The sequence below is a fragment of the Leuconostoc palmae genome (genome assembly GCF_019656075.1).
In the GTDB taxonomy this organism is placed as follows: Bacteria; Bacillota; Bacilli; order Lactobacillales; family Lactobacillaceae; genus Leuconostoc; species Leuconostoc palmae.
Genome location: NZ_BPKZ01000006.1, coordinates 57,672 through 112,324 on the forward strand (window position 1 = coordinate 57,672; position 54,653 = coordinate 112,324).

Here is a 54,653-nt window from a genome sequence, read left to right on the forward strand (position 1 = left end):
CACCAAGAATATTCTAGAGAAATATAATATTCCAACGGCCCAATCAGTTACAGTAACTTCGTTATCTGCAGCATCAAAAGCAGTTGATACATTAGGGTTACCGGTTGTGTTTAAGTTAGACGGATTAGCATTAGGTAAAGGAGTAACTATTGTTAATGATAAAACTCAAGTATCTGACTATTTGTCTGAATTATACACACGAGATTCTCATGCTAAACTAGTCGTTGAGTCTTACTTAGATGGTGTTGAATTTTCAATTTTCTCGCTTGTTGGTCATAATGGTGTGGTTACTCATGCGCCAATAGCACAGGATCATAAGCGTCGTTTTGATCACGATAAGGGGCCTAATACTGGTGGAATGGGCGCATATAGTCCAGTTCGTTGGATTAGTGATGAAACACAGGACAGAGCTATTTCAGAATTGGTTATGCCAACTATAAAAGCAATGTCAGAAGAAGGAACACCATTTACTGGCGTCTTGTACACAGGTGTTATGTTGACTAAAGATGGGCCTAAAGTCATAGAGTTTAATGTACGATTTGGTGATCCAGAAGCACAAGTTGTACTGCCGCAATATATGGGTGATTTCTATGAACTTATTGATAAGTTACATCAAGGTAAGGATGTGACACCTTCATGGCAAAAAGACGATGTTTACGTTGGTGTTGTTTTAGCTGCAGAAGGTTATCCAGAATCACCAATTACTGGTGCGTTAGTACCAAAAGTAGAGGATGTCGCACCACTATTGATTAATTATGCAGGTGTAAAAAATGGAATGGCTAGTGGTGGCCGTGTGGCAACAGTGGTTGCTCATGGTCAAGATGCAACCACAGCACAGCAAAAAGTTTATGATAAAATTAAACAGTTAATTACTGATTTACAGTATAGGCAAGACATTGCGTATCAAGCAGTCCAACATGAAAATAAATAATTTGCTCCGTTCATAAAAATCATAATTAAGCGAGGAATTTAAACCATGCAAACAGATATAGACATTGCACAATCAGCGGAAATAATACCAATCACTGAAATTGCTAAATCTGCTGGATTACATCCTAATGAGATTGAGCCGTATGGCTATGATAAAGCTAAAATTAACTTGGATTCGTCAGTTGAACGTAAAAAAGAGTTAGGGAAATTAGTATTAGTGACCTCTATTAATCCCACACCTGCTGGCGAAGGGAAATCAACTGTGACGGTCGGTTTGGCAGATGCTCTTGCATTAGCTGGCAAAAAAACAATGATTGCTTTGCGTGAACCTTCTCTGGGTCCTGTTATGGGTATGAAAGGTGGAGCAACTGGTGGCGGCATGTCTCAAGTGATTCCAATGGCAGATATTAACTTACATTTTACTGGTGACTTTCATGCATTAACTGCAGCTCATGATACGTTAGCAGCAGTTTTAGATAATAGTCTGCAACAAGGTAACCCGCTAAATATTGATCCACGGCGTATCATTTGGAAGCGTGTATTAGATATCAATGATCGATCTTTGCGTCATATATCTATTGGTATGGGCGGGCCAACTTCTGGTGTACCAAGAGAAGATGGTTTTGATATAACAGTTGCTTCTGAGTTAATGGCAATATTAACTTTATCAAAAAATTTAATGGATTTGAAAAATCGTGTGTCGCGTATTGTGGTTGGATATACTTACGATAAGAAGCCGGTAACCGTTGCTGATTTAAATGTGGCTGGTGCATTAACGGTGCTTTTAAAAGATGCCATAAAACCTAATCTAGTTCAGACATTAGCTCATACGCCAGCTATTATTCATGGTGGTCCATTTGCTAACATTGCTCAGGGAACAAATTCAATTCTAGCAACTCGAACAGCCTTACAATTAGCTGATTATGCAGTGACAGAAAGTGGATTTGGTGCTGATTTAGGAGGAGAAAAATTTTTAGATGTTAAAGTTCCTTTGCTTGGCAAAACACCTGATGCAATAGTTGTTGTAGCAACAGTTCGTGCTTTAAAGCACCACGGTGGTGTTGGTCTAGATGAATTAAACACTGAAAACTTAGATGCTTTGTCTATAGGACTGGAAAATTTAGGACAGCATTTACAAGCTATGGGACGTTACGGTGTTCCGGTAGTAGTCGCAATTAACCGTTTTACTGCTGATACAGATGCTGAACTTTTATTGATAAAATCATACACCGAACAATTTGGCGCTTCCGCATATACCACAACAGTTTGGGCAGATGGTGGTTCGGGTGCAAAAGACTTAGCTAATGCAGTGATTGAAGTGGCCGACCAAGAAGCTGATTTTACACCATTGTACCAACCAGAAGATGAAGCAATTGATAAACTTAATGCAATTGTAAAAACAATCTATGGTGGCAGCGGTGTTGAGTTGTCCGATAAAGCGCAAAAGCAATTGGATGAATTTAAACTATTGGGCTGGGATAGATTACCAATTATTATGGCTAAAACACAGTATTCTTTCTCAGATGATCCTAAGAAATTAGGCGCGCCAAAAAATTTTGTGATTCATGTGCGTGAATTTGTACCAAAGTTGGGTGCTGGATTCTTGGTTGCGATGACTGGTTCAATTTTAACAATGCCAGGATTACCAAAACATCCTGCGGCATTAGATATTGACATAGATAGTCATGGTAAAATTACAGGATTGTTTTAGTATAAAATACTATGACCAATATATTTTTAATATAGTGTGGAGGGTGGTTTTCAATGGCTAATTTACAGGTTAACTATTATTCAGAAATTTTAGGCATGGATCGTATGATGCACGTTATTTTACCTGAGTTGTCGGATCATAATCCGCAATGGACTTTGGCTGACTTGCAAGATGTGCCTGTACTTTATTTATTACATGGAATGTCCGGAGATCAAGACGTTTGGACACGACGGACAAGCATTGAAAGGTTAGTTCGCCAAACATCAATTGCTATTATCATGCCATCTACTGATATGGCTTGGTATACGAATACACAATATGGTATGGCATATTTTGATGCGTTAGTAGACGAATTACCACAAAAAGTAGCAACACTATTTCCTCAATTATCCACTAGTCGTGAGAAAAATTTTGTTGCTGGACTATCTATGGGAGGGTATGGTGCCTTCAAGATGGCTTTTAGTGGTCAAAGATTCAGTTATGCGGCTTCTTTATCTGGGGCATTAATGGGAAATCCTAATTTTCCAGAACGTGAAACATGGAAAAGTGATGCCTATTGGCAAGGGGTTTTTGGAGATCTTAAAAATTTTGAAGGTTCTGATAATGATATCCTAACTCTGGCTAAAAAACAGGTAAGTAAAGAATGTTTAATACCTAAATTATATGCATGGATTGGCGAGCAAGATTATTTATTTAACAATAATCAAGAAGCAATTACTCAAATAAAAGCTTTGGGATATGACATACTTTTTGAAACGAGTTCAGGTGAACATGAGTGGTATTATTGGGATAAACAAATTGAACGGATATTAGAATGGTTGCCAATTAATTATCAACAAGAAAAAAGATTATCTTAAAATGAATAATCGATATTGTTTGTTTTTTATATTAATTAAAAATAAAAAAACAATTATTATATGTGTTTTATTTACAAAAAATTTATTTGTGTTTAAATGATAAGATAAATTATTAGGAGTAACAAAAAATGGAGAATAAATGGCTGCGTGCAGCATTGCCTGCTTTGTTAATTCATGGCAGTATCGGTACTGTCTATGCTTGGAGCGTTTTCAAACAAGGCATTGCAGATAACATTGGAACACCTGTAGTTAATGTCGAGTGGGCTTTTTCAATTGCTATTTTATTTTTAGGCCTATCTGCAGCAATTTTAGGTAATTTTGTAGAACAAAACATAAAAAAATCTGCATTATTAGCAACATTATTTTTTGTGGTTGGTATGTTTGGAACAGGTATTAGTATTCAACGGAAGTCATTGATTGGTATTTATATATTTTATGGCGTGATCATGGGTATTGGCTTGGGAATAGGTTATTTGACACCTGTAAAAAATTTAATGTTATGGTTTAAAGAGAATAAAGGATTAGGAACAGGATTAGCAGTAGCGGGTTTCGGATTATCAAAGATGATTTTTTCACCTATAATGATAAATTTGCAACAAAAATTTGGTTTATGGCAGATGTTTATTATTTTAAGTATAGTCTTTGCTTTGATGATGGTAATAGGGGCCAGTTTAATTCAGAAACCTGCTGATTGGAAAGAAATCCCTTTAAAAAATCACTTTAATCCTTTATCCTTATTTCAGAATAAAAATTTTGTCGGTATTTGGTTAATGTTTTATTTGAACATTACAGCAGGATTGGCTATCATTTCTCAGGAAAAAGATATTTTGACCAGTTTAAAATCTTCTAGTGGTTCGGTTATATTTTCAGTGACTGCCATTGCTACTATTGTTAGTATCGATGCCTTTTTTAATGCAGCTGGAAGAATTGGATTTGCTAGTATTTCAGATCGTTTAAAAGATCGTAATACAATTTACCAAGTTATTTTTTTGATTTCAACTATTATGGCATTATTATCTTATTGCTTACCAGAAAATAACTTTTTTGTATCGTTTGTTGTGGTAGTAACTTTTTTCTTCATTAATAGCGGTTATGGTGGTGGATTTTCTGCTTTGCCGCCTTTGTTAGCAGATCGATTTGGCATGCGAGCAATTTCAAAAATCCATGGAGCAGCTTTGACAGCATGGGCAGTAGCCGGCTTATCAGGGAATCAATTGGCGAGTTATATTGTTCACGTTTTGCATATGCCTTATAAAAATGTATATATTGCAATTGCATTTTTATATTTAATAGCGTTTATAATTTCTAAAGTTGTTGTAAAACCTAATCAAACAGTTATAAATTAAAACGTTTACATTCTTAACGTTCGTATTGTATTTCAAAAAATGGGTTATTGTTCGTTAATAACGAATAATGATTTTTGTTTGTGAGACAATACTAATAAAATAACGAACGCATTATCTGATTTAACTGGTACAATTATATTAGAAATCAGATTATATTAATAAGTAGAGGAAACATAATAATGATAGAACGCTATTCTCGAGAAATACTTCGTGATATTTGGTCAATGAAAAATCAATATCAAACATGGCTAGATGTTGAAATAGCAGTTGATGCCGGCTGGGTTGAAGCTGGTCATATTCCAGCTGAAGATCTTAAAAAAATTCGTGAAAACGCTACTTTTGATGTTGATCGCATTGCGGAAATTGAACTATCAACGCGACATGACGTGGTTGCTTTTACACGTAATGTTTCGGAATCGCTTGGCGAAGAGCGTAAGTGGATTCATTATGGTTTAACTTCTACTGATGTTGTTGATACAGCACAAGCTATAAGATTGCGTCAGGCAAACAATGTTATTAAAAAAGATTTACAAGAATGGCAAGAATCAATTAAAGTATTAGCCTTACAATATAAAGATACTGTAATGATGGGTCGTACACATGGGGTTCATGCGGAACCAACAACATTTGGCCTTAAGATGGCAAGATTTTATGCTTCTGCTACACGTGCTATTGAGCGTTTTAATCGTGTATCAGCTGAAGTAGAGACAGGTAAGTTATCAGGAGCAGTAGGTACATTTGCTAATGTACCACCGTATGTTGAAGCAGTGGCAATGAAAGAATTAGGATTAACGCCACAACCAATAGGATCACAGGTTCTACCACGAGATTTACACGCTGATTATATTCAAACAATTGCCCTTATTGGTACACAAATGGAAGAATTGGCAACAGAAATTCGTTCACTACAACGTTCAGAGATTCATGAAGTTGAAGAAGGATTTGCAAAAGGTCAAAAGGGGTCTTCTGCTATGCCACACAAACGGAATCCAATTGGTGATGAAAATATTACTGGCTTGGCACGTGTGTTGAGAGGATATGCTGTTACATCCTTAGAAAATGTTACATTATGGCACGAACGTGATATTTCTCATTCTTCTGCAGAACGTATTATTTTAGCAGACGCTACTGCTACACTCGATTATATGCTTACACGTCAAACAAGCATTATTAATAATCTAGGTGTATTTCCCGAAACAATGCGTCAAAATATGGATCGTACTTATGGTTTGATATACTCACAACGTTTGTTACTGAGTTTGATTGATGCTGGTCTCTCTCGAGAAAAAGCTTATGATACTGTTCAACCTTTGACAGCCCGGTCATGGGATGAAAGATTAATGTTCCGAGATTTAGTCGATGCTGACAAAACAATTACTTCAAATCTAACAAAAGAACAGATTGATGATGCATTTGATTATCGCTACCATTTGAGACATGTTGATGAAATTTTTAAGAGAGTAGGGCTGAAATGAGATCATTGATTAATCATCCGGCTATAAAAAGTGTGTTAGCAACTGAAACAGACATACAGGCACAAGTTCAACGAGTTGCTAATCAACTAACTGAGAAGTTTGATGGTAAAAAAAAGCGTCCAGTATTCATTGCAGTATTGAAAGGTGGCGTTATTTTTGCGACGGACTTGCTAAGAAAAATGTCAGTAGATGTGGATTTTGACTTTATTGATGTCAAAAGTTATTCTGGTGATTCTTCTACTGGGCAAGTAAAAGTAGTTCATGATGTTAGTATGGATTTAACTGATCGAGATGTAGTTATTGTTGATGAAATAATTGATTCAGGCAGAACAATGCAATGGCTAGAAAATTATTTTGAATTAAAAGGTGCAGCCAGTGTAACAACTGTGGCTTTAGCAGACAAAAAATCAGCAAGAGTTGTACCATTTGAAGTTGATTATTTTGGTCTCGAAGTACCAGATAAGTTTCTTGTTGGATATGGCATGGATTACAATAATTTCTTTAGAAATTTACCAGTTATTGCAATTGTTGATTTTGATAAAATAGATTTAATTAAGTAAAAAAAAGCAATCTAACTAAGATTGCTTTTTTGTTGCGAAATAAAGTTACTCAAATTATCTGAATACAATCTTTCAGTTTGCTGAAGATCGTGTTTGTTTTTAGCACCAAGTAAAGTGTAGAGTAGTGGTAAACTGGCTTGCCATGCTTCTAATTCTTCAATAAGCAATGTCTGATTTGATGACATTAACTTATTTAAAATGTAGCCTGCACTGGATACCAAATCAGCACCTAACATAAGACTAGTTACAACGTCATTGACAGATTTTATGCCACCTGTTGCTATTAACGGTAAGTGGTTATTTGCAATGTGAGAAGAAATTAAAGTCTCTACTGTAGATAAACCAAAATTATCAATATTAATAGTAGATTGATGACGTAGTCTTCGGCGTTCAATGACTGCAAAATTTGTGCCATTTGCACCACCAATATTTATAGCTGCTGGTTGTAACTTGTTAAGAATTTTAATGGTTGACTGACTCATCCCAAATCCAACTTCTTTAATAATGACTGGAACAGGAGACTTTGCGATAACATCTGCAATATTATCAAGCCAATAGAATTCACGATCACCTTCAGCCATTACTAACTCTTGAGCAACATTGACGTGAAGTTCAATAGCATTTGCATCAATCATGTCAATAGCCGCACGAACATTTTTAATTGGATGATCTGCACCTAAATTAGCAAACAGAAAACCATCAGGATTATTTTTTCTTACTATTTTAAAACTCTCAACTAAGTCTGGTTCTTTTAAAGCAATTGATTGAGAGCCTACAGCCATTGCAATGTTTGTTGTTTTTGCAACTGAAGCTAGTTGCCCATTAATTTTACCTGTTAATTCAGAACCACCAGTCATAGCTTCAATATAGAATGGCCACATAAATTGATGATTAAATAGTGTTGTCTTGGTGTCAACGTCTCTAACAGCCATTTCTGGAAATGTTTTTGGTATCCATCGAACATCTTCAAATGTTGCACCAACATTGATATTTTGGTCTTGGCGCCACAAATTAGTACCAAGTGACAAATGCTCATCTTTACGATGAGTTTGAGTGGATTTAGTCATATACTATCCTCGTTTCTGTTGAGAAAGTACAAGTTGATGTGATACTATCTGTCGTGAATGCCATAATTTCTCAAGGGAATCATATTGTTTTGATTCAAGAACTACAAACCCGTTATCACCAAAACCTGCACCGCTAATTTTACCTGGTAATTCATGTATGGTTGACAAAAAGAAATCCAACTTTGGGGTAATATATCCCAAAGGTAACTGATTCTTTAGCAAATTTTGGTTACATTCAAGACCAGTAGTAAGTGCCATATAGTCTTGTGCATTAATTGCCTTAATAATATTTTGAACAATGATTTTGCTTTCACAAATCATCTGCTTAGACATTGAAAAATTTTCTAAAGCGAACTTTGTATCAGCAGATTCAAGCGTTGCAGCTAGGATAATTCGCCATTTTTCAGGCCAAACTAAGGATGTAATAGACAAGTTTGGCCAATTTTTGTCAACTAGTTCAGGGTTTAGCCAATCATTTTTAGAGTGATTTTGTTTAAATAAATTGGGACTTTGGTAAGCAATAACACCACCATAAGTAATTGCAGCAATGTCACCTAAAGAACCATTTTTTTGGACATGTAGATGAGCTAGTCCTGCTAATTTAAATCGTTTCATTAATGAAAGTTTTAAGTCAAAATGGTGATTCAAAGCTTCAATAATACCAACAACTACTGCAGCAGAAGATCCTAATCCAATTTTACCCGATTCACTATTCATATTACTAACAATTTTAATACTGACAGGATGATTTAATTCTAGGTCATGTAAAGTTGCATAATAATATAGCATTTGAATTGCAGATTCGACATATCGCCATTCATCATTTAGTTTGAAATTAAGATTATTAAGATCAAAATGTAATGGACGCTTAATGACGTTTGACGTTACAACTGATGATTGCCCTTGTGCATGCTGAATAGTTATGGACAGACCAATGTCAGTTGTTGCGATGATTGCAGTATTACCGGGATTTGTAATTGCATATTCACCAGCTAAAAATAGTTTTCCTGGAATAAATAATTTAGTCATATGAAATACCTGGTCCACTGGTTGCAATCTTGACACTGATATCAGGCATGGTTATGTTTAATTCCTTGATGATTTGTTGAGCAGATTCAAGATGAGTAATAATCTTAACATTTGGGCCTGCATCTAAAGTTGCGAAAGCTAGAATACCTTGCTTTCGTAAACGTCTGACCAATGCTAAAACTTGTTGTGTTTCACTAGTAAAATATGTAAATGGTTGTCTTTTAGCAGTTAGATTTAGAGCATGCATTGATAAAGCATTTGCTTCAGCTATGGCGCCTATTTTTTCTATATCAACATTTTCAATCGCACGTTTCATATCAATAAGTTGATCAGCACTGTTTTTAACCCATGTACCATAGTTAGGAGAAGTCATTGCTCGATTCATGCCTTCTGTTGAGCCTATTTTTTTAGCACTACTCGATATTTCAGCAACAACGAGGGCAATTGGTAAATTGGCTGGTGCATTTAAACTTTCTGCAAAGGATGATTGATCATCAATGCCTTCGTGCCAAATTGCAAAATGATCATAAAAGGATCTAGACGCTGATCCAGAGCCACGCCTAGCTAACCGAGAAAGTTGAGATAATGAGAGATCAGCGCCAATATCTTTAGTCACAGCGGCTGTTAGAGATGCAAATGCAGAAGCAGAAGAAGCAAGCCCTGCACTTGTGGGTACGTGATTGTGAGAATTAACAGTCAAAGCTGGAAAATCACCCAAATTTTCTCTTAAAATATTCAAAAAATGGTGGATACGTCTTGAATCAGCTGGTGTATCATTGATAATTAATTGGTCCGTTTCACCAGATTGTGTAACAGATGTTTTAGTATAAAATTCGTTTAAAGTTAATGAAATTGATGATGTTGTTGGTAAATTAAATAGGGTATCTTTTTTACCCCAATATTTAATGAAGGCAATGTTGGTATGTGCAGTAGCAGTTGATGTCATAAGTTTACTTTCTGTATTTAGATAATATAATGATATCATATTTTTTTTCAATGACCTAGATGAGTAGTCATTAATATACTAATCAAATATATGTTATGATTGTTGTACTCATTATTTTAAAATTATGAAATTAATTGTGGCATTTTGATTTAAAAAAAGAGGAACTAAATATGAAGAATAGAGAACGGTTGTCAGGGTATCACCAGTTGTTTTCCAAAAATCGCTTTATTACCATATTGTTAACTGTGTTATTGTTTCTACTAATCATTTTTTTGGGTTGGCAGGTTAGGTTCGTATTTGAACCGGTACGGGCGCTATTTACGGCAGTTGGCGCTCCAATTTTAATTGCAGGCGTGCTTTATTATTTACTTAGTCCATTAGTTAATCTTATGAGTAAATATACACGGTTGCCAAGAAAGTGGTCAATTGCTTTTATATTGGTGATTTTGTTAGCCATTATTGCTGGGTTCTTGACTACTGTAGTCATCATTTTGCGTGATCAGGTAGTTACTTTTATTAACCATTGGCCAGAATACTGGCGAACAAGTGAAGCTTTAATTAATGAAACATTTAAATCTGAGCAATTTAAAGCGGTACGTGATTATTTGAATCACACGAATACAGATATTAATCAAAATGTTGTTGAATGGAGTAAAAAGTATCTGACTAGTGGTGTAGCGGGAATCGGAACATTTGCGTCAACATTAACTTCAGTAGGTGTAACGGCAGTTTCAACGCCGTTCATTTTGTACTATATGCTTCTTGATGGTCATAAATTTTCTCATTTTATTTCGGAAAAATTTCCGCCTAAAACACAAAATTCTATTGCAGATTTATTAAAAGATATTAGTAGGCAAATTGCACAGTATATACGTGGCCAGTTAGGTGTAGCGTTTTCAGTTATGGTTATGTTTGGCATTGGCTACACTCTCATTGGATTACCTTATGGTATATTATTGGCAATGATGGCTGGCTTTTTTAACATGATCCCTTATGTCGGGTCGATTTTAGCACAAGTTCCTGTGTTTACGGTTGCTCTTATTGCTGGGGGACCAAAATTAGTTATTTTAGCTATTATTGTACTAGTTATTGAGCAACCAATTGAAGGACATGTTATCGCACCAAAAATATTAGGGGATGCATTGGATATTCATCCTGTTACTGTTATAGTTGTATTATTGAGCAGTGGTCATATTTTTGGCGTGTTAGGTGTTATATTAGCTGTGCCAACGTATGCTGTAATTAAAGTTATTGTTACTAGAATATATACTTGGTGGCGCCACAGTTCAGGATTATTTAAAGAAGAATTGGAAGATATTTTATAATGACAAATCATATTGTTTTATTTGAACCATTAATGCCTGCAAATACGGGTAATATTGCACGAACAACAGCTGGTACAAATGCAGTACTCCATTTAATTGAACCACTTGGATTTGAGCTAGATGATAAGCACGTCAAAAGAGCCGGGCTTGATTATTGGGATCATGTTCAGTTAGTTAAGCATGATAGTTTGCCAGAGTTTTTGGAAACACTAAATGACAAAGATCATCTATACTTAGTTTCAAAATTTGCGAATATGGATTATACACAACCAGCGTATGCTGATAACACAGGAGACCATTATTTCTTGTTTGGAAAAGAAACAACTGGATTACCAGAAATCTTTATGCGACAACATCCTGAAAAAGCAATTCGTATTCCTCAAAATGATAGTAACATTAGGTCTCTCAACTTATCGAACACAGTTGCTGTTGTACTTTATGAAGCATTGCGACAACAAAATTTTCCTAATTTAGATACAGTTCATACTTATGAACAAGATAAGTTAAAATAACCTCTTGACGACCGTCGCGAAAATTGGTATTATATTATAGTTGTCTGATAGATATTTAGACATCACTGACCATGGCTCGTTGGTCAAGTGGCTAAGACGCTGCCCTTTCACGGCGGAATCGAGAGTTCGATTCTCTCACGAGCTATATCAAGTCGCAACTTCGGTTGCGGCTTTTTATATTTCATATTAATTCTGGGAACATGCGTTTGTTTTGTTTTCATGATAAAATGAAGTGTTAAGGAATGATTGAAACAAAGGATGATAACAATTGGCAACTCGTAAAACAACACAAAGAAGGCGTAGAACGACATCAAAAAATAATAAAGTAGGGTCAGCAATTACTAAAAATGTTGTTATTTTATTAGCAACAATTTTAGGTGTATTGGGTATTTTTAAACTGGGATTGCTCGGTATCTATAGTGCCAATGTTTTTCGATTTTTATTGGGTGATTTGTATTGGTTGGGTTTGGTGCCAGTTACTTTTACTTTGGGATACTACTTTGTCTTGAAAAAATTTTATAGAGTAGCTAATCATTTTGCGATTGGGGCAGTAATGGTTTCGTTATCATTGACTGTTATTTCATCATTACTTTTTTTTAGTTATGATTTGAAAAACGCTAATGGCTATTCGAATGAAATCGTTAAAATAATTCTTCAAGATTTTGCCAATAAATCAGCAAATACACCTTTAGGTGGTGGTATTGTAGGAGCGTTATTATACCAAGTATCATTTACGTTATTATCTAATGTTGGGACTTGGTTAGTAGCCATTATTTTATTTTTTGGCGGTATTATTATCTTCTTTAGAATACCAGCAAGAGATTTAACCCAAAAAGGAATTGAAAAAGCGCAAGAAAGCGTAGCTTATGTACAAACTCAAAGAGAAAATAGACCACCTAAAAAACCTTTATTTCAAAGAAAAAATAAAAAAAGTATTACCGATTATGGTGAAGATCCATTGGGACTTCACTCGGTAAATAATAATCCAACTGATTATCAAGATGATTTAGTGCATACAAATAAAATAATACCAACTGAAAACAAAGACTTTAGTGAACCGGAAATTAAGTGGCAGGGACCTATATCCGAAAATAGTAGCCCGTCAAACGATGTTGACATTATTAAAAAAGATGATAAATTACCTGAAGAAATGCCAGATGTTACGTTAACAACTGGACAAGAAATAATTGATAATCCAGATTATCAATTGCCTTCATCAGATCTGTTAACTCAAATTCCGCCAACTGATCAAACAAATGAATTTAAAAGCTTAAATGAAAAGTCTAGGTTGGTACATGACACATTATCTAGTTTTGGTGTAGAGGCAGAAGTAACTAGTGTGTCCTTAGGACCAACTGTTACGCAATATGAACTTAAACCTGGTCAAGGTGTTAAAGTCAATCGAATTGCCAACTTAGCAGATGATTTGGCCCTTGCCTTAGCAGCTAAATCAATTCGAATAGAGGCACCAATCCCAGGTAAACCATATGTTGGAATTGAAGTACCTAATGATAATCAGGCAGTTGTTGGCTTTCGTGATATGATTGAGCACACACCAAAAGATGATAATCATTTGCTTACGGTACCGTTAGGACGTGATGTGACCGGCAACATTATTACGGCAAATTTAGCAGATATGCCACATTTATTGATTGCTGGATCAACTGGATCAGGTAAATCTGTAGGTTTAAACGGTATCATTATTTCGCTATTACTCAAGGCAAAACCAAATGAATTAAAGCTAATGATGGTTGATCCAAAAGTAGTTGAATTGTCAATCTACAATGGTATTCCTCATCTGTTAACACCTGTGGTTTCAGACCCTAGAAAAGCAGCCAAGTCATTACAAAAAGTAGTTGATGAGATGGAAAATAGATATAAACTATTGGCCCAATTTGGTAAACGTAATATTGGGGAATATAATGCTGCTGTCGAAAATCAAAATAGGCATGCTCACGAAAACGATGATGCCATAATGCAGAAAATGCCATATATTGTGGCTATTGTTGATGAATTCGCTGATTTAATGAGCACGGTAGGGTCGGAGATAGAAGTATCGATTGCTCGATTAGGTGCAAAAGCACGTGCTGCTGGTATACACATGATATTAGCAACACAACGTCCTGATGTTAAAGTCATAAACGGAACCATAAAGAGTAACATACCAGGTAGAATTGCTTTCAGAACAGCTTCTGGAATTGATTCGAGAACAATACTAGATTCAAATGGTGCTGAGAAATTACTTGGAAAAGGTGATATGATTTTTGCGCCTCCTGGTAAACCTAATCAAAGAATACAAGGGGCATTTATTAGTAATGACGATGTTACTAATGTGGTTGAATATGTTAAAGCACAGCAGGAAGCCCAATATTCAGAAAGTATGATTGTAACAGACGAAGAATTATCTCAAGATACTAGCGAAAATAGTGGGCAAGGAAACAGTGAAGATGAGTTATTTCAGGATGCACTACAGTATATTATAGAACAACAAAAAGCATCAACTTCATTGTTACAAAGGCGTTTTCGCATAGGCTATAACCGCGCTGCTAGATTAATTGATGATCTAGAATCAGGAGGCTATATCGGGCCAGCTGATGGATCACGTCCTAGACGTGTCAATATAGCGGATGGCAGATCTGGTAATGAAAATTTAGAAGATAATTAAAAAGAACACCTTTATGGTGTTCTTTTTAATTAAATAATGGTTTGATTTGTTGCTTAAATGTACCATCAGGATCAATTACATATTGTACATATTCTTGCCAATATAGGTCTGATAGCAAACCAGGCTTTAAAATTTCATCAGGAATAAGAGCTTGGGGAATACCACCATTTTTAGACAGTGGACCATCGTATAACTTTGAAAAGTCTGCTAACTTTTTTTCAATAATTAGCGCTTGTGGTCCAAACCAATTGTATGGTTCGCGATGTATCTTTGCGTCATCAGTTGTGAACAAACCTTTTTGTTCGGGAATTTTAAAAGGATGTACGAGTGATACAAGTGTTAAATTATTTTTTTCATCAACATAGACAATACAACCAGCCATCTCAGAAGGTAGGTGATTTGTCTGATGCTTTTCTGTTGCCAAAAGTAATAAACCTGTGGCAGGAAATTGAATAGTAGTGTGTTGGCCAATTAAAATAGAGATGAGTTGTTCTGCTGAAATACTTATTGTTTGCATAATTAGTCCTGGATATTGATGAATGAAAAATGATTGAAGTCAAAAAGACCTTGATCAGTTATTTTTAGGCTAGGGATGACTGGTAATGCCATGAATGAAAGTGTAAGAAAAGGGTCGAATTTCAAATCACTAATCTCAGAAAATGCTTTTTGAAGTGCATTATTGGTTTGGATAACCTTTTGATAGGATTCTGAAGACATTAGCCCACCAATGGATAGTGGCAAAATAGTAATTTTACCATTGTTAACGACTACCTCACCACCACCAATATCTCTAAGTGTATTGGCGGCTATAATCATATCTTGATCATTTGTACCTGTGATAATAATATTATGTGAATCATGTGCAATAGTTGAAGCAATTGCGCCATTTTTTAATTTAAATCCTTTGATAATACCAATACCATGACCAAGATTATGATATCTTTCGGCAACCACAATTTTTGCGTAGGATTCATTGGGTGTAAAAACACCTTTGATTGTTGGAACTTCTTCGATAACATGCTTCGTAGTAATATGGTGAGGCATAATTTCTATGATATGGGCAGGCTTTTCTGCATCTAATTTTAAAATCAGATCTGTTTCTGTTAATGAAAAATTTAAGGACTGGTTTGCTAGAGGTAAGACAGTGGTCTCGGTCTCTGAATACCATTCACCGTTTAACATTACTTTTTCGGTAACTAAATCAGTTAAATTATTGACAATTGATAGATCAGCAACAAAACCGTCTGTTAAAGCACCAACGTTTTCTAACTGGTGTGCTTTAGCCGCATTATAGCTGGCAATAGTATAGGCCATTTCTGCAGACATGCCATTTTGAATAGCAATTTTTACATTATAATCAATTGATCCTTCTTTTTGAATGTCATTGGCCGTTTTATCATCTGTTGCAAAGGAAAAATGAGATTGATTCGCTTGATTTATTGCAGGTAAAATAGCAAGTTCGTCTCTTTCTACCGTGCCTTCACGTACAAATACTGAAAATCCTGCATTTAGACGATCTAGGGCTTGTTTAGCATTTTCACTTTCATGATCCGTATCAATACCATACTTTCTATAAATGGCAAGTTGCTGGCGATTTAAACCCGAAGCGTGACCATCAACATGTTTACCGGCTGCTCTTGCATCATCAATTTTTTGATGCATGTCACCATCTTTATTAAATACGGCTGGGAAATCCATCACTTCTGCTAAGCCATTAATTTCTGGTACGCTATAAAAAGGTTTAAGTGCATCAGCATTAAGCGTTGCACCAGCATGTTCAAAAGGTGTAGCAGGGACCGAAGAAGGTAGCATGTAATGGATGTGAAGCGGTGATTGTCTAGCTTCTTCTAACATGTACTGGATCCCTGATATACCTGCAACGCTAGCAATTTCATGTGGGTCAGCTACGACACGAGTGACACCATGTGGAATAACTAATTTAGCGAATTCACTAGGAGAGAGTAAAGAACTTTCAATATGCATATGAGCATCAATTAATCCTGGGACAATATATTTTCCATTGGCATCAAATGTTTGCTTAGCTGTTAAATCGTCCCGTTTTCCACGATAAATAATCTGACTGTGGTCTATCCATAATTCTGTTTCTTCGAATTTTAGGTTAAACACATCTAAAATTTTGGCATTGATAATATGCCATGTTACGGTTTGTATCAAAATGAATCTCGCTTTCAATTTTTTAATAGTTTACCATAAATGAAGGTAAAAACTGCTAATTAAAGTTTCCCTGTGCTTTTTTAACATAACTATACCAATTTCAGTTAATCGTTGACAAAACAGTTTAAGTTATTTAAAATATTGAATGTTAGGAACAAATATGAACTTTACCAATTAAAAAAGAGGTTATTAATTATGTGTGGAATTGTCGGCTATACAGGTATTAATCAAGTTTTACCAAAGCTATTAAAAGGTTTAGAAAAATTAGAGTATCGTGGTTATGATTCAGCAGGTGTTTACGTTAATAACGGCGTAAACGAAGATTTTCTTGTGCGTGAGCAAGGACGAGTTTCAATGCTGGAGTTAGCGACAAAAAATAAAGGTATTTCTGGAACAGCAGGTATTGCTCACACACGATGGGCAACACATGGTGGCGTTTCGGTAAAAAATGCGCATCCTCATATGTCAAGTGATGGTCGTTTTTATCTTGTGCATAACGGGGTTATAGAAAATTATGACGTATTACGTGATACTTACCTAAAAGATATTAAGCTAAATTCAGAAACTGATACTGAAATAGCAGTTCAATTAATTGATAAATTTGCTAAAGAGGAAGAGTTATCGGCAGTTGATGCTTTCAGAAAAATGATTTCACTTTTAGATGAAAATTCTGCTTATGGCTTCCTGTTAATGGATCGTCAGACACCGGGTCTTTTGTATACAGCAAAGAAAAAGTCACCACTATTAATTGGTGTCGCTGAAGAAGGTAATGTGGTTACTTCAGATGCAGCAGCTATGCTTGATGTGACAAATGATTTCATTGAACTTATGGATGGTGAAACTGCAATCATATCTAAGGACAAAGTATCACTTTTTGACGAACACGGTGTTGAAATTGTGCGTGAACCTTTTACTATTAATATAGATGCTTCAGAAACTGATAAAGGTGTTTATCCATACTATATGCTCAAAGAAGTTGATGAACAAGCAGTTGTTGCACGTACGTTGTCTCAACATTATTTTGATGAAGAAGGGCATATAAAAAATATTGATAGTCAGATTACTGAAGCTATTAAAAAAGCTGATAGAATATATATCGTGGCTGCAGGTACTTCTTATCATGCTGGGCTAGTTGGGAAAAGATACTTTGAACAATGGACAGGGATTCCAACAGAAGTACACATTGCATCGGAATTTGCTTATGATCAACCATTACTGAGTAACAAACCTTTCTTTATCTTTTTGAGCCAATCAGGTGAAACTGCGGATTCACGTGAGGTATTAGATAATATTGTTAAGCAAGGCTATCCGTCACTAACAATAGCTAATGTGATGAATTCTACTTTGACCAGAGAGGCAGATTTTGCCTTACCAATCTTAGCTGGTCCAGAAATAGCCGTTGCTTCAACCAAAGCCTATACAGCTCAAGTTATAGTTGAAGCAATATTAGCATATGCTGTTGGAGATGCGGATATTGATTTGAAACATGAATTGGCAAGAGTAGCAGTTGAAATGCAAGTTATTATTGATCAAAAAGAGGTGTTCAATGATATTGCGAAAACAGCATTGCATAATCGTCACTCTGCATTTTACATTGGTCGCGGGCTTGATGCAGCTGTTGCTGTTGAAGCGGCTTTAAAATTAAAAGAAATATCTTATGTACAAACGGAAGGATTCGCTGCTGGTGAATTAAAGCATGGCACAATCTCTCTTATTGAGGAAGGAACACCAGTTTTTGCTTTGTTAACACAAGAGAAAACGGCGGGACTAGTTCGCGGTGAGATAGCTCAAGTTGCTGCTCGCGGTGCTAAAACTATTGTTTTAGCTAGTGAGTCAATTGCTAAAGAAAATGATGATTATATTTTGCCTAATGTAAATGAGTTGCTTATGCCATTATTAGCGGTTATTCCTGCACAATTAATTGCTTATTATGCAACTCTGGATAGAGGATTAGATGTTGATCGTCCAAGAAATTTGGCCAAATCAGTTACAGTTCAGTAAAAATTAATTTATTTTAACATGTGATAAGGTAATCTTGTCACATTTTTTTGTGTGGCTGTTAGACATCTGGTAAAATAAATTAGTATAGTTACGCACATTTGCGTGTAAAGGAGGTGCCAATCTTGGCGCTTTTTAAAAGTAAAGATAATATTGTTGTTGTTGATAACCAGCTAAAAATTCCTAATCACATTGCTATTATTATGGATGGAAATGGTAGATGGGCAAAAAAAAGATTTATGCCACGCATTGCGGGTCATAAAACAGGCATGAATACTGTCAAGAAAATAGCTACTGTAGCAAGCGATTTAGGAGTTAAAGTGTTAACTCTATATGCATTTTCAACTGAAAATTGGGCTCGTCCTAATGATGAGGTCAGTTTTTTGATGCAGTTGCCTATTGATTTCTTTAATGACTTTGTACCGGATCTCGTTAAGAATAATATTCGTGTAAATGTAATGGGTAATATTGATCAGTTACCGCAAGGAACCAAGAATGCTGTCACACGTGCAATTGAGCAGACAAAAACTGGCACAGGTATGATTTTGAATTTTGCCTTAAATTATGGCGGGCAATCCGAAATTGTTGCATCGGCAAAACAAATTGCACAAATGGTTGCAGATGGTAAGATCACACCATCTGATGTTGACCAAAAGTTATTTGCTCAAACATTGCAGACAGCATCATTGGGTGATTTTGCAGCGCCTGATTTGATGATCAGAACATCAGGTGAATTGAGACTAAGTAATTTTTTGCCTTACCAAGCTGCTTATACTGAACTATATTTTACAGATGTCCTTTGGCCAGATTATTCTTCAGATGATTTAGTTGAGGCAATTACGTCTTTTACCGCGCGTGATAGACGTTTTGGTGGGTTAAATAATGTTAAGGTTGAAGGTGAGTCTCAAAAATGAAAACACGTGTTATAACAGCAGTAGTTGCATTAATTGTTTTTGTACCATTGTTAATAATTGGGCACTGGCCTTTACTTGTATTAACATTGATGATGGGGGTTGTTGCAGTAAGCGAGGTGTTACGTATGAAGCATCGATTCTTAGTATCATCAGAAGCGCTTCTTAGTTTCATCGGTGTCATAGCGATTATATTGCCAAACAGTTTTTGGCAACATATACCTTTTGTAAAAAGTGCACATGTTGTTTTTTACATGTTAGCGTTCTTATTGTTATTAACAACCATAATTGTTAAAAACCGATTTAACTTTGATGATGCCGGCGCACTGACATTGACTATGTTATATGTCGGAACTGGATTTCATTACTTTTATCAAGCAGATAGTAAGGGTTTGTCAACTGTGATGTTTGGTATGTTAATTGTGTGGATTACTGATTCAGGTGCGTATATTGTTGGTCGTGCTATTGGTAAGAATAAATTAGCACCTAAAATAAGTCCTAATAAAACTTGGGAAGGTTCTATTGGGGGAAGTGTTGTAGCAGTTTTAATTGTACCAATACTTTATGTTCTTTTTAATTGGCTTCCACATTATAGTTTTATGGAATTATTTATTTTTACTGTTATACTTTCAGTAGCTGGACAAATGGGTGATCTTATTGAGTCTGGATTTAAACGTCATTATGGTGTGAAAGATTCCGGGAACATTCTTCCTGGACATGGTGGTATTCTAGATAGATTTGATTCTATGTTGATTGTTATGCCATTAATGGCAATAATTGGTATGTTAGGATAAATTATATGAGCATAACTGCAATTATCACATTTATACTTATTTTTGGTGTTATTGTCACTGCACATGAATTTGGACACTTTATTATAGCTAAAAAGTCGGGCGTATTGGTGCGAGAATTTTCTATTGGTATGGGGCCTAAAATATTATATTGGCACAAAAATAACACAACGTACACCATTAGAATATTACCTGTTGGTGGGTATGTTAGAATGGCTGGACTAGATGAAGAATCAGATCTTGATGCTGGACAAAATGTTTGTCTTCAGTTTAATGACCAAAAACAAATTACCATTATTGATAAACGTATTGAAAATACTAGTGGTGTAATATTTCAGATTGATACTTTTGATTTACAAAATGAGCTTTTTTTGACTGGATTTAATAAAGAATCTACTGAAAAACAAGTTTATGATATACATCATGATGCGATCATTGTTGAAAAAGATGGTACTGAAGTGCAAATCGCACCGAAAGACACTTGGGTGCAGAATGCGCCAGTCTATAAACGTGCCATGATTAATGTGGCTGGCCCTTTGATGAATTTCATATTGACATTTTTCATATTTTCGATACTTGGTTTTATACAACCAAATGTTAATTTGAATGAAAATGTCATAGGATCTGTTCAATCTGGTATGCCCGCAGCAGATGCTGGTATCAAAGTTAATGATAAAATTATAAAAATTGACAATGATAAAACTAATACCTGGGAAGAAATTACAGAAAACATTTCTAATAAGTCTAATCAAGAAATAACACTGTCTGTAGAACGCTTGGGACATTTGAAACAAATAACGCTTAAACCACAGTTAAAGAGAATTAACGGTAAAGAGCAATCCTTAATTGGTATAACCAATCGAACGTATACGGATCCTGTGTCGCGATTAAAGTATGGATTTATATCAACAATAACTGCAATTCAGAAAATATGGCATGCGTTAACACACTTATTTACTGGAGGTTTTAGCCTTGATAAATTGGGTGGGCCCGTTGCAATTGCCAAGACGACTTCCGAGGTGTCTAAAACTGGATTTTTAAATATTTTGTTTTTCACTGCGATGCTATCAGCTAATTTAGGAATTATGAATTTAATACCAATTCCAGCATTAGATGGTGGTAAATTAGTTTTAAACGCGATTGAAGCCATTTTGCGAAAACCACTGCCAACATCATTTGAAAATGCAGTGACGATTGCTGGAGCAGCAGTGATGTTAGTTCTAATGGTAGCAGTTACGATTAATGACTTATTAAGATGAGTAGAATTTAGTCACTGGTGTACAACAGTACACCGTACATATATAAAGGATGAAAGAGTATTATGAAACAATCAAAATTATTAATGCCTACTTTACGCGAAGTACCTTCAGATGCAGAAGTTGTTAGTCATCAATTACTATTAAAAGCAGGTTATATTAGACCAGTTGCTGCTGGTATGTTTTCTTATCTACCATTAGCTAAGCGTGTATTAAATAAAATAGAAGCTATTGTTCGAGAAGAAATGGATAACATCGATGCAAATGAAATGCTTGTACCAGAAGTTTTACCAGCCGAACTTTGGCAAAAATCTGGCCGATATGCAACTTATGGACCGGATTTATATAAATTAAAAAATCGCCAAGATCGTGATTTTATACTGGGTCCAACGCATGAAGAAACTTTTACTCAGTTATTAGCTGATGACATTAAGTCTTATAAAAAATTACCATTAGTTGTGTATCAAATTCAGCAAAAGTTTAGAGATGAGAATAGACCAAGGTTTGGATTATTACGTACGCGAGAATTTATCATGAAAGACGCGTATTCGTTTAGTGCCGACGAAGCAGGATTAGATAAAGCTTTTCACGATATGGAATCTGCCTATACTAACATTTTTGATCGATTAGGATTGACATATCGAATTATTGTAGGTGATGCGGGTGCTATGGGAGGATCTGACTCAAAAGAATTTTCTGCACCAGCCTCAGCTGGAGAAGATACGATTGCTTATTCTGATACAACGTCATATGCTGCAAATCTTGAAATGGCCAAGGATTTTTATGAACGTCAAGTTAGTTTAGAGGCAGAAAAAGACTTGCAATCAATCGATACACCAAATGTTAAGTCAATTGAAGAGCTGTCTGAATTTTTAGACATAGAAGCAAATAAACTGGCAAAAACAATCATATTCAAAGCTGACGGTAAATTGGTAGCTGTTGTTACTACCGGTGACTTTGAAGTTAACGATGTTAAAGTGCAAAACTTTTTACATGCCGATAATTTGGAGTTAGCTGATGAACCAACGGTTGAAAAAATAGTCGGTACAGGGTTTGGTTCTTTGGGACCGGTTGGCTTGCCTGACGAAGTCCAAATATTAGTTGATGAACGTGCAGCAGATCTAGTTAATTTTACTGCTGGTGCCAATAGAGACGGAAAACACTTGACTAATATTAATTGGCAGCGAGATGTTAACCTAATGGATAGTAATGTTGGAGACTTTAGAATTGCTCGTGAAGGAGATTTGTCTGTAGATGGACAAGGGAAACTAGTTTTCACAAAGGGTATAGAAATCGGTCATATTTTTAAGCTGGGTACAAGATATTCTAAAAGTATGGGTGCGCAAGTACTTGATGAGAATGGTCGCCAAAAAGACATGATTATGGGATCTTATGGTATTGGTGTTTCACGTTTGCTCAGTGCTATTGTTGAACAAAATTCAGATGAAAATGGGCTAATTTGGCCAGCATCAGTGGCACCTTTTGATGTGCATATTGTACCGGTTAACATAAAAGATGAAGATCAAATAAGAATTGCTAATGACTTAGAAACAACTTTGACCAGTCAAGGATTTGACGTATTAGTGGATGACCGAAAAGAACGTGCGGGGGTTAAATTTGCTGATGCTGATCTAATCGGATTACCTATTAGAATTACAGTGGGTAAAAAAGCAACTGAAGAGATTGTTGAGGTTAAGGTTCGAGCAAGTAATACCAACATAGAGATGCGTGTAAGCGAAGTTGTTGACTCTGTTTCAGTATTGCTGAATGATGATAAGTAAAGTGTTAATGGCCGAATTATTCGGCTTTTTTACTCGCAAGAATAAAATCAAGGAGAGCATATGTCTTTAACCGAAAAAGAACAATTGCAACATTTATTTGATCAAATTAAATTAAATAATGAAGTACGAAAATTATTCTCAAATGGAAAACTAAATCAAGTAATTGTTTCTAAAAAAGAACACTCTTGGTGTTTTAAGATTGAGGTTGAAAAGATTATTTCTCCAGAAATAACGCTTCAGTTGCAACAACAATTAAGTAAGGCATTTACGAATATTGCAAATACTAAAATCACCTTTAATACGTTATCTAAAACTTTTGACGAATCAATGATCAATGGCTATTGGCATATTATTTTATCTGAATCTAATCTTAATCCTGCTTTAAAACAGCAAATGATGAGTAATACGTCGTTGAATATGATATCTGTAGATGAATGCACGATAAATGTTGGCTCACAAATAGTGGCTCAAAAAATAACCGAGGATGTTTTAAAGAATCTACAAACAGTTTATCAACAATATGGATTTTCAAAAATAGAATTTAGCTATAAACAAAGCGAAGAACTTGCTCAAAAAATAACTGAAAAAGTTGCCCAACATCATGCCAAAGCTAATGAAAATTTACAAAAAGCTATTTTGGCTAGTGAACAAGCTAAACCTAAGGCTGCAAATGATGGTGTAGCACTTACTCTTGGACGTAAAATTAATCCAGAATCTGAAATTACAAGACTTGAAGATATTGATTCTGAAGAAAATCGTGTCATCGTTGAAGGCTATATATTTAACAGTGAAGTTCGAGAGCTTCGATCGGGTCGCAAGTTAATGACGGTCAAATTAACTGATTACTCAAATTCTATATCAGCGAAAAAATTTTCAAATAATGAGACTGATGAAGCAGTTTTTGATCATATTAAACCGGGTATGTGGGTACGTATTTCCGGTAATGTGCAAGAAGATACATACGCACGAGAGCTGGTTATGAATATTTATGACTTACAGGTTATAGACCATGAAAATCGTGAAGAGACATATCAAGACCCTAAAAAACATATTGAATTGCATGTTCACACGTCAATGTCAGCTATGGATGCTGTTACTGATTATACAAAAGTTGCTAAATTAGCGAAAAGATGGGGTCAAGAGGCATTGGGAGTTATTGACAATGCAAATGTTCAAGGGTTCCCAGAAGCACTTGACGCGGGAAAAAAGCATGATTTGAAAATGATTTATGGTATGGAAGCAAATTTGGTTGAGGATGGCGAACCCATTGCATTTAACTTAAAACCAGTTGAACTCTTAGATAAAGAGACAATTTTTGTAGCTTTTGATTTAGAAACAACAGGATTGTCGGCAGTCACAGATAATATTATTGAGCTTTCTGCCGTTAAAATGCAGTTAGGAAACGTAATAGACAAGTTTTCCGAATATATCAATCCAGGATTTCCTCTGTCAGAATTTACGACAGAATTAACATCTATTACTGATGCGATGGTGGCCCATGCTCAACCGGAAGAAGAAACGCTTAACAGCTTTAGACAGTGGATTGGTGATGCTATATTAATTGGACATAACGTCACTTTTGATATTGGTTTTATAAATGCTGCTTATAAGCGTTATGAACAATTACCCATTAAAAATCCAATAATAGATACGCTACCTTTTACAAGATGGTTATATCCTGACTATAAATCCTATCGTTTGGGTACAATTGCCAAAAGATTTAACATTAATTTGGAGCAAGCCCATCGTGCAATTTTTGATTCAGAAACAACGGGACATATTGCTTGGCGACTAATCAAAGAGGCATTTGAAAAATATAAATTATCATCCCATAATCAGCTAAATAATTATATGACAGAAGGGGATGCTTGGAAACACGGTAGACCTGTTCATGCTACATTATTAGTTCAAAATAGTGTCGGATTGAAGAATTTATATAAATTAGTTTCAAAATCAAATATTAATTATTTTGCTAAGGTTGCGCGTATTCCTCGCTCTGTTTTAAATCAGTATAGAGATGGACTTTTGATTGGGACAGGAGATACTGGCGGAGAAGTTATTTCAACATTGATTGAAAAAGGGTATGAACAAGCGATAGAGAAAGCAAAATATTATGATTTTATTGAAATCCAGCCAACGGCTAATTATGCACCAATGATTGAATCTGGGTTAATCGCAAATCTGGGTAAATTGCAAGATATTCTACTTAATATGGTGCGATTAGGGAAAGAATTAGACAAAATTGTTGTTGTTACTGGTGATGTTAAGTATACTAACCCAGAGGACAAGATATATCGCAATATTTTAATTGCTACGCAACCAGGTAACCCGCAAAATCGTACAGAAATACCAGAAACCTATTTTCGTACGACACAGGAATTACTAGATGATTACAGTTTTATGGGAGAAGCATTGGCAAAAACAATAGTTATTGACAATACACATCTTATTGCTGATAGTCTAGAAGTGATTGAACCTTTGAAAAATGGGTCATATCCGCCAAATATTCCCACAGCCGGTGAAGAATTAACTAAAAGAACACTGGAAACAGCAAAAAAATGGTACGGTGACCCATTACCGGACGTGATTCAAGCAAGAATTAATCAAGAACTTGAAGCTATCATAGGAAACGGATTTGCACCACACTATATGATCGCTCAAAAACTGGTTGAAAAATCAAACAAGGATGGCTATTTAGTTGGTTCGAGAGGATCAGTTGGTTCATCTTTCGTAGCTACAATGTCTGGTATTACAGAAGTTAATCCTTTTGCACCACATTATCGTAGTGCACATGGTGACTACTTTGAATTAGCTGACCCCAAAATTTATGAGTCGGGTTATGATTTACCGGATAAAATGGATCCAAACCATCCTGGAGAATTATTGATAGGTGATGGTCAGAATATTCCGTTTGAAACCTTTATGGGATTCAAAGGAGATAAAGTACCGGATATTGATTTAAATTTTTCTGGTGATTATCAACCTGTTGCTCATAATTATATGAAAGTTCTTTTTGGAGAACATAATGTTTATCGAGCAGGGACAATTGCTACAGTTGCTGAAAAAACAGCTTTTGGGTATGTTAAAGGGTTTGAACGAGATAATGAAAAGCATTATCGAACAACAGAGGTAGAACGATTAGCGCAAGGTATTACTGGAGTTAAAAGAACAACTGGTCAACATCCAGGTGGTATTCTAATTGTTCCTCGAGAATATGAAGTATATGATTTTACCCCTGTGCAGTATCCAGCAGATGATCAAAAATCTTTGTGGCAAACGACACATATGGATTATCATTCGATTCATGATAATCTATTAAAAATGGATATTTTAGGTCATGATGATCCAACTATGGTTCGTACTTTAAAAGATATGTCTGGCATAGACCCTCAATCAATTCCAGTAAACGACCCTGGGGTACTAAGTTTGTTTACATCTCCGGAAGCTTTGGGTGTTACACCCGAACAAATTTTTTCTAAGACAGGTACTCTTGGGTTACCAGAATTTGGAACAAATTTTGTGCGAGGTATGTTGGAAGAAACACAACCACATACTTATTCAGAGTTACTCCAAATTTCTGGATTATCGCATGGAACGGATGTCTGGTTAGGAAACGCAAATGAATTAATTGAAAATGGTACGGCTACAATTGGGACAGTAATCGGAACACGTGATAAAATCATGACTGATTTAATTAATTGGGGATTCCCAGCGGCAGATGCCTTCAATGTCATGGAAAAGGTGCGTAAAGGAAAGGGCATTACAGAAGAGTATCAAGCACAATTAAGAGAAACAAAAGTACCAGAGTGGTATATTCAATCAATGATTAAAATTAAGTACATGTTTCCTCGGGCACACGCAGCTGCTTATGTTTTAATGGCTTTGAGAATCGCTTATTTCAAAGTTTATTTTCCAACTATCTATTATGCTACATACTTTTCCGTCCGTGCTGATCAGTTTGACATTGTAGCAATGAGCCGTGGCAAGAATGCCACCAAAGATGCTTTGAAGCGGTTGCGCGCTTTAGGAAATGATGCAACGGTTGGTGATAAAAACTTATTAACTGTGTTAGAAATGGCTAACGAAGCATTGGAAAGAGGTATTAATTTTTCAATGGTTGATTTATATCAGTCAGAAGCGAGTGAATGGGTAATTGACGGTGATACACTTATTCCACCATTTTCTGCTGTGCCTAGTCTTGGAGAAAATGTGGCTAAACAAATTATTGTGGCACGCCAAGAAAAACCTTTCCTAAGTAAAGAAGACTTGAAAAAACGTGGGAAAGTATCACAAACAATTATTGATTACTTATCTAAACATTCAGTACTAGATGGCATGCCAGATGAAAATCAATTAAGTCTATTTGATTTTTAAAAAATTTAGTAAGATGGGAAATATAATCATATGAAACATGAATTGCATCAACGCATCGCAAATTATTTCGAATATGTTTTAAATATTGTGATTGTGATTATTGGCATTGTTATTTTCGGATTTTTGTTGAGGGAAATATATCATTTAGCAAATCTACTAATTACAGTTGATGATATGCGAACACATTTTACAGAAATAACTGAATCAACTTTAGCCGTTTTTTTATTTTTTGAATTTATGAGTTTAGTCCGCGAATACTTTATTAAAGATGCACACATAAGTATGGAAAGTTTTTTATATATTGGTGTAACCGCGTTAATAAGAGCTATTTTGGTCTATCATGATCAAACCATGAAAACTTTGTTGTTGGCAGCATCCATATTTTTGCTTGTCATAGCATTAACCTTTTATCGTTTTTTCAGAGAGAAAACAAAAAAAATTTCACGACATGAAGTTTAAATGTAGATGTAGTAAAAAAGCGCACTCTAGGCGCTTTTTTAGTCTGCTTAATCATGTTATGATTAGGTAGAAAAATAACAAAGGAGTGTGGGTAATCACTTGTGCAATTGATTTATCCCACAGTAATAACATGACAAAAAATATTGTAGTACTTGGCAGTTTAAATGTAGATAATATTATGAAAATGCCAAGAATGACATTGGAGGGCGAGACTATGGCATTGTCAGATGTCACAACTGCTCCAGGTGGTAAAGGCGCAAACCAAGCAGTTTCTGCATCACGTCAAGGCGCTAACGTGTCATTTATTGGATCAGTCGGTAATGATGCAAATGGTCAGTTTATGCGTGCCACTTTGCTAACAAATGGAGTTAATGTTGATGCAGTGACAACAAATGGTGATGTGCCAACTGGTTCAGCCTACATTATGTTGCAGGATAGCGGTGCTAATACCATTTTGATACATGGTGGTGCAAATCAGGCTTTGAATATTGGCGATTTAGATGCCGAATTGATTTCAAAAGCGGATACTCTAATTGCTCAATTTGAAGTGCCGTTGCCTGTTATTACTGAAGCATTTAAAATAGCTAAAGCTAATAATGTACAAACAATCTTAAATCCTGCACCAGCAGTTTATGACTTAACCCCTGAGCTAGTCGAAGTAACGGATATTATTTTACCTAATGAAACTGAAGCACAGCTATTATCTGGTATAACTGTTGAAAATAACGAAAGAATTTTAAATCAAGTTAGTGATAAATTACTGTCAACAGGTATTAAGCGTAGTGTGATCACACTAGGTGGTGCAGGATCATTTATAGCTGACGGTAATAATCGCTGGTGGGCTAAACCTAATCAAGTTAAAGCCGTTGATACAACTGCAGCAGGTGACACTTTTATTGGTGCCGTTGCGGCAGTGATTAACCCGGATTTTTCCAATCTTAAAGAGGCTATTACACGTGCAAGTGCTGCAAGTGCTATTGCAGTCACGCGTCCAGGCGCAATACCATCAATTCCTACTAAAGATGAGGTTGATAATTTCAAATGATAGCCTTACCAGACGAATTTATTAAGAAATATACTCATTTGTTAGAAGATGATGCTAAAAGTTTTTTTGAATCATTTGATCATAATGCTAAAAAAGCTTACCGTATCAATCCATTAAAAAATAATACAGAACTTTTTGACACCGCAAATGATGGAAATTTACCTTATGGGATTTGGGGACGATTCGGTGAAGTTTCCGGGCATTCTGTGGATCATGTAACTGGAGTGGTTTATTCACAAGAGCCTTCAGCACAGTTTGTGGGAGAGGTTGTTCAACCGTCACCAGGTGAACGCATACTTGATTTATCAGCAGCTCCAGGAGGGAAATCAACGCATCTAGCATCATTTATGGATCAATCAGGATTATTATGGTCTAATGAAATATTTATGAGTCGAGCCAAGATATTAAGTGAAAATATTGAACGAATGGGTATTAGAAATGCTATAGTGACATCACATTCACCGGCTGAATTAAGTGAAAAATTGCCAAATTTTTTTGACAAAATTTTATTGGATGCACCCTGTTCAGGTGAAGGTATGTTTCGAAAAAATAAACTTGCAATTAACCAATGGCATAAAGATTTTCCTAAAGAATTGGCAACTTTACAGAAAGAAATATTAATTGAAGCCCTGAAAATGTTAAAACCAGGGGGTCAAATTGTTTATTCTACATGTACTTTTTCACCAGAAGAAGATGAACAGACAATTTCATGGTTACTTAAGACATATCCTGAGTTAATTTTATTAAAGATTGATAAACCGTCAGAATCTCATATTAGTGATGGTGTACCAGAATGGTCAGATAAACAATATACTGATGGTCGGGTTGAAATCAGCAACACATCAGATCAGAAAATACTACTCAATACTGCACGCTTATGGCCACATAAACTTCAAGGAGAAGGGCATTTTGTGGCTAAATTGCAAAAAGAGCATTCAGAAACAGATTTAAAACCTAATAAAGCAATTAAAAAACTTGAAAGTTCTAATTTAAGTAATTCTCAAAAAAGATTGTTAGATGAGTTTTTTGTATCAACAATGACTAATTTTGAAGTTGATTATCAACGTCTAGTATTATTTGGCGATCGTTTGTATATGGCACCAGAAGATACTCCAAACTTGAATGGCATGAAGATTCTTCGATTAGGTTTAGAAATTGGTGTATTCAAAAAAAATCGCTTTGAACCGTCTCATGCACTTGCGTTAGCTTTTTCACCTCAAAAATTCAAACAACAATTTAATTTGAATGAAGATGATTGGGTTAAGTATGTACATGGTGATGTACTTAGAACAAAACAACGCCTTAATAAAGGTTGGATTCTTGTTACTGCCAATGAAAATGGTGTTGGTTGGGGCAAATTTGTTGATGGTCAAATCAAGAACTTTTTTCCTAAAGGATTACGTTTTTAAGATACTATTTAGACTACTTTTGTCCTTGTTCTTCAGTATAAAGTCAGTATAATAGTACTTTGGATAAAAGGAGAATATTAATGAATAAGTCAACTAAAATAATTAGTGCTATCACTGCTATTGTAGTTGTAGCGGGTGGTGTGTACTTCGCTACATCAAAAAATAGTAGTTCAAATGATGGGAATCATGAGCATGCAAAATTAGGATTAGTTCTTGATGTAGGAGGAGTTGATGATCATTCATTTAACCAATCCGCTTGGGAAGGGGCAAAGTCTTATGCTAATTCAAATAATATGAAAGCAGGGCAAAATGCGCCAGTAACTTATTTTGCTACGGCTGATCATTCTGATTTAGATCAAAATTTTAATCTGGCTACGAAAAACAAAAAATATGATATTGTTTATGGTATTGGGTACTCTCTAAACCAATCAATTACGAAGTCTGCAAAACTTAACCCTAAACAGAAATTTGTGTTAGTTGATGATATTGTTTCAAATCAAAAAAATATTGCATCAGTTATGTTTCGTTCGGAACAATCCTCCTATCTAGCTGGTGTTGCTGCTGCAACAAAGGCTAAAGAAAATGGTGAGAAGTCAGTTGGGTTCATAGGTGGTATTCATGGTAATATCATTGACGCTTTTGATGCAGGATTTGAAGCAGGGGTTAAAGCAACAGATTCTTCATTAAATGTTGAAAAACAATATGCAAACTCTTTTACTGATTCAGCAAAAGGGAAGACAATTGCAGCAACAATGTATGCCTCAGGCATTAAAACCATTTTTGCTGCTGCAGGTTTTGTTGGGAATGGTGCATTTTCAGAAGCAAAAGCCGAGAATTCTAAGTTAAATGCTGATTCTAAAGATCGCTTATATATTATAGGTGTTGACCGTGATCAAAAAACTGATGGTAACTACACTTCTAAAGATGGTAAGAAGCAGACATCTACTTTGGCATCTTCTATCACGTCTGTTGGCGCTGGCGTAAAAAATGTTGCTGATGAATATAATAAGACAAAACAGTTTCCTGGTGGGAAAACTATAGCGTATGGTCTAAAAGAAAAGGGTGTGTTTTTAACAGAAAGCGAATTATCAAATTCTGAAAAAGAAGCTGTTCAAAAAGCAAAAGCAGAAATTATTAATAATCAAATTAAAGTACCTAATCATCCTGCGGGATCTGAATTCAACCAAAAATTTTAGCAGAAAAGCATCGATATTAGAATGCTTTTTTTTGTTATAATGGATTTAGTTTGTTTGGGAGGAAATATACCTATGGCATTTAATCAACAGATTTCTATTGAAGGGGATGCGACTTACCGTTTGAGTAAAGCTATAAAAAAATATACTTTAGGAGACTTGGGGTTTATTCCAAATAACGCTGGAACTTACGTATTACATCGTTCTTTAGAACCTGAGAAACCATTGGAAAATGCAATTCAATTAAAAGTTTCTGTGACTAAAGATTTGAGAGGCTTTAAATTAAGCACAGTGTCTGCTGGCGATATGGCACGTATTAATATTTTTAAAATGAATAATGATGACATGATTAAGCTATATGCTTTTTTTATTGATGAACTGATTGCACGAGGTGTAATAGAAAAGATTTAATATGACAAAATTTTACTTTGTACGACATGGTCAAACGGAATGGAATCTTGAAAAAAGATTTCAAGGTGGAAATGGAGATTCGGAACTTTTACCATCTAGTTATAATGATATGCTAAAAGTTGGAGAACATCTTGCGGAAATTAAATTTAGTCGAGTTTTTTCTTCACCAATTAGAAGAGCTCGAATTACAGCAGAAAATATTTTAGATGTTATCAATTATAGAGGGCGATTATCATTACGTTCTAACGTAGCAGAAGTTAATTTAGGCAAATGGGAAGGCGAACTTGTTGCAAATGTCAAGCAACGTTATCCAAAAGCGTATTATAATTACCGTGAAAATTTAGATCAATTTGAAGGCAAAGAGTTTGGTGGAGAAGGTTACACAAAAACAAAAAATCGATTTGTACGTTTTGTAAAAACAATTGCTCAGCAGTATCCTGACGATAACATTTTGATTGTGTCTCACGGAATGGCACTTTCATTTGGTATAAATGGTTTATTGAAAACACCACGTATGTCAATTAGAGAGCGTGGTGGATTAAGCAATACCTCTACTACTATTTTGTCAACAGAAGATGGGATAACATTTAAGGTAGAGGATTGGAATAATACAAGTTATCTCAATAAAGAACAAAATGATGCAACCACAATATAAAATGTAAAGAAAAGTGCAGTAAGTAAAACATGACATATGTAGACGAAGAATTAGAAAAAATATCTGGTACGTTACAGCACGTTGTATTTGCGTCTACAGATTCTTATTTCAAAATTTTGTCAATACAAATTGAGGAGTCAACACTTGATAATTGGCCCGAAACAGAAATTATTGCAACAGGTACATTTGCTGATGTTCAAGAAGGGAGCATGTATTCATTTTATGGACACTTAGTTAAACACCCTCGTTTTGGTCAACAATTGAAAGTTGTGAAATATGAATATGAAATGCCTCCAGATGAAAATGGCTTAATTAAATATTTTGCTAGTGGACAATTCAGCGGTATTGGTAAAAAGACAGCTGAGAAAATTGTTGATCATTTAGGTATTAACGCTGTTGATTTAATCTTGAATGATCCAACCATTCTAGAGGGTATTTTAAAACCAGTAACCTCTCAACGCTTAGTCAAAAATTTACAACTTAATTTAGGACTTGAGCGTCTTTTTCAAGTGGGTTCAAAATATGGTCTAGGGACAGATATTGCTGCTAGGTTATATGAGCAATACGGAAACGAGGCACAAGAAATTGTAGAACAAGATCCGTATAGATTAGTTTTTGAATTTGACGGTGTATCTTTTAAAATGGCGGATGCTATTGGTAAACAAATTGGCATAGAGACGTTAGATGATAGACGAGTACAATCTGCAGTCTATGCAGCAATTATGAATGTCACTTTCCAATATGGGCATACCTTTCTAACTTATGATCAATTGCAGCAAGCAACTCAACAACTTTTAAAGCTAGGAAATGTAAATGAATTTATTGATTATGCTATTCAAAAACTGATTACTGAAAAAGTTCTTGTAGAAGTGGAAAAGATGATTTTCCCGGTTCAACTATTTTCCGCTGAACAGCAAGTAGCAAAAAATTTGAAACGTTTAGTGACATCCGAGTCACCGATTCTAGTTGAAGATAGTCTAATTGATTCAGAATTTACTATTCCTGAAGGACTTGAACTAGATAACCTACAGGTAGCCGCTGTTAAATCAGGCTTGAAGGCACAAGTATTTTTATTAACTGGTGGGCCAGGCACAGGGAAAACAACTATTGTGAGAGCCATTGTTGCAACTTGGCAAAAAGTTCTGCAAAAAAAAGCAATCGGAATGTCAGATACAGCCTCCTTTTTAAAATCTAACCGCATTAAAATGGCATCGCCAACAGGCCGTGCCGCTAAACGTATGTCAGAGATAACAGGTCATGAAGCAACTACGATACATAGGCTATTAGGGATTACTGAATCAGGTAAGTCAGAGTTTGATTCGGAAAATCCAATATCTGGTGGTTTATTAATTATTGATGAAGCCTCTATGTTGGATATTGAGCTGACAGATAAACTCTTAAATGCCGTTCCAAATGGCATGAAATTAATTTTTGTTGGTGATTCGGATCAGCTACCATCAGTTGGCCCAGGAAATGTTTTAGCAGATTTATTAGGTAGTAACACATTACCCCACATTGAATTGAAAACCATTTATCGACAGGGTAGAGGTAGTAGTATCACTTCTTTGGCAGAAAATATTAAGTCAGGAAGTTTGCCACCTGATTTTACTGAAAATAAAAAAGATAGATCAACTTTTATGGTTCCAGCTGATGACATCGAGATAGCGATTAAACAAGTTATAAAAGCGGCGATAAAGAAGGGATTTACTCAAAATGATTTGCAAATACTAACGCCTATGTACAAGACGTCTGCCGGTGTTAATGAACTAAATGTGATGGCGCAGGAATTATTTAACTCACCTGAACAGTCGAAAAAATTTCTAGAATTAGGAAAGACGGTTTTCAGAGTAGGGGACAAAGTATTACAGCTAGAAAATGATAGTGAACGGGATGTCTACAATGGTGATATGGGAACAATTGTTGCAGTTCAGTCTAAACAAGACAAACAAAATGACGATCATGAAGACAGATTAATTGTTGATTTTGACGGCAAAGAATCGGTTTACTTAAGAAAAAACTTAAATCAATTGACTTTAGCTTATGCTACAACTATCCATAAAGCGCAAGGAAATGAATTTAAATTAGTTATCATGGCTTTGACATCTCAATTTGGCTTGATGCTAAATCGTAATCTATTGTATACAGGTATTACTCGAGCTAGAGAGGCACTAATCTTAGTAGGAGAATTATCTGCGTTTAAACGTGCAGCAACGACAACCGTACCGGAACGTTCTACGTTTCTAAAAAGTTGGCTAACTCAAAATAATAGTACAGCACACAAAACAGAAGTTGAACTTACTAATAGTGAAAATAAACTGGAAGATAATTTTCTTTTAACTGAAAAACAAGTGATGACGTTAGCAATCGACCCAATGATTGGTATGAAAGATGTTTCACCGTATGACTACATGCCAAACTAGGATTTGCCTGTTATAATAAAGAAAGAAAACAAATTGGAGAAAAGTTATGACAACCCCTAACTATCAATTATTTAGTCTTGGGAGCAATCCAGAGTTAGCATCAGAAGTTGCCAAATTATTAAATAAAGATTTATCTATAGTTGATATCAAACAGTTTGCAGATAATGAAATTTATGAACGTATTGAAGAGACTGTCCGTGGTTGTGATGTTTATGTATTACAAGGCATTTCCTCGCCAGTAAACGACAATTTTATGAAGTTAATGATATTTATTGATGCCGCAAGACGAGCGTCAGCAAAAACAATTAATGTTGTCATTCCTTATTTTGGTTATGCACGCTCTGATCGAAAAGCACGATCTCGTGAACCTATATCAGCTCGACTAATTGCCAATATGCTTGAATCTCAAGGTGTTAAACGAGTTATAACAATAGATTTACATACAGATCAATTACAAGGATTTTTTGATATACCAGTAGATCATTTGTTAGCTATGCCTACTTTAGCCCATTATTTTTATGAGCATAAATTATTGGGAGATGATTTGGTTGTTGTGGCGCCAGGTCATTCTAGTTTTAGTCGTGCTAGAAAATTAGCAGAAATACTCCATGCTGAATGGGCAGTAGTTGATCATAGAGTAAGTCAATTAAATCCTGACGCACCGTTTGGTGTTACTGGAAATGTTCTTGGTAAACGAGCTATTTTATTAGACGATATTATTGATACTGGGCAAAGCATTTTATTTGCTAGTAGAGCGTTGAAAGCGGCTGGGGTATTTGAAATTTATGCTGTTGCATCTCATGCAGTGTTGTCTGCGGATTCAGTATCAAAATTAAAGCAGGCTGATTTGAGGCAGATTATTGTCACTAATACGATTGAAATACCTAAGGAAAAGCAACTGGATAATTTAATTCAAGTTTCTGTTGCGTATCCTTTTGCTGAAGCAATACGTCGAGTTGATGCATTTGAAAGTATTGAAGATATTATGAAGAGTCCAGATAATCTGGATGTGAAATTATGAAGAAAATAAATATGGCACCATTGCTATCACCTGAGTGGGCTAATCAAGGTGAGTCATTTTTGACAACACAATACGGTGCATACATTAAATTAAAAACACAGAAGGTTCAATTATTACGACTAGAATTTGCAGAAAATTATTTAGGCCTTTCTTTTGTCATTACTGTGGATGATGTAAGAGAAAACATCATAATTGATAAAAACTTTTTATCAATTGTTTTACCAAATGATGATGAACATATTGTCGAAATCATTTTAAGAAATGTTGATGGGAACAACAGTTATTTTTGGGAACATCCAGTTATTATTAATAATATGCTCAGTGATGATGGACAAGTAATGCAATTAATTGAAGATGATGACTCATTTATCACCTTTGTTGGTGATTCAATTACGGCCGGTGAAGCAATGGCTACTGATGGGAATCATCCAGAATTAAGTTTTCCTTACTTAGTAGCCCAAGAATTAAAAAAGCCACTGAATAGAATAGCTTACGGTGGAACAGGCCTAACAGCAAATGCGCCATTTCAAACACCAAGTGCAATAGATGCGCTATGGCATGTTTCTAATAACGTTGAAAGGGTTCGAACTAAAACCAATTTAGTTGTTGTAAATTATGGCACAAATGATTTTAACTATCATGCCACTGATGAAAGTTTTGCCTTTGGGTTACGTATATACTTACTAGAGCTAATCAAGCGCTTCCATAATGCGCGCATTATCTTATTGATACCATTTAATGGGGCCTTTAAGCACATTATTGAAAAAGAGACGCAGAGATTTTCTTGTTTCGAAGTTGTTGATACAACAGGTTGGTTAGTTGATTTAAGTCATGTTCATCCAAATATTGAAGAACATAGCATCATTGCAAAAAATATTTTGAAAGGAATTTAAAAATGGTATATGCAGCAGACGACACGAGATATGAAAAATTACCTTATAGGAGAGTATCTGATTCAGGATTGATTTTACCAGCTGTTTCCTTTGGATTATGGCGTAATCTTGGTGATCAGATGCCACTGGAAAATTCGAAAAAAGTTATTTTAAAAGCTTTTGATAGTGGCATTTTTAGCTTTGATAATGCGTCTAATTATGGACCAAGTAACGGCACAGCTGAGGAGACTTTTGGGCAAATTTATCGAAGTGATTTAAAACCATATCGTGATGAATTGATTATTACGACAAAGGCTGGATATCACATGTGGCCTGGACCCTTAGGTGAATTTTCAGGAAAAAAAACACTAACGGCAGCTTTGGATTTGAGTTTAAAGCGTATGGGCTTAGATTATGTCGATATTTTTTATGCGCATCGTTGGGATCCTAATACTCGCTTAGAAGAAACGGCTCGAGCTATGGACTTAATGGTTAGACAAGGGAAAGCACTTTATGTTGGTGTCTCTAATTATGATGCTAACCAAACTAAAGCTATAGCAAAAATATTTGCTGATTTAGGGACACCATTTATTGGCAATCAAGTATCTTACAACATGTTAAATCGTACAGCAGAAGAAGATGGTCTTTTGGATACTTTAGATCAAAACCATGCTGGTTTAATTGCTTATGGACCACTTGCCGAAGGATTGTTGACTGATCGTTATTTGAAAGGCATTCCAGATGATTTTCCAATTCATCGTACGAATAGTGTTTTATTCAGTTCTGGAAAATCAGTACTTATGCAAAAGCTTAATCAACTGAATCATATTGCTGAAACAAGAGGTCAAAAATTATCACAGATGGCGCTGGCCTGGTTATTGAAAGATCATAGAGTTGCTAGTGTCGTTATCGGGGCAAGTAATGTTGACCATTTAGTTGATAATTTAGCATTCACTAAAAATAATCATTTTAGTGATGAAGAACTGACTCAGATAGAAAATATATTAAAATAAAAAAAGGTCGTAACATAATGTTACGACCTTTTTATTGTTCGACGAAACTTTTTCTAAAGTTATTTGGTGTAATCCCAGTAACTTCTTTGAAAGTTTTAACAAAATAGCTTGTTGTTGAGAATGACAAGCTATTTTGATACATCTGACAGTTTAGAATCAGAGACAGCAAGTAGTTCTTTTGCACGTTCGATCTTAGCATTTCTAATAAATTTCTTTATTGTTGAACCATATTGTTTTTTGAAAGCGGGATTAAGATTCTTTTTAGAAGAGTGAACTGATTTTGCAATATCATCTAGCGTAATATTTTGATAAATATTTTCATAAATATACGATTTTATACGAGTATGGAGTGGGAGAAACTGGTTTGTACGGAATACTCTTACTAATTTATAGTAATACCAAGCTAATCCTTTGGTTGTGTAAAGTAAGCTATTGATTTGCTTTGTTCTTTTAATTTCTACAATTAAGTTATTCATAATTTCGGATGAAAGATGTAGCGGATATCCCCATTGACCAATAGCTCGATTCAAAACAGAAATGTAGGCTATTAAGAAATTTTTATGGTGTCTCAATGGTTGATTAGATAGATCTTCGTTTTGAAAATAACTGGTGTAGTGTAGATGATTTAATGCGGCTATTAATTCACTTTCTCGTGAGCACACAATAGCCTTAATAATAGCCGTTTCAATTTCAAAAAATGTAAATTTTGATGCGGTATTATCAACATGTGATTCTGGAGACTGCATGTTATGAAAAATTATTTTATCATTTGAAATGATTTTGTCTGTATAATTACTATAAATTAGTTGACTAATTTGTTGTATTTTTGTTAATTGATCCACAATGCTTAACTGACCGTATAGTGGAAGCGAAGAAGTATAGTCAAACGCAAAGCAAATAAATTTTTGAGAGTCAACTTTGACTGAAATAACATAACCAGTTGTGTGCCCAAAGACATGGTAAATACTGCCTGATTGCTGAGTAATTAATTTTTTCAAGGAATTAATTACCTCAAAATGTATTTTTGATTTGGTCAAAAAATTAACTTTATTGTTAAAAATTAAAAAAGTCTCAGCATTGACAATATCCGCAAGTAAAAAATTTTTTTCCATGAATAAAAAACCTTATTACAAAATCATTTTCTAATTTTAAAAATGAGTACAATCATTGACTTTTTTAAATCATACGTACATTATTAAATTAAAATAGCTATATTCTCAAAGCATTATATTCTAAAAAGTAATATAGTTAAATACTATTTGTAAATAAAGTCTTTTATTTTGATATTAAAGTCCTTTTTTTGATATGATAAATCAGAATATATAACCGATAATGAATCTATACAGAGTTTTTTTTAATTTTTGTAACTTAGTTTACTGGGGGATTTTTTTTATATGAAAGAATTTTTATCTAGGGTGTATTGTTCACTCATTATTGTGCTAGTCTATGAAATTGGAATTCATATTGTATTACCAGGGACGGTAGTACAGGCCTACCTATCCAAAGATTTTATGAAAAGTGTAAGTTTAGTGACTGGTGGAGATTTATCTCACATGTCATTTTTCTCTTTAGGATTAGGACCTTACATGTCAGGTATGATTTTTTGGCGTGTCATTCAGTCATTAAATCAGGATAGAATTAGTAAGTTAACTGAAAATACAATTTTCTATTATAGAACCAGTTTGATATTAAGTATCTCGATAATCCAATCTCTTGGACTATCTATGACTATGAAATCAAGTATAAGTTTTGTTCATAGCCAATTGTTTAATGTTATCTTAGCGACAATGGTCTACACTACTGGCTCAATGTTTGTTTTGTGGCTTGTCGAATATAACTCTCAAAGTGGAATAGGTGGTCCTAGCCTTTTGATATTAGTAGGTATTTTGTCACGTATACCAGGAGCTGCTATATCCTTTATTAAAGAAAACTTAATTGTTGATCCTACAATTAATTCAATTATTACTTTTATTGTCGTTTTGATGGGAATTGTTTTGATGATTGGTATAATTTCTTTTATTCTAGATTCAGAATATCGGATACCAGTCCAAAGAATTATGATTCGTAATGAATTAGCTGCTCCAACGTATATTCCTATTAAGCTTCTTCCAGCAAATGCAATGCCATATATGTTTGGTTTGACCTTTCTATCGTTGCCTCAAATTATTTTTCCACTCTTGAAATCCTTGATACCATCGTTAAAAGATTCTGACATTAGTAACTTGACATCATTAAATAGCATAGAAAGTATAGTAACTTATTTAATAATATTAATTATATTAGGGTATGGATTTTCATTTGTTAATGTTAATCCTACTGAGATAAGCGAAGATTTACAAAAAAGTGGTGATTATATTATTAATGTACTACCGGGAAATTATACTCGGGAATACATAACCAAAAAATTGATGATGATAGCTACTATTGGCAATTTAGTTACAATAATATTAATAGGCGTTCCTTTAATGCTTAGTTTAATATGGTCTGAGTTAAGCTCATTTTCGTATATGTTTGGTAGTTTGTTAATTCTCAACTCAACAATTGTGTCGGTTAGTGATCAAGCTAAAGCGTTAATTCAGAAAGATAGATATCCAAGTATTTTACCCCATTAATGTGTTCAAAAATAAGGAGAATAGTATTGATATACTTCATACCAAGTTGGCAATCAATGTCTAATGGACCAACTGACTTCGATGATATTGTTCATCAGCTTAGAACTTTTCAAGAAAGTGATGTGGAATTTGAGTTAATTATACCCGTCTATCTGCCAAATATTAGGTATCAGTTGAATAGACAGGGATTAGATGATATTAAATATTGGTCAGTGTTCGATGAGCTACAAATTAGTAATAGTAACGTTGTAGGATTACCTACAAAATTGGAAAATTTAAAATTTCCTGATAATGCCAGATTTATATACACACCTTCATGTGTTATTATTTATGTCCAAAATAAATTATATGCAAAGGTCTTCTTTTCAGAGTTTGGTTTTATCGCTAGTGTAACTTACTTTTTTCAAAATCGTAAAATAAGACAGGCTGTTTTTGATGAAAGATCTTTTTTATCTAGTTGTATTTTCTTTGATAAAGATGAAAATGTCAAAAATGTTAATTATTTTGACGCACAGCATAACGTTAAAATCGAGTACAATCTCATTAATAATCAAACAGTATGCTTTGAGAATGGCACTCACCAGTTGTATCAGAATCTTGATAATTTGATACTTGAGAAAATTGAAGAGCATATTAGGAGTAATTCTCAATACAAAACTTTGATTATTTCTGCTAGCAAAGAAAATACTTATTTAACTCAACTATCAAAATGTGTTGACAAAACATTAATTTCTTTTTTTGATCAACGGTTTAATATAAACAATGAAAATGATCTTGTGCAGTATACAAAGATCGCAAATATTATGGTTGTGGATACTCTATTTCAAAGAAAAAGATTGGAAGAAAAATTACAACAATTAGGTTTAGAGAGTCATATCACCAAAATCAATGAGATACCACCGTTTGATACGAGACTTAAATTGGGAGAAAGTCAATCATCACCATATCAAAAAATTTATTGGTATTTAAATGAAATGGATCAAACAAGTATTGAAAAGGTAGCTCATCTTCTTGTAACTGAAATATCTGAGAGAGAAAGATTATCAATATTGATTGCTTCCAAAGAAAACGCCAAAATTGAATTAGTTATGGCTCAGATGTTTAGAAAAATTAAAGATCATTTTGATATTGACGAAGATTCATTAGTTTATCAAACTGTTTTTAAAAAAATAAATGATGAAAGTGAAAACAAATTAACTAATACAGAGTTTTCTGGTTTAGACGAAACATCAGAATGGAAAGATGCTAATGATGCAATTACAACGATGCAACGTTTACAGGGGGTTCTTATTACTTCAGAAAATGATGTCGTTAACGGCTTAAGGGATACTCGAATAGTTTTAGATTTAAATTCAGCTCCTGATGTTTTTGTACAATTATCTGCTATTAGTGTAGGAATACCACAAGTTAATGTTACTCATTCTGAATATGTTATAGATAAACAAAACGGTCTGTTAATCGATGAAATTATTAATCTTAAAGATGCATTGTCTTACTATTTAGATGATTTATATCATTGGAATGAGTCATTAGTTTACAATGTTGCGTTAATGGAAAAATATTCTGGTAAACAAAATATTCAACGTTGGATAGAGTTAATAAGAGGTTGATTATGAGGAAAATAAAAGTTCTCAATATAGGAGCAATTGACTTATTTGATAAGCAAATTAATAGACACGATGTTGCATTTCGTTTCATTAGCGTTAATGATACTGAGTTAATAAAAGATAAAGATACACAGGAAATATATTTTGATAAGCCGGTTGGAAAAAAGGTAATTTTACCTGATTATATTTTGCTGAGTCATTTAGATTTCCAACTAGATAAATCTTTCGAAATTCTGGATACGATTTTAAACCAAACAGTAAAAAACTATATTATTTTATATGATTCGCTGACAGTTACTAATTCGATAATAGTAGAACGTCTTAAACAGTATGAAGTAATAGGTATCGCAGTTAAGGATAGTGCGTCATTTATCGAGTATCTTTTAAAGTTCTTTTTTACGGGGCAAGAAGGTTCAAAATTATCAGTTGACAATACAGTAAGTCATTCAGAAAACAGCGAATCCGTGTTAGTCAACGGCCATGTATCAGTTGATTTTCAATTAACTGATACACAAAACTTTAGGCAGCTGCACTCATGGCGCTATAATTACGTTTTTCAAAAAAATAAGATAATTGAAATATGGTTAGAATATGAATCTGATGATTTTATAGAAGTAATGCTTTACCTATCACGTATTAGTCAAGATGGACAAAATATTAAACAAGTTATAGAAATAAAAGGTAAGGAACTTCAGAATCCTTATGTATTATCTGATTTTGATGCAGGAGATTTTCTGTTTTGCTCTGTATGTGCCAAAGGTGTAGGAAAATTGAAGATTGGTCAGTTACATATAAGACGATCTAGGGGAGAATTTGGAACGTTCTTTGTTAAAGGTAAAAGAATTGTTGATCATAAAAAACAAGAAATAATGACTTATTTTAACCCAGGGGATCGCAAGCCACCTTTAAATGTTTATTTTTCTGGGTACAGATCTGCCGAAGGATTTGAAGGGAATTTCATGATGCAAGATTTAGGTGCACCATATTTGCTTATAACAGATCCAAGAATTGAGGGTGGCGGTTTTTATTTAGGTAATGAGCAATTAGAAAATGGTATTATACAAAGCATTAAAGATACCCTATCATCATTAAATTTTGCAGAAAACGAACTAATACTTTCAGGTTTGTCCATGGGAACATTTGGTGCATTATACTATGCTGCGGATTTGAAACCACATGCAGTAGTAGTTGGAAAACCATTAGTTAATATTGGAAATGTAGCATTAAACGAACACACAATTAGACCGGGCGGCTTTCCTACGTCATTAGATGTGCTATATAACACAGAGGGTGGGAATGATAAAGATGCTGCTGAAAAATTGAATGAACGATTCTGGACCAAATTTAAGAATACTGATTTTAGAAACACTAAATTTAGTGTGGCATACATGAAAAATGATGATTACGATTTAACAGCTTTAAATGATATTCGCAATCTCTTTAAAAATGATGAGACTATGGTATTGTCTAAGGGATTTGTTGGTAGGCACAATGACAATAGTTATGCAATAAACATGTGGTTTATTAAACAATATAAAAATATTTTAAAAAATGATTTCAGGAGAAAAGATTAATCTGATGTCTAACATGATAAATTTAAAAAATAGCTATGCTTTTCAAATAATATGGGATACAAGTAATGGTAAAACATACAAGTATGGCGCTAATTTGAGTATAGACAAAAAATCAGTGATTTATCAAAACCCGTTGATGGCTCAAGCAGTTAAAATTCATACTTGGTTTTCTCAAACAGATTATCCGAATTTTCGTTTTTCACCAGCCCTACCCCTATTAAAATCTAGTCACCATTATGTTTTGGTTGTTGATTGTGTTATGATTCCAGAAAATTCTGTGTTTATACAACTCGATTTTTTTAATATTTTAAATGAAAAAGTTAACTCAATTGTTGCAGACTCTAATATAATTGAATTTATTTTCCCAAAAGAAGCGACACATTATGAAATAAGTATAGTTAATGCCTCTAATCAATTTTTAAAGTTTGAAAAAATATTGTTATTTGAATCAACTAATAATTTTCAAAAATATGCCTATGATGCTGATGCTAATCTCATTATAAGTGATAGAAATCAAATGATAGAAGAATCAGTTACGTTTAACAGTTTTCATAATCAGATTCTCACATTTTCAAATTTGAATGGTATGCTTGTTTGTAACCCTTTAATAGATTTTTTGGAAATTGATAGCATGTTAAACAGCAATAACTATCAACCAATTGAAAATATGGTGGAATATATCAATACGCTTTCCCCAAGTGTAAAATTAGTCGGACATGATGTTTTTAGTAGTATCTTGGCGATTATAATTGATCAAATTAGTACAAAAAAAGAATACACTGTTTGCACTAATTTTCGAGAATTGATTGATTCAGGAGATTATTTAAATGACGTTGCTACAAAAAAAGTATTAGATTGGTTCAAGTAATGGTTTTTAATGAAATCTTTTTATTTTTCTAATACTTTCATATTAAAGAAAGAGCGTAATTTATTCTAATTGAGTAAGGAAAAAATATGTTCAAAAAAATATTAACAAATTCAGCGCTAAAAAAATATTACAAAATTTTAGAGAAAGTTGAAAAAAAATCTGATGCCTACCAATTAATGAGTGACAATCAATTAAAAGATCAAACGAAAAAGCTAAAGCAAAGATTAGTTAATGGGGAGACATTAGATGATATTTTACCTGATGCATTTGCCACTGTTAGAGAGGCAGATAGAAGAGTATTAGGTATGTTTCCATTTGCTGAGCAAATTTTAGGGGGCATAATATTACACAGTGGAAACGTTGCAGAAATGAAAACAGGTGAAGGAAAAACATTAACTGCTACTATGCCTCTGTACTTGAATGCTTTATCAGGTCGTGGAGTGATGTTGATCACAGTTAATGAATACTTAGCTGCAAGAGATGCTAAAGAAATTGGACCTGTTTTTGAGTGGTTAGGGCTTAAGGTAGCCACTGGGGTTCCAGAAGAAAATCAAAGTGAAGATGATTTAGATAAAAAAGAAATATATAGTTCTGATATCATTTATACAACAAATTCTGGGTTAGGATTTGATTACTTATTCGAAAATCTAGCCGAAAATGAAGATGACAAAAATATTAGAGAGTTTAATTATGCAGTTATAGATGAAATTGATGCTGTTTTACTAGACATGGCTCAAACACCTCTTATTATTTCCGGAGCACCTCGAGTTCAATCAAATTTATATCAAGTCACTAACTACTTTATTGAAACTTTAAAAATTAACGAAGATTATGAGTTAGATGAGGAAAAAAAGCATGTCTGGTTAACCGAAAATGGTATAACGCATGCTGAATCTTTTTTTGGTATAGACAACATTATGTTGAAAGAGAGCGAGGAGTTATATAGATACGTTATGTTGGCTTTAAAAGCTCATTTTCTATATCAAAGAAATAAAGATTATGTTGTTGAAAATGGCGAAATTATTCTTTTAGATATTACAAATGGTAGGAAATTAACAGGGACTAAGTTACAGGCTGGTATACATCAATCTATTGAAGCTAAAGAAAATATAGAAATTACAATTGAAAGTCGAGCAATGGCTTCGATCACGTATCAAAATCTTTTCCGAATGTTTAGAAAATTATCTGGTATGACGGGAACTGGTAAGACAGATGCTGAAGAGTTACGAGATATGTATAACATGAATGTGATTGTTGTGCCAACGCATAAACCTATTCAGCGTATTGATAAAGAGGACAGTATATATTTTGATTTAGAAAGTAAAATTATTGATTCTGTTGAACAAATTAAATATTTTCATGAAAAAGGACAGCCTGTTTTGCTTGGTAGTGGTTCTGTAACGATGTCTGAACTATATTCAAGAATATTGTTACGTGAAGGTATTCCTCATAGTGTTTTGAATGCACGAAATGTTGCATTGGAATCTCAAATAATAAAAGAAGCTGGTAGAAAGGGCGCAGTTACAGTTGCTACAGCTATGGCTGGTAGAGGAACAGATATAAAAATTAGCAAAGAAGTTGATGATCTAGGTGGCCTAGTTGTGATTGGTACTGAGAGAATGGAAAGTAAACGAATTGATAATCAATTGCGTGGTCGCTCTGGTAGACAAGGTAACAAAGGACACAGTGAATTTTTTGTTTCATTGGATGATACGGTACTTTTACAATACGGACCGCAATGGTTAAAAAAGTACATTGACAAAAACAAAAACAAAAAAATTTCTAAGCTAACTGGTCGTAAATTTAAAAAGATAATTGACCGTGCGCAAAAAAGTGCTGAGAGCCAAAATAAATCCTCTAGAATGCAGACATTAGAGTTCGATGAAGTTTCGAGAATACAACGTGAAAAAGTGTATGAGGTAAGAAATTTTCTTTTACAAGATGGAAATGAGTATAGTCAAATTCTGATTGGCATGGCTGAGGAATGGTTTTCGAAAATTGTTAGTACATCAAAATTTAATCGTCATACATTGTTAAATTTTATTGTCAATAATTTAGACTATCAATTTGATCGGAATGCAGAAGCTTTTAGACTAATTGATTACACTGATACTAAAACTATTCAAAATTTTTTAGTAGATTTTTTCAAAAAAGGTTTAATGCAGAAAAAAGATCAGATTAGTAGTGATTTTCAATTTAAATATTTTCAAAAACTAATCATTCTGAAAGCCATAGATACCCAATGGGTTGAAGAAGTTGATAATCTTCAGCAGCTGAAGACAATTGTCACAAATAGAAATCTAGCACAACATAATCCGGTTTATGAATATCAAATCGAAGCTAAAAAGTCTTTTGACATTATGATTAATAAGATCTATGAACAATCCGTGTCAGGATTTATGCTTAGTGAATTAGCTTTGCAAGAAGATGGGACAGTGGAAGTAGAGTTTGCATAGACTAGGAAAAGAGGGGGGAAGTTAATATGACAGTTTATAATTTTAATTTAGCATTAGGATGGGCTAGTAGTGGGGTTGAGTACGCCCAAGCATACAGGGAAAATGTTTTTCGACAATTAGGCATAAATTCTAAATTTGTATTTGCAGAATTAATTCTAAATGGCAATATATTTGATATGGCAGACAGAATAGGAATGGATATCGACAACGTAATGCCCATTCATTTTTACTTTACTGATTTAAAACCATCTAAATCGGTCTTTTCACTGGATATGTTTGAAGAGACAATTGATTTAGATGATTTCCATAAAGTTATTACTGCAGATGTTGTGACCTACGAATCGGAAGGCACGTTTTTACGAGTAGGACTCGATCAAATTCACAACAACATTGATTATATAGATTATGTAAAAAATGGCTTTTTAATTAGGAAAGATCATTACACATATACTAAGACTTTTTCCGAATATTATGTTCCTGTAGACAACAGAGCAGAGTTATTCAAACGCACTTTTTTTAATGAAGATGGTACTGTAGCTTATGAACAGATTATAGATCATGGTGACGTAACATATGTGATTAATTCAGTTATCTTATATTCTGAGTTTGAGTTTGTGGATTACTTTGTTAGTCAATTAAAACTTACTAGTAGTGATGTATTAATTATAGATCGAGAACAATATATTGCTCCTGCAGTTTTCAAGTACAAAAGAGACGCTAAAGTTGGGGTAGTTATACATGCTGAGCACTATAGTGCCAATCAGACAGATGAGCGTCATGTTGTTTGGAATAATTTTTATGAGTATCAATTTACGAATGCTTCTGAAATTAACTTTTTTATTACAGCTACAAAAAAGCAAAAGAAAGTCCTCGAACAGCAGTTTAAGCATTATGAAAATATTGATCCAAAAGTTTACGCTATTCCAGTGGGTAGTTTAGATAAGTTAAGAGGTAAAAGGCATCGTCGGACTGAAAATCAATTAATGACAGCTTCTCGTTTAGCTAGCGAAAAGCATGTGGACTGGATTGTAAAAGCTGTTTTGAAAGTTCATGAAACTATACCTAACGTTACATTGGATATTTTTGGAACAGGTGGGGAAGTAGCAACTCTAGAAACTCTGATTAAAGAAAATAACGCTGAAAGTTTTATTAAATTAAAAGGACATCAAGATTTGACTGAAATTTACAAATCTTATTATGGTTATGTTTCTGCATCACAAAGTGAAGGATTTGGCTTAACTTTACTAGAGGCAATCGGCTCCGGTCTCCCTATAGTAGGGTTTGACGTACCATATGGTAATCAAGAATTTATAGATGAATCTCAAAATGGGTACCTTGTTTCATATAATGCTAACATTCAAGATAACATTCAATCACTTCAGTCAGGCATAAAAAGTTTGTTAGGTACTTCAGAGCATACGAATCTAAAAAAACATTCATATCAAAAAGCGGAATATTATTTGTCTAAAAATATTAAAGCATTATGGAATACCTTGTTAGAAGAGGAAGTGGGAGAAAAAAACAATGATTAATTTATTTGAATATATTGATGAAAAAGCTTCGGACTTATTATGGTCTCTGAATGATTCAAATATCAAAAATAAGTCAGTTGTAGTTTTTGATAACGGATGGCTGAACGAGAACATTATCTCACCGTTTAGTTTTTATTCTTCTGCTTATAGTAATACCAATGGGAAGCCACTATTTTTCAATGATGTACCAGTCCCTAGATTTTGGGGTATCAGAGGGAATGATCAGTTGGCTGAAATTTATAATGATGATGCTATAATGGGGAAAATTTTTTATCATGAAGGACGAGTTGTAGAGCGCGTTGAATGGTGGCATAACTCTGGAGAAACAAAGTTTATAGATTATTACAATAAATTTGGACATTTATTTGCGAAAACATATTTTCATGGTAATAAACCAACGCAAAAATCGTATTTTTCTCCAAGTAATAAGGAAATTATTATTCATAATTTGCAAACTGATCAAATTTTGCTAAATACTGATCGATCCCCTCAATTATTTTCCAGTGTAACTGATTTCGTTTGTTTCTTTATAAAAAATAATTTAGAGATAAAGGATTACGAACGGATTATTTATAATTCTTTGTCCATACCGCTATTTGTTATTAATCAGCTTGGTAAAGATGTCAAGGCAGCACTTATTTGGGATGAACCTATGCCACAAGGGATACCAGGCAACATGATGAATATTCTAACCAATTATGACTCTAATACAAGACGTATCTTTTTCCAAAGACAATCAGATATACGAGAATTGCAAAAAAATACTCATATAAGAAGAAAAAATATTGTATCTTATCTGGGAAAACTATACGCGTATCATTCTGTATTACCTAAAAAAACGGTAAAAGACTCTGCGGTAATTGTCACAAATTCAGATTCTATTTGGCATTTACAAGAATTAGTAGAAGCACTTCCTAATATTCAATTTAAAATTATGGCCTTAACTGAAATGTCTCAAAAATTAATGCATTTTGAGATGTACCACAATGTTAACCTTGTACCAGCTGCAACGGTAAATGATATTTTGAATTCTGTTAATAAGTCTGATTATCTTTTGGATATTAATGATGGTACAGAAGTTTTAAATGTTTTAAAACAAGGATTCTTGTCACATACGCTTATTTTTGCAGCAAAATCAGTTGCCCATAATCTTAATTATGTTTCTGAAAACAATATTTTTTCTGATAATCACTATCAAATGATGATTGATAAAATCTCACAAACAGCTGACAACAGTTTGGCATTTGATGAAGCGTTAGCGAAACAAGAAAATCTGTTTGGAATACAAGGAAATCAAGAATTATATTATAAACATTTACAAAATTTTTAATTTTAAAATCAAAGAGGATGTATATTATATGAAAAAGTGGATTACAGACATTATTCAAGCTGAAGATGCGGGTGCAACATACAAAGCTAAAAATGACATTGCTAACTTTGCAGAAGAAATTGGATTAAGAAAACTTTCAATTTTTAGATATGATTCTGCACATGAACGTTCAGAAGAAATACATTCTCGCATTGATGGTATCACAGCACCTGTAAAAAGAGGCGATATAGTATATTACCAATTTCCAACATATAATGGTGTCAGATTTGAACAGTTTTTCATAGAGCATATGGATGTTCGTGGCGCAAAAATGGTTGCAATAGTTCATGATATTGAATTTTTGAGGTTTCCTTCCAATACTAAGTTCGATGAAATCAAGTATTTGAATAGATTTTCAGTTGTTATTGTTCATAATAAATTTATGGCTGAAGTATTAAAAAATAGTGGTTTAAACACTAGCATTATTTCACTAGACATATTTGATTATGCTGTTAACGATAAAATTTTAGATCGAGAAGAAATTACTAAGCAAGTTATTATAGCTGGATCTTTGGATAAATCTTTGTATTTAAAAAAATGGGATTATGAAACACCAGTAATTGCTTACGGATTACAACCTTCTTTTCAATTAGGACCTTCAGTAAAGTACATGGGGGCTCTCGCACCTGAGTCAGTTGCTCAAAATTTACCTGCGGGGTTTGGATTAGCTTGGGATACAAATACAAATGCTTATGAAAATAGTGAAAATTATGCTAAATATAATAATCCTCACAAGGTTAGTTTATATTTGGCCAGTGGTTTGCCCGTCATTGTAAAGAAAAATACAGCAATAGCTAACATTGTAGTAACATATAATTTGGGTATTATTATTGATTCACTTGAGGATCTTGACACGAGTTTAAGTCAAATAGATGAAAAACAAATGCGTAGTATGTTGATAAGTGTTAATAATTTTAGAAAATTATTATCTGATGGTTATTACACAAAGCGTGCTATAGCAATGGCCGAATTTCAAGTCGTAATGGGCTTTTCGGATAAGGAGATATAATTTGATGTCGAATGATGAAGATAAAAATAAAAAAGTTTCAATATTAAATGAAGATATACAAACTAAAATAGATTATGAAAAAGAAAATATAATACGTGCTAATAAAAAGAAAGGATTAGGTAAGGCACAACTTTTTTTTACAATAATAATGGGGCTAGTTGTTTTATTTGGAATTGTGTACACATTAGTTTCGCAATTAAAGTAATGTGAAATCAGTTTTTGGGGGATGACGATTATGAAAGATAAAATTTTTTATTCTGGTGTAAATGCTATCTATCCAGATATTGCTTCACTTGATTTGCAAATTAGTACAAATATGGTAAATGTTGCTTTTGACCGTGAAAGGTTGGAAGAAATTAGACGTTCTAGAAATATTTCTGTTAACAATATGGCCAAAAGAATAGGATTAAGTCGTTCACGATATTACAGATGGCTGGATAATGAAATTGATTTACCAATGGATCTACTAATTAGTATGCAAAAGCTTTTAGTTTTAACCGATTATGAGTTTTTATCGTTATTTGGTCAGCCTAATGATGAATATATTCAAGTAACAGCAATGTTAGCTTATAATGCACTGTTATTGACTGAAGATAATTGTCTTGTTTTGAGGGATAATTTGGTCAAACATCAAAATAGTAGTTTGAAGAATGATCCGTATTTATTATTATTAGATTTTTCAAATTTATGTATTTTTTACGTTAAAGAAGATTGTGATGACGAATTTAATCAGTTATTTGATCACTTGATAAATTTAATTTTTATAAGAGATATTTGGACAACGATTGATGCATTAGTTTTAGTTACAATGGCATATATGTCTCCAAAGAGAGTTTTTCCGTTTTTTTCAGAATTATTAAACATTCTCGGGAATTTAAAATTTACAATTAGTTCCAAACACAGATTTTTTTTAATATTTGATTTATTTTGTATTGCAGTTAATGCTGACAATAAAAAATTGTCTTTTGAAAGTTTTCAAAAATTAAATATGGTTAGTTACGGTGTTAATGACTGGAAAATGTCTTTTGTAAATGAGATGTCACATATTATGATTGATAATTGGGACGATAGGGATAATGCAGTTATAAAATTAAAAAAGCTTGTAAACAACATTTTATTTTTAAACGATAAAAACTTTGAAGAAAAAGTAAATCATTTAATTAATAATTACAGCAAATAAAAATGTCCCATTAATGGGACATTTTTATTTGCTGTAATTATTAAAGTTAAAATAGAAAATAATAACCTAATTACATTGAAGGAAGATATATGAAAAGATTAAAATTAGCCAGATCTCAAGAATCTAAAACACGATTCAAGATGTATAAATCTGGTAAACAGTGGCTATTCTCCGGTTTGACGATGATCGGTGGCTTAGTAGGGTCACAATTAGTGGGTAATACCTCAGTATCAGCTGACACAACAAGTGATACATCAGGAACCACTAAGGAAAATACAAGTGACACGCTGGTTACCAAAACAACAGCAACAATTCCAGCTGATAAAAGTATCGCAAATAGTAATGCTAACACAGCAGCAAGTGCAAGCCCAGCAAGTACAACGACAGCTGCTTCGACATCAAGTGTCGCAACAGCAATAGATAGTCATTCACTATCAACTAGTGCTTCAGTTTCACAAAGCATGTCAGTGGTGAGTGAATCAACTAGCTTATCAGCTTTTACAAGTACTTCAGCATCATTGAAGGATTCAACATCCGTTAGTGATTCAGCATCGGTTAAACAAAGTCAATCACATGATAGTTCAAAGAGTAGTACGACTGATCAAGTTAAGCAAAGTACTACAGGTAGTACACAAAATAGTACTTTAGGGACATCAACAGTTGTCGCACCAGTGACAGCACCAGTGGCTAATCAGACAACAGCAGCTGTTAATCAAGAAGTTGCACAATTACAAACAAAATTGCAAGATGGCAAGACAGTTGCCTTTGACCAAAAGGCCAATGAGTTGGTGATTTCAATGCCACGAACAGCCGTTGTGCCAATTTTGACAACAGCTGAAAAAACAGCTGCTAGTAATGCTGCTCAAAAAATAGGAGCGGTTGTGCGAGTTGATTCAAGTAATTCAACAGATGAACATTCTAATATACCATCGCAGTATAAGAGTGTCTCAAAAGAGAATAATAGTGAAGGCGTTGTGAAATATCTCACAGCGAATAATTTGATTAATTCAGTGTCAATTAACAATGCGGATTTTAAAAATACATTAAAAAATTCTCACACAGCATTGTTAGCAACAGCTCCTCAGTATGATAAACCTTCTAAAGCTCCAATTTGGTTTTTGTTCATGTATTGGAGATCTGGTTTTATTCAACAACCACAAAGCTTAAACACTGTTGTTAATAAAAGTTACAGTTTATTCGGAGAAACAACACCTTCTTTCTATAGTACTAGTTATCAGTGGTATGTACGCAATCCCGTAACGGGGCAGTGGTCTACAGTTAATGGTGGAACGTCATCGACTTTAACGACTACTCAATCCACTGCTGGCAAATATTATTATCAATTGCAAGCACAAATAAACAGACCATTTAGATCAACGCTATGGCTATGGTCACAAGTAGTAGCGGTAAATGTTGAGCAACAACAAGTTAATGCAACAGGTATAATCGCATCACTTGATAATAATTATTTGTGGTCAGGTACAGGTCAAACAACCTATGCGCATGTCACAACAACCCCATCAAACGCAACATCAAAAGTCACCTGGACAACTAGTAATCCATCAATTGCAACTGTGGATCAATATGGACAAGTAACTGCAGGAAACAACAATGGGCAGGTGCAAGTAATAGCTACTGTTACTAATCCTGATGGCACGAGTCATTCATCTTCTGTCAATTTGACTATTGGAAGAGGACTAGAAAATCAAACTGTTACAGAACGAAATAGTGCACAATTTAATGTCCAAGGTGTTAACGTCCCATCTGGTGCAAGTGTAAAGTATGAGTGGCATAAAAAATCAGCAATTGGTGGGCGCGATACTGTAGTTGCCACTGGCCCTTCATCGTTATATACTACACCAGCTACCACCATGCAAAATAATGGTGATAAATATTATGTCAACGTAAATGTGACATACAATGGAACTACAAAACAATTAACTTCCAATACAGCAACATTGACAGTGATACCAAGTGCAAGTGACAGTGCTTCAATCAGTGCAAGTACAAGTACTTCAACAAGTACTGCAAGTGCAAGCAATTCAGCAAGCACAAGCACCTCAACAAGTACTGCAAGTGACAGTGCCTCAATCAGTGCAAGTACAAGTACTTCAGCAAGTACTGCAAGTGACAGTGCTTCAATCAGTGCAAGTACAAGTACTTCAGCAAGTACTGCAAGTGACAGTGCTTCAATCAGTGCAAGTACAAGTACTTCAGCAAGTACTGCAAGTGACAGTGC

42 protein-coding genes and 1 tRNA gene (1 of these 43 only partly in view) are annotated in these 54,653 nt (G+C 34.2%); 37 read left to right on the forward strand and 6 right to left on the reverse strand.

What is annotated here, in order from left to right; genetic code table 11:
- From purD to hpt, 6 genes are all read left to right on the forward strand, one after another.
- A protein-coding gene (purD, locus tag K5Q12_RS04450; protein WP_220742513.1) for a phosphoribosylamine--glycine ligase crosses the window boundary here: on the forward strand, positions 1 to 931 show its 3' portion. It extends 320 nt beyond the left edge of the window; only the last 931 of its 1,251 coding nucleotides appear in the window; the start codon falls outside the window, past its left edge; its stop codon occupies positions 929 to 931.
- Positions 932 to 976: 45 nt separating this feature from the next.
- Complete coding sequence (locus tag K5Q12_RS04455; RefSeq protein WP_220742514.1) at positions 977 to 2,641, forward strand: formate--tetrahydrofolate ligase; 1,665 nt, start codon at positions 977 to 979, stop codon at positions 2,639 to 2,641.
- Positions 2,642 to 2,694: 53 nt separating this feature from the next.
- Entirely contained in the window at positions 2,695 to 3,498 is an 804-nt protein-coding gene (locus tag K5Q12_RS04460) for an alpha/beta hydrolase (protein WP_220742515.1), read from the forward strand.
- Positions 3,499 to 3,626: 128 nt separating this feature from the next.
- The gene (locus K5Q12_RS04465; RefSeq protein ID WP_220742516.1) at positions 3,627 to 4,844 is read left to right on the forward strand and encodes an OFA family MFS transporter; all 1,218 of its coding nucleotides are present in this window, start codon (positions 3,627 to 3,629) and stop codon (positions 4,842 to 4,844) included.
- Between the two features lie 179 nt (positions 4,845 to 5,023).
- Entirely contained in the window at positions 5,024 to 6,319 is a 1,296-nt protein-coding gene (gene purB / locus K5Q12_RS04470) for an adenylosuccinate lyase (protein WP_220742517.1), read from the forward strand.
- Positions 6,316 to 6,879 (forward strand): hypoxanthine phosphoribosyltransferase, encoded by a 564-nt coding sequence (gene hpt / locus K5Q12_RS04475; protein WP_220742518.1) that lies wholly within the window; start codon positions 6,316 to 6,318, stop codon positions 6,877 to 6,879. Before purB ends, hpt begins: the two co-directional genes overlap by 4 nt.
- 11 nt (positions 6,880 to 6,890) lie before the next feature.
- Here hpt and fni read toward each other — a convergent pair whose 3' ends face one another.
- Genes fni through mvaD form a run of 3 tightly spaced genes read right to left on the reverse strand, consistent with a single transcriptional unit; the run spans position 6,891 to position 9,921 of the window.
- Positions 6,891 to 7,946 (reverse strand): type 2 isopentenyl-diphosphate Delta-isomerase, encoded by a 1,056-nt coding sequence (gene fni, locus K5Q12_RS04480; RefSeq protein ID WP_220742519.1) that lies wholly within the window; start codon positions 7,944 to 7,946, stop codon positions 6,891 to 6,893.
- Between the two features lie 3 nt (positions 7,947 to 7,949).
- Positions 7,950 to 8,975, reverse strand: coding sequence for a phosphomevalonate kinase (locus tag K5Q12_RS04485; protein ID WP_220742520.1), 1,026 nt, complete (start codon positions 8,973 to 8,975; stop codon positions 7,950 to 7,952).
- Positions 8,968 to 9,921, reverse strand: a complete 954-nt coding sequence (gene mvaD / locus K5Q12_RS04490) for a diphosphomevalonate decarboxylase (protein ID WP_220742558.1) — start codon at positions 9,919 to 9,921, stop codon at positions 8,968 to 8,970. Before mvaD ends, K5Q12_RS04485 begins: the two co-directional genes overlap by 8 nt.
- Before the next feature lie 170 nt (positions 9,922 to 10,091).
- On the opposite strand from mvaD, the gene K5Q12_RS04495 reads away from it, so the two are divergent.
- The 4 genes from K5Q12_RS04495 (at position 10,092) to K5Q12_RS04510 (ending at position 14,423) form a co-directional block, all read left to right on the forward strand.
- Positions 10,092 to 11,246: an AI-2E family transporter gene (locus K5Q12_RS04495; RefSeq protein ID WP_220742521.1), complete on the forward strand. Its 1,155-nt coding sequence runs from the start codon at positions 10,092 to 10,094 to the stop codon at positions 11,244 to 11,246.
- On the forward strand, positions 11,246 to 11,758 hold the full coding sequence (locus K5Q12_RS04500; RefSeq protein ID WP_220742522.1) for a tRNA (cytidine(34)-2'-O)-methyltransferase: 513 nt from the start codon (positions 11,246 to 11,248) through the stop codon (positions 11,756 to 11,758). Before K5Q12_RS04495 ends, K5Q12_RS04500 begins: the two co-directional genes overlap by 1 nt.
- Before the next feature lie 73 nt (positions 11,759 to 11,831).
- A tRNA-Glu gene (locus K5Q12_RS04505) sits at positions 11,832 to 11,903 on the forward strand.
- A 123-nt stretch (positions 11,904 to 12,026) separates the two neighbouring features.
- Positions 12,027 to 14,423 carry an FtsK/SpoIIIE family DNA translocase gene (locus K5Q12_RS04510; RefSeq protein WP_220742523.1) on the forward strand — a complete coding sequence of 799 codons (2,397 nt, stop codon included), beginning with the start codon at positions 12,027 to 12,029 and terminating at the stop codon, positions 14,421 to 14,423.
- Positions 14,424 to 14,448: 25 nt separating this feature from the next.
- Here the strand turns inward: K5Q12_RS04510 and K5Q12_RS04515 are convergent, their stop codons facing one another.
- Together K5Q12_RS04515 and ade are read right to left on the reverse strand one after the other, a co-directional pair.
- Positions 14,449 to 14,940, reverse strand: coding sequence for a hypothetical protein (locus K5Q12_RS04515; protein WP_220742524.1), 492 nt, complete (start codon positions 14,938 to 14,940; stop codon positions 14,449 to 14,451).
- 2 nt (positions 14,941 to 14,942) lie between these two features.
- Positions 14,943 to 16,598, reverse strand: coding sequence for an adenine deaminase (ade, locus tag K5Q12_RS04520; RefSeq protein WP_220742525.1), 1,656 nt, complete (start codon positions 16,596 to 16,598; stop codon positions 14,943 to 14,945).
- Positions 16,599 to 16,793: 195 nt separating this feature from the next.
- Here ade and glmS point away from each other — a divergent pair, with 195 nt between their 5' ends.
- The 16 genes from glmS (at position 16,794) to K5Q12_RS04600 (ending at position 38,207) form a co-directional block, all read left to right on the forward strand.
- Complete coding sequence (gene glmS / locus K5Q12_RS04525) at positions 16,794 to 18,599, forward strand: glutamine--fructose-6-phosphate transaminase (isomerizing) (RefSeq protein ID WP_220742526.1); 1,806 nt, start codon at positions 16,794 to 16,796, stop codon at positions 18,597 to 18,599.
- Between the two features lie 122 nt (positions 18,600 to 18,721).
- Complete coding sequence (gene uppS, locus K5Q12_RS04530; protein WP_220742527.1) at positions 18,722 to 19,510, forward strand: undecaprenyl pyrophosphate synthase; 789 nt, start codon at positions 18,722 to 18,724, stop codon at positions 19,508 to 19,510.
- Complete coding sequence (locus tag K5Q12_RS04535) at positions 19,507 to 20,301, forward strand: phosphatidate cytidylyltransferase (protein WP_220742528.1); 795 nt, start codon at positions 19,507 to 19,509, stop codon at positions 20,299 to 20,301. Before uppS ends, K5Q12_RS04535 begins: the two co-directional genes overlap by 4 nt.
- A gap of 5 nt (positions 20,302 to 20,306) precedes the next feature.
- The gene (gene rseP, locus K5Q12_RS04540) at positions 20,307 to 21,557 is read left to right on the forward strand and encodes an RIP metalloprotease RseP (RefSeq protein WP_220742529.1); all 1,251 of its coding nucleotides are present in this window, start codon (positions 20,307 to 20,309) and stop codon (positions 21,555 to 21,557) included.
- A 62-nt stretch (positions 21,558 to 21,619) separates the two neighbouring features.
- Positions 21,620 to 23,335 (forward strand): proline--tRNA ligase, encoded by a 1,716-nt coding sequence (locus tag K5Q12_RS04545; protein WP_220742530.1) that lies wholly within the window; start codon positions 21,620 to 21,622, stop codon positions 23,333 to 23,335.
- Between the two features lie 60 nt (positions 23,336 to 23,395).
- A complete protein-coding gene (locus K5Q12_RS04550) occupies positions 23,396 to 27,709 on the forward strand; it encodes a PolC-type DNA polymerase III (protein ID WP_220742531.1) in 4,314 nt (1,437 codons plus the stop codon).
- 30 nt (positions 27,710 to 27,739) lie between these two features.
- A complete protein-coding gene (locus K5Q12_RS04555) occupies positions 27,740 to 28,168 on the forward strand; it encodes a phosphate-starvation-inducible protein PsiE (protein ID WP_220742532.1) in 429 nt (142 codons plus the stop codon).
- Positions 28,169 to 28,298: 130 nt separating this feature from the next.
- Entirely contained in the window at positions 28,299 to 29,213 is a 915-nt protein-coding gene (rbsK, locus tag K5Q12_RS04560; RefSeq protein ID WP_220742533.1) for a ribokinase, read from the forward strand.
- Positions 29,210 to 30,622, forward strand: coding sequence for an RsmF rRNA methyltransferase first C-terminal domain-containing protein (locus K5Q12_RS04565; protein ID WP_220742534.1), 1,413 nt, complete (start codon positions 29,210 to 29,212; stop codon positions 30,620 to 30,622). The genes rbsK and K5Q12_RS04565 overlap by 4 nt, the downstream gene beginning before the upstream one ends.
- Before the next feature lie 80 nt (positions 30,623 to 30,702).
- Complete coding sequence (locus K5Q12_RS04570) at positions 30,703 to 31,818, forward strand: BMP family lipoprotein (protein ID WP_220742535.1); 1,116 nt, start codon at positions 30,703 to 30,705, stop codon at positions 31,816 to 31,818.
- Between the two features lie 72 nt (positions 31,819 to 31,890).
- Positions 31,891 to 32,226, forward strand: a complete 336-nt coding sequence (locus tag K5Q12_RS04575) for a DUF1831 domain-containing protein (protein WP_220742536.1) — start codon at positions 31,891 to 31,893, stop codon at positions 32,224 to 32,226.
- A gap of 1 nt (position 32,227) precedes the next feature.
- Complete coding sequence (locus tag K5Q12_RS04580) at positions 32,228 to 32,881, forward strand: histidine phosphatase family protein (protein ID WP_220742537.1); 654 nt, start codon at positions 32,228 to 32,230, stop codon at positions 32,879 to 32,881.
- Between the two features lie 29 nt (positions 32,882 to 32,910).
- Complete coding sequence (gene recD2, locus K5Q12_RS04585) at positions 32,911 to 35,301, forward strand: SF1B family DNA helicase RecD2 (RefSeq protein ID WP_220742538.1); 2,391 nt, start codon at positions 32,911 to 32,913, stop codon at positions 35,299 to 35,301.
- A 46-nt stretch (positions 35,302 to 35,347) separates the two neighbouring features.
- Positions 35,348 to 36,322 (forward strand): ribose-phosphate diphosphokinase, encoded by a 975-nt coding sequence (locus tag K5Q12_RS04590; RefSeq protein WP_220742539.1) that lies wholly within the window; start codon positions 35,348 to 35,350, stop codon positions 36,320 to 36,322.
- The gene (locus tag K5Q12_RS04595; protein ID WP_220742540.1) at positions 36,319 to 37,215 is read left to right on the forward strand and encodes a GDSL-type esterase/lipase family protein; all 897 of its coding nucleotides are present in this window, start codon (positions 36,319 to 36,321) and stop codon (positions 37,213 to 37,215) included. Before K5Q12_RS04590 ends, K5Q12_RS04595 begins: the two co-directional genes overlap by 4 nt.
- A 2-nt stretch (positions 37,216 to 37,217) precedes the next feature.
- Entirely contained in the window at positions 37,218 to 38,207 is a 990-nt protein-coding gene (locus K5Q12_RS04600) for an aldo/keto reductase (protein ID WP_220742541.1), read from the forward strand.
- A 128-nt stretch (positions 38,208 to 38,335) separates the two neighbouring features.
- Here the strand turns inward: K5Q12_RS04600 and K5Q12_RS04605 are convergent, their stop codons facing one another.
- Complete coding sequence (locus K5Q12_RS04605; RefSeq protein ID WP_220742542.1) at positions 38,336 to 39,319, reverse strand: AraC family transcriptional regulator; 984 nt, start codon at positions 39,317 to 39,319, stop codon at positions 38,336 to 38,338.
- A 282-nt stretch (positions 39,320 to 39,601) separates the two neighbouring features.
- Between K5Q12_RS04605 and secY2 the strand changes: the two genes are divergently transcribed.
- From secY2 to K5Q12_RS04660, 11 genes are all read left to right on the forward strand, one after another.
- Positions 39,602 to 40,819: an accessory Sec system protein translocase subunit SecY2 gene (secY2, locus tag K5Q12_RS04610; RefSeq protein WP_220742543.1), complete on the forward strand. Its 1,218-nt coding sequence runs from the start codon at positions 39,602 to 39,604 to the stop codon at positions 40,817 to 40,819.
- Between the two features lie 26 nt (positions 40,820 to 40,845).
- Positions 40,846 to 42,429 carry an accessory Sec system protein Asp1 gene (gene asp1 / locus K5Q12_RS04615; protein WP_246570495.1) on the forward strand — a complete coding sequence of 528 codons (1,584 nt, stop codon included), beginning with the start codon at positions 40,846 to 40,848 and terminating at the stop codon, positions 42,427 to 42,429.
- 2 nt (positions 42,430 to 42,431) lie between these two features.
- Positions 42,432 to 44,000 carry an accessory Sec system protein Asp2 gene (gene asp2, locus K5Q12_RS04620; RefSeq protein ID WP_220742545.1) on the forward strand — a complete coding sequence of 523 codons (1,569 nt, stop codon included), beginning with the start codon at positions 42,432 to 42,434 and terminating at the stop codon, positions 43,998 to 44,000.
- Positions 44,001 to 44,004: 4 nt separating this feature from the next.
- Positions 44,005 to 44,868, forward strand: coding sequence for an accessory Sec system protein Asp3 (gene asp3 / locus K5Q12_RS04625; protein ID WP_220742546.1), 864 nt, complete (start codon positions 44,005 to 44,007; stop codon positions 44,866 to 44,868).
- Between the two features lie 86 nt (positions 44,869 to 44,954).
- Complete coding sequence (secA2, locus tag K5Q12_RS04630; protein WP_220742547.1) at positions 44,955 to 47,324, forward strand: accessory Sec system translocase SecA2; 2,370 nt, start codon at positions 44,955 to 44,957, stop codon at positions 47,322 to 47,324.
- 26 nt (positions 47,325 to 47,350) lie between these two features.
- Complete coding sequence (gtfA, locus tag K5Q12_RS04635) at positions 47,351 to 48,856, forward strand: accessory Sec system glycosyltransferase GtfA (protein ID WP_220742548.1); 1,506 nt, start codon at positions 47,351 to 47,353, stop codon at positions 48,854 to 48,856.
- Positions 48,849 to 50,186 (forward strand): accessory Sec system glycosylation chaperone GtfB, encoded by a 1,338-nt coding sequence (gtfB, locus tag K5Q12_RS04640; RefSeq protein ID WP_220742549.1) that lies wholly within the window; start codon positions 48,849 to 48,851, stop codon positions 50,184 to 50,186. Before gtfA ends, gtfB begins: the two co-directional genes overlap by 8 nt.
- A gap of 28 nt (positions 50,187 to 50,214) precedes the next feature.
- A complete protein-coding gene (locus tag K5Q12_RS04645) occupies positions 50,215 to 51,234 on the forward strand; it encodes a glycosyltransferase (RefSeq protein WP_220742550.1) in 1,020 nt (339 codons plus the stop codon).
- 4 nt (positions 51,235 to 51,238) lie between these two features.
- Positions 51,239 to 51,439 carry a hypothetical protein gene (locus K5Q12_RS04650; RefSeq protein ID WP_220742551.1) on the forward strand — a complete coding sequence of 67 codons (201 nt, stop codon included), beginning with the start codon at positions 51,239 to 51,241 and terminating at the stop codon, positions 51,437 to 51,439.
- A gap of 30 nt (positions 51,440 to 51,469) precedes the next feature.
- Entirely contained in the window at positions 51,470 to 52,414 is a 945-nt protein-coding gene (locus K5Q12_RS04655; RefSeq protein ID WP_220742552.1) for a helix-turn-helix domain-containing protein, read from the forward strand.
- Between the two features lie 89 nt (positions 52,415 to 52,503).
- Positions 52,504 to 54,653, forward strand: a 2,150-nt coding sequence (locus tag K5Q12_RS04660; protein WP_220742553.1) for an Ig-like domain-containing protein, incomplete at its 3' end; no start/stop codon positions are given.

What these genes read in the sequence shown, in the direction of transcription:
- K5Q12_RS04455 (WP_220742514.1), top strand. Translation starts at nt 977, where the DNA reads ATGCAAACAGATATAGACATTGCACAATCAGCGGAAATAATACCAATC.
- K5Q12_RS04460 (WP_220742515.1), top strand. Translation starts at nt 2,695, where the DNA reads ATGGCTAATTTACAGGTTAACTATTATTCAGAAATTTTAGGCATGGAT.
- K5Q12_RS04465 (WP_220742516.1), top strand. Translation starts at nt 3,627, where the DNA reads ATGGAGAATAAATGGCTGCGTGCAGCATTGCCTGCTTTGTTAATTCAT.
- purB (WP_220742517.1), top strand. Translation starts at nt 5,024, where the DNA reads ATGATAGAACGCTATTCTCGAGAAATACTTCGTGATATTTGGTCAATG.
- hpt (WP_220742518.1), top strand. Translation starts at nt 6,316, where the DNA reads ATGAGATCATTGATTAATCATCCGGCTATAAAAAGTGTGTTAGCAACT.
- fni (WP_220742519.1), bottom strand. Translation starts at nt 7,946, where the DNA reads ATGACTAAATCCACTCAAACTCATCGTAAAGATGAGCATTTGTCACTT.
- K5Q12_RS04485 (WP_220742520.1), bottom strand. Translation starts at nt 8,975, where the DNA reads ATGACTAAATTATTTATTCCAGGAAAACTATTTTTAGCTGGTGAATAT.
- mvaD (WP_220742558.1), bottom strand. Translation starts at nt 9,921, where the DNA reads ATGACATCAACTGCTACTGCACATACCAACATTGCCTTCATTAAATAT.
- K5Q12_RS04495 (WP_220742521.1), top strand. Translation starts at nt 10,092, where the DNA reads ATGAAGAATAGAGAACGGTTGTCAGGGTATCACCAGTTGTTTTCCAAA.
- K5Q12_RS04500 (WP_220742522.1), top strand. Translation starts at nt 11,246, where the DNA reads ATGACAAATCATATTGTTTTATTTGAACCATTAATGCCTGCAAATACG.
- K5Q12_RS04515 (WP_220742524.1), bottom strand. Translation starts at nt 14,940, where the DNA reads ATGCAAACAATAAGTATTTCAGCAGAACAACTCATCTCTATTTTAATT.
- glmS (WP_220742526.1), top strand. Translation starts at nt 16,794, where the DNA reads ATGTGTGGAATTGTCGGCTATACAGGTATTAATCAAGTTTTACCAAAG.
- K5Q12_RS04535 (WP_220742528.1), top strand. Translation starts at nt 19,507, where the DNA reads ATGAAAACACGTGTTATAACAGCAGTAGTTGCATTAATTGTTTTTGTA.
- rseP (WP_220742529.1), top strand. Translation starts at nt 20,307, where the DNA reads ATGAGCATAACTGCAATTATCACATTTATACTTATTTTTGGTGTTATT.
- K5Q12_RS04545 (WP_220742530.1), top strand. Translation starts at nt 21,620, where the DNA reads ATGAAACAATCAAAATTATTAATGCCTACTTTACGCGAAGTACCTTCA.
- K5Q12_RS04550 (WP_220742531.1), top strand. Translation starts at nt 23,396, where the DNA reads ATGTCTTTAACCGAAAAAGAACAATTGCAACATTTATTTGATCAAATT.
- K5Q12_RS04555 (WP_220742532.1), top strand. Translation starts at nt 27,740, where the DNA reads ATGAAACATGAATTGCATCAACGCATCGCAAATTATTTCGAATATGTT.
- rbsK (WP_220742533.1), top strand. Translation starts at nt 28,299, where the DNA reads ATGACAAAAAATATTGTAGTACTTGGCAGTTTAAATGTAGATAATATT.
- K5Q12_RS04565 (WP_220742534.1), top strand. Translation starts at nt 29,210, where the DNA reads ATGATAGCCTTACCAGACGAATTTATTAAGAAATATACTCATTTGTTA.
- K5Q12_RS04570 (WP_220742535.1), top strand. Translation starts at nt 30,703, where the DNA reads ATGAATAAGTCAACTAAAATAATTAGTGCTATCACTGCTATTGTAGTT.
- K5Q12_RS04575 (WP_220742536.1), top strand. Translation starts at nt 31,891, where the DNA reads ATGGCATTTAATCAACAGATTTCTATTGAAGGGGATGCGACTTACCGT.
- K5Q12_RS04580 (WP_220742537.1), top strand. Translation starts at nt 32,228, where the DNA reads ATGACAAAATTTTACTTTGTACGACATGGTCAAACGGAATGGAATCTT.
- recD2 (WP_220742538.1), top strand. Translation starts at nt 32,911, where the DNA reads ATGACATATGTAGACGAAGAATTAGAAAAAATATCTGGTACGTTACAG.
- K5Q12_RS04590 (WP_220742539.1), top strand. Translation starts at nt 35,348, where the DNA reads ATGACAACCCCTAACTATCAATTATTTAGTCTTGGGAGCAATCCAGAG.
- K5Q12_RS04595 (WP_220742540.1), top strand. Translation starts at nt 36,319, where the DNA reads ATGAAGAAAATAAATATGGCACCATTGCTATCACCTGAGTGGGCTAAT.
- K5Q12_RS04600 (WP_220742541.1), top strand. Translation starts at nt 37,218, where the DNA reads ATGGTATATGCAGCAGACGACACGAGATATGAAAAATTACCTTATAGG.
- K5Q12_RS04605 (WP_220742542.1), bottom strand. Translation starts at nt 39,319, where the DNA reads ATGGAAAAAAATTTTTTACTTGCGGATATTGTCAATGCTGAGACTTTT.
- secY2 (WP_220742543.1), top strand. Translation starts at nt 39,602, where the DNA reads ATGAAAGAATTTTTATCTAGGGTGTATTGTTCACTCATTATTGTGCTA.
- asp2 (WP_220742545.1), top strand. Translation starts at nt 42,432, where the DNA reads ATGAGGAAAATAAAAGTTCTCAATATAGGAGCAATTGACTTATTTGAT.
- asp3 (WP_220742546.1), top strand. Translation starts at nt 44,005, where the DNA reads ATGTCTAACATGATAAATTTAAAAAATAGCTATGCTTTTCAAATAATA.
- secA2 (WP_220742547.1), top strand. Translation starts at nt 44,955, where the DNA reads ATGTTCAAAAAAATATTAACAAATTCAGCGCTAAAAAAATATTACAAA.
- gtfA (WP_220742548.1), top strand. Translation starts at nt 47,351, where the DNA reads ATGACAGTTTATAATTTTAATTTAGCATTAGGATGGGCTAGTAGTGGG.
- gtfB (WP_220742549.1), top strand. Translation starts at nt 48,849, where the DNA reads ATGATTAATTTATTTGAATATATTGATGAAAAAGCTTCGGACTTATTA.
- K5Q12_RS04645 (WP_220742550.1), top strand. Translation starts at nt 50,215, where the DNA reads ATGAAAAAGTGGATTACAGACATTATTCAAGCTGAAGATGCGGGTGCA.
- K5Q12_RS04650 (WP_220742551.1), top strand. Translation starts at nt 51,239, where the DNA reads ATGTCGAATGATGAAGATAAAAATAAAAAAGTTTCAATATTAAATGAA.
- K5Q12_RS04655 (WP_220742552.1), top strand. Translation starts at nt 51,470, where the DNA reads ATGAAAGATAAAATTTTTTATTCTGGTGTAAATGCTATCTATCCAGAT.